A 57,371-nucleotide genomic window follows, 5' to 3' on the forward strand; every position below is an offset into this window, starting at 1 on the left:
CGTTCGCGACAGGGTCGTTTTAGAAGAGTTTGCTGGAGTGGCTTACGGACTGCCTGAGCGTGAATACGCGAAACTCTTCGGCGCTATCCGTCAAGTCTCGTAAGCTTAGCCGCTCATTAGAACTCGACTTGTTAATTTATTATGGCGCGCAGACTTTCGTCGACGTTGACCGGCACGGCGTGGTTGGGATCAACGGCGCGCGTGTCGGATCCCACAGTTGCAGGCATGCTGCGGCGATAAGCGACCGGTGGTCTCCCATCGAAATTGTAATCATATCGGGACAATGCCGTCTCGACGACAGCTCGGTTCTGGCACGGACCGTGCTCATCAAAAGTGTAGTATTGCATCTGTCATAAAATTTCTCTTATATAAGCACCGGCATAAAGGGGAAGGTTATGCGCGCATTCCTAGAAGCAACGTTTGGTCCAGTGGAATTGTCCGTCATCGACGAGGCATTCAAGGAATGGGTGGACGCCCACAAAGTTACCAAGGATAGCGCAGAGGCAGAATTGGCCGCTGCAATTATTATCAATCTGTATCGCGAGGGCCATAACACTAAGCAGGCACTTGATAATGCGATTGCAAAACACCGCGGTCTCTCAGATCTTGGCGACTTTAAAGCAAGCGATTGAGCAGCCCTAGATCCGCTACTATTCTGGTTTCGTCTGGTAAGCGATCTCAGCGCTTGAACGTCTTGAACCGCACCGGGTCTGCCGGAGGCCGTTTCGTTTAAGTTATGCGGCCATGGCTGGTTCGTCCAGCATGGCGTAATACCGGTCCTCGGCTTCGGCTGGCGGTATATTCCCGATAGGCTCCAGAAGCCGTCGATGATTGAACCAATCGACCCATTCCAAGGTGGCGAATTCCACCGCCTCGAAGCTGCGCCATGGTCCACGTCGATGAATGACTTCGGCCTTGTAGAGTCCGTTGATCGTCTCAGCGAGGGCGTTGTCGTAACTGTCGCCGACGCTTCCGACAGACGGCTCGATGCCAGCTTCTGCCAATCGCTCGGAATACCGAATGGACACGTATTGAACGCCGCGATCCGAGTGATGCACGAGGCCGTTGCCATGAGCGGGACGCCGATCATGAAGTGCCTGCTCCAGCGCATCGAGGACGAAGCTCGCATGTGCTGTCCGGCTTGCCCGCCAGCCGACGATGCGACGAGCGAAGACGTCGATGACAAAGGCCACGTTGTTGATTTCCACTGAGAGCTGACCCGGCGCAGCCTTATAGGGGGTGCGGATAAAAAGTTGGACTGCTTTATAAGTTCAGGCCGAGGCTCTGACGATACTCGACCCGGCTGAGCGATCCCAACGATATCTTGATACGTTTCTCATTGTACCAGCGAATATAAGCATCTACCTCGGCGACGAACTGTTCGATTGTGATGGCCTTCCAATCGCGTGGATAGAAGAGTTCCGTTTTAAGATTGACCTGAGACCCAACTCCCCTCCAGTTTTCGAGAGAGTCTTGGGTTTTCAATCTGGCCTCATGCGGCCTGTTTTTCCATAGCCATTTTCATTGCGAACTCTCTGGGTGTGATGTTGCCCAGCGACGAGTGGGGTCTGTTCCTGTTGTAATCCTCCTTCCATGCGGTGATGGCGGCGCGGGCCTGGGTGAGTGACGAGAACAGGGTCTCGTTGAGGCACTCGTCACGGAAGCTGCCGTTGAAGCTTTCGACGAAGCCGTTTTGCATCGGCTTGCCGGGGGCGATGTAGTGCCATTCGACCTTTGTCTCCTGGCACCATTTGAGGATGGCCATGCTGGTCATCTCCGTGCCGTTGTCCGAGACAATCGTCTTCGGCTTCCCCCGTCTGACGATAAGGGTGTCCAACTCGCGGGCAAGCCGAGCGCCCGGCAGAGATGTGTCGGCGACCAGGCACAGGCATTCGCGGGTGAAGTCGTCGACAACCGCCAGCACCCGGAAGCGGCGACCGTCGGTGAAGGCATCGCTGATGAAGTCCAAACTCCAGCGCTCGTTGGGGCGTGACGGCAGAGCCAGGGGGCGTCTTGTCCCCAAGGCCCGCTTTCGGCCGCCGCGCTTGCGCACCGTCAGCTTCTCCTCCCGATAGAGACGTCGAAGCTTCTTCAGGTTCATGACGATCCCCTGACGGTCGAGCATCACGTGGATGCGGCGATAACCGAAGCGTCGGCGCTCCGACGCCACTTTCTTCATTGCCTCCCGAATAGTCGCATCGTCAGGCCGCACGCTGCGGTATCGCATGCTCGACCGATCTAACGACAGAACCTCGCACGCCCGACGCTGGCTCACCCCATGCTGCGCACAGACATGAGCCACCACATCCCGCTTCACATCGGGCGTCACCATTTTTTTGACGCGACATCCTTCAGGATCGCATTGTCCAGCATGGCCTCGGCCAAGAGCTTCTTCAGCTTGGCGTTCTCGTCCTCGAGCGCCTTCAGCTTGCGGGCATCGGACACGTCCATGCCGCCATACTTCGCCTTGTATTTGTAGAAGGTTGCGTCCGAGATGCCGTGCTTGCGGCAGACGTCAACTGTCTTCGCACCCGCCTCCTGCTCCTTCAATATCCCGATGATCTGTTCTTCCGTGAACCGTGAACGCTTCATTCGTCCGTCTCCTTGATGTGACGGACTCTACCAAAATCTGGCGGAAGTTTAGGGTCTCAGGTCAATGTCTGTCAGCCATTTCACAATCGGCGCTTCTGCATGGAAGTCCCGATTGATCAGGTTTTCGGGTGCCGGACTGATTTCTCCCAAATATGATCCAAAACGCCGTCGACGCGGTCTGGCGACGACCAACTGCTCCTGCTTCATCAACCGCTGCACAACCTTTTCCGAGATTGTTACGCTCTGCCTGGCCAGCGACGCCTGTAGTCTGCGATAGCCATAGCAACGACGGTTCTCTTCAAAGATTTCCGCAAGGCTGTGCCGGACGGCCTCATACTTGTCTGCCAGACAAATACGCGTGCGATGGTAAAAATAGGAGCTTCGGGCAATTCGCAGCTGGGCGAGTAGTTCTGGCAAGCGATAATCTTCCTTAAGGGCGTCAATCAGCTGTGTCTTCTCCCGATTACTCAGGATCTGCAGATCGACGCCCAGGTCTTTTTTAATGAGTTCGTTGGCCTTCTTCAGGAGATCATGCTCGAGTTGCAACTGGCGAACATCACGCTGGAGAGCTTCAAGCTGTCGTTCGAGCTCCTCACGTTCAGGCACCTTGGAATTTGCTTTGCGGCGTTTCATGATGATGGGGCCTTATGACCGAGAAGCTGGTCCTTCCAGCTGTACAATGTAGGCCGCGAGACGCCCAGCCGGTCAGCGACCTGTTGAGCGCTTTCCTCTCCACTGCATAGTCCGATGACCCCCGCTTGCCGGACCTCGTCGGAATAGCCAGGGTGCCACGATCGCCCGACCAACGATGTTCGCGTCTCGGGAAATGCCTCCCGGACCCATGCGGTCAGTGTCCCTCGTCCGGGATAGCCAAGTGCCCTCATCGTCGCAGAGATGCAACGATCATGGGTGCGAAAGTGCTCAAGAGCCGCCTTCTTCTGGGCCTCGGAATATTTTGGCGCTCGCGCTACCGGCTGAGTACGCAGGTCGAGATGCTGTAGGTACTCACGGTACCAGCCCCTCAGCGCATTTTTGGTGGGATATCCCAGCTGGCGAATGGTCGCGTTAAGCCGCTTGCCAAGCCGGATATAGAGTTCAACTGCTCGAAGTCTGTCTGCGTAGGAATACATGAACTACCTCCTGGTGGTCCAAGTTTTCGTCCGCACCCCCGTTCTGGCTCTGGTATGTCACGAGCTCCGCTACTCAGTTCCAGTCGCCAGGCATGGACATCAACAACCTGATGCCGAAGACGTTGAACGACTGGGGGTGCGCCCAGCTGAAGAAGCGCTTCGGAGAGGATCGTGCGCCATTCGGCTGCGTCGCTGAAGACTACACGAGCTGGAAGTAATGTGCATAGGTCGGCTTTGTCCAAGAGATTGATCATTCTGGGTAAGAGTATACACGACATCCCGTCCTTCTGCGACGAGATCAACCGGGTGTTCATGAAGAACGAAACATGGTCACTTCGACACAGCCTCGATGCGTTCAACGACATGCTTTACGGACAGTATGGCAACACCTCCGTTGGTGGAACGGTCGAGATCGTGTGGCGGAACATTGAGATGAGCCGGGATACCCTCGGTTTCGATGCGACGCATGAAATGCTCAGCGAGAAGCAACGACAGCCAAAGACATTTGATGCCGACTTGAGCGGCCGGCAGCTGGTTGATCTAGAACGCGGCAGCGGGAAGACCTATTTCGATAGTGTCCTGGACATCATTGCCGATCATCCCAACATTGATCTCGATAGCGGATAGGTCCGTGCCCATCCGCCCTTTATTCCCCGGAAAGGATCCTTCGCCTTGCGCTTTGCCATTATCATATTAGCTTCGCTGATCCATTTGACGGCGCCTGTCTTGGCGGAGGATGAGGAGGGCCCGGCTCTTCTTCGCCAAGCCTTGGAAGGCGCATTGCGCGGTTGTGAGGCCTGGGTTCTGGAGCCTGCAAGCTGGAGCGACGGTGTCGAACCATTCCTTGCCGTGATCGGACTTACCGGACACGTGCGCGAGACCTTCAGTCTACCGGACGCTTTGTTGCCGCCGCCCTCGCTGCGCCGCGCGAACCGCTACTGGCGCATCGATGCAGGTCAGGAGAACGGCTACGCACTTGTGGTCTCTGAAGGTATTCCCATGTGCCATATCAGTGGTGGAGGCGGCGGAGACCTTCAGCCAGTAGCCGAGATTGTCATCACCTCTGCAAACTTTCGCTCCCGGTGGGACAAGGTTAGCGATGAGCGAACGAACGACATGGTCTCAACACTTTTTCGGTCGCGTGACGACAAGGCTTTTACGCTTCTGTATAGCCGCGCTGCGACACCAGATGCACGGCGCGATCGACCACAAGTCGTGGTGACAGGCTTCTACAGTCTTACGCCTTGAAGGGATCCTAACCTGCGGCCTGCCAATCAGACATCGTAGCTAACTTGCTTATTGACTGATTTAACGTATGTGGATTGGTGGTGCAGCGTAATCGCCAGTCATGAAAGTACTCAATGCGCGGCGTCGATGGGTCCATGAACAGCGCGGAACTGGAAGAGCGACCAGATCAACAGGTAGGAGGGATTAGCCCCACCAGCGTGCCCGCGACGTAAGCCGCGAGGGCCGCCGGCCTCAAGCGGTTGCCACTAGTTTCGCGAGCGATCCCGGTAATAGCGGGCAAAACGAGATCAATCCCGACGATGCCTAAGACAATCGCTCTCAGGGCTAGAGTTGCTTCTCTCTGACCGTCGCAAGCGTTGCGGCCTCATCTTTAAGTGCGAGGCAAGCTCTCGGCCAAGCGCCTTTGTCCGCGCCGAGCGCGGTCTGAAGCCAGGCGAGCGTAAGCCGTCGTGTCGCTTCCAGCACGTCTGGTGCTTCAGTCTCTGTTTCCTTTGCGTCGAGAGCTGCAATCCCGCCAAGACCATGCCCGACCCCGTGCATCATCAGCATTGCTCTAGCGCCCGGTGCATCGTGGAATGCATCTGCATGCCACTCAGGACCGCGGGTGGTAAAATGCGGATTGTCCATATCACCGCAAACGACGAGGCCGAGCGTCGAGAGCGTCGAGAAGTCGACATCGAAGAACGGAAACCGGGCAGCACTCTCAGGTGTCATGTCCTTGCCACCGCGTCCCGGTGTTGTCAGGAGAACGCCCGCCGAGATGCGCGGATCGGAAAAATCCTCACCATTTAACTGTGCGCCGAGCAGGAGCCCGACGGTGTGTCCGCCAAAGGAATGGCCCACCGCGCCGATGCGCGCATGATCCATCCGCCCAGCGACGGCCGGTGCCTGTCTCTCGATCTCCGGCAGTTGGTCCAGGATCGCCTTCATCTCCTCGACACGCTCACGCCAGAAGAACGGCGCGCCGGGTGCATCTGACGGCAGCCCGCCGACCCGCGAACTCGCATGCGTCGGCTGGATGACGACGAACCCTCTTTCCGCCCAGAACTGGACTAGGGGAGCGTAGCCGTCCTTAGACGGAATATAGTTGGATGGACCGTAGCCATGCGACAGTAACACGATCGGAAGCTTGTCGCCGTGTCCGGGTGCGGTCAGACGCAATTCCAGCGGCTGACGGCCGGGCGTCAAAAGACGGATCGGCGTGTAGGCCACGGTGAGAGCGGCTTCAGGCGTCGGAATATGCTCTGCGAGATTGATCAGATTGTTCATGGGTCTGAACCTTCAAAGGTGGATTTCGGATAGTGATGTTCAGGCGAGCAAATGACCCGCTTCGCGGAACGAGGTTTCCGCATCAGTGCCGGCTGGGATCTTCATCGGCGCGTCGATCTCTGTCACAGACCGCCAGACGGCCTCTGCAACCGCATCCGCTGTCGTGACCTCTGTGCCCGAACGCAGCTTCGTCATGTAGTCGTCGACGAAGGCGGTATATGGCTCGGGGATTTCCATGCCCATGCGCGAGACGGCATTCTTGCCGAAGCCGGTCGTTGGCGCCGAACCAGGCAAAACAAGTTTGGCACGGATGCCGAACAGAGCCGCCTCGAGCGCGAGGCTTTCCGTAAACGCGTTGAGGGCCGCCTTGCTGGCGCTGTAGACCGAAAGTGCTGGCAACGGCCTTATCGTGACGGCGGAGCTGACATTGACGATGACGCCTGAGCGACGGACCCGCATCTGCGGGAGGACAGCTTTTGTCATCGCCATCGCACCGAAAACATTCGTTTCGAACAGTTCGCGCACCTTCGACATCTCCGAGCCTTCGAGCACATTGAGCATGCCGACGCCGGCATTGTTGACCAGAGCATCGATCGTGCCGGCGGCTTCGACCGCCTCAGCAATGCTGTCAGCGTTGGTGATATCCAGCGGCAGGATTTCGAGTCTGCCGTCTGAAGGACGAAGGTTGTTTCGCGGTGTGCGCATGGTCGCGACGACGTCCCATCCAGCGTTCAAGAATTTCTGTGCGATGGCGAGGCCGAAACCGGACGAGCAACCCGTGATGAGGATCTTTGGCATGTTCTGTCTCCTGGCGTTTGACTAGCCTGAAGATGGACCTGATCATCCGGACATGCTATATGCGTTTGTCCAGTAGGGTTTAGCGAAAGTCCGGATTGATGACTGATCCTGTCGCCGAAGTCGTTTCTTTGTTGAAGCCGAGTCCGTCGATCTCAAAGCTCGTGACGGGCGGCGGTCGGTGGCTGGTTGAGCGCACGGAGCTCGGAAGCCCCTTCTATTGCGCCGTGGCCGAAGGCCGTTGCCTGATGACGATTGCTGGTCGTGAGCCCATGGTGCTCACTGAGGGTGACTTCGTCCTGGTTCCGAAGATCTTTTCCTTCACGATGAGCAGCATGGAGCCGCCACCACGCGGCGCACTTGGCCAACGTCTGGAAACCAGCCCCGGTGTCTTTCGCCTTGGCGACCCGGAAGCACTGGCGGAGGTCAAGGCACTGGTCGGGCATTGTGCTTTCGGCTCGGATGACAAAGCTCTCCTCGTATCGCTGCTGCCGGAGGTCATCCATGTTCATGGTGAAGAGCGACTGATGGCTCTCGTCCGCATGATCAACGAGGAGACGAGGGCCGACCGTGCCGCGCGCGAAATGGTGCTTCACCGGTTGCTCGAAGTGTTGTTCATCGATGCAATACGATCGGCCGCAACTGCCAAGGCGCCGCCGGGCCTGTTGCGTGGCATGGCCGATGGGCTGCTTGCGCCGACCTTGCGCCGGATCCACAAAGATCCGGGGCGAAGCATGACGGTGGAAACGCTTGCCCAGGAGGCTGCCATGTCTCGTTCGACCTTCTTCGATCGCTTCCGCAAGGAGGTAGGGGTCGCGCCAATGGAATACGCGACCGGATGGCGCATGGCACTGGCAAAAGAGTTCCTTCGCGAAGATATGCCCATGGCCGACATCGCCCAGCGCGTCGGCTATGGATCGACAAGCGCATTCAGCGTTGCCTTCAATCGGCATGTGGGAATGCCGCCTGGGGCGTATTCTCGCGCAGTTGCTGCTGCGGCGGCTTAACGCGTCCGACCCTCACCCGCCGATATAGGCGGCCAGCTCTTCAGGTGTTCCCTTGGGAAAAGCCTGCTTCAGGAAATCGAGAAAGGCAGAGACCCGCGCGCTCAGGAGACGCCGCGACGGGTAGAGCGCCCAGAGCGCGATCTCGGATCTTTCGATGTCGCCCAAGTGCTGCAATGTCCCATCAGCGATATCGTGGCTCACCAGCGAGATCGGCAGGCGTGCGGCCCCGACGCCTGCCCTTACCGCGTCGCGAACCATGATGAGGGACGACAGGACGAGGACGGGATCGACCCTGATCTTAGCAGGCCCTTTGGGGTTCATGACAGTCCAGGTCTCCTGGCTTCCCCCACCCCGGACGACACACGGGACTAACTGACCGTCCTGGGGTCGGGCGAGATCGGGACCTGCGACGACAACTAGGCGATCATGCAGAAAAGCTCGACCGACAAGGCTTTCGTCAGGCGCCGGGTTGACGCGGATGACAAGGTCATACCCTTCCTCGATCATGTCGACGGCGCGATCTTCCGTGGTGATCTCAAGTCTGACATCCGGGTATTTCAGCGCGAAGCCTGCCGCGATCTTGCCCATGGCGGTCTGCGACAAGAGGAGCGGCGCACTGATCCGCAATCGGCCACGGGGCTTTTCCGCACCGGAAGCGATCATCGCCGCAGTCTCGTCCAGCTCCGTCAGCAGGATGGCGGTTCGCTCGTACAGCGCCCGCCCTTCTTCCGTGAGCATGAGTGTGCGTGCGCCGCGTTCGAACAGCCGAAGCTGGAGTGCGCCTTCCAATTCCGTGACGCGTCGCGACAGTGTTGCCTTCGGCCGTCCGGTGGCACGGGCCGCTTTGCCAAAGCCGCCATGGCGGGCGACAAGGTTGAAATCGGCAAGAGCAAGCAAGTCCATGACTGTTCCACCTATGAGACGGCGTGTCCAAACTAGTCATCTATCGGATCATCAGTGAACCATCCATATTCGGGGTGTCAAGCAAACAAATCCGGAGACACTCCCATGACCATTCTCGTTACCGGCGCCACAGGCAATATCGGCGCGCAAGTCATCCAGCACCTTGTCAACAAAGGCGCCGACGTTCGTGCGCTCGTTCGCGATCCGTCCAAGGCGAACTTCCCGACCGGCGTTGCCGTTGTGAAGGGCGACTTCCTAGATGTAGACTCACTGCGCAGCGCATTCGAAGGCGTCACTACGCTCTTTTTGCTCAACGCTGTCGTACCGGACGAATTCACCCAGGCTCTGATCGCCCTCAACCTGGCACGCTCGGCTGGCATCGAACGGATCGTCTACCAGTCGGTGATCCACGCCGATGTCTACGTCAACGTTCCGCATTTCGCCGGCAAGTTCGCTGTGGAACGGATGATCGAACAGTTGGGCATGTCCGCTACGATCCTACGCCCGGCCTACTTCATCCAGAACGACGTAACGATCAAGGACGTCATCACAGGCTACGGCGTCTACCCGATGCCGGTCGGCGACAACGGCCTTGCCATGATCGATGTGCGTGACATCGCGGAGATCGCCGCCCTCGAACTGCTGCGTCGTGAACAGGCGCCTCAAGCGCTTCCTACCAATCGCATCAACCTCGTCGGTCCTGATACACTCACCGGCACGGACATCGCTGCTATCTGGTCGGACGTTCTTGGCCGACAGATCAACTACGGCGGCGGCGATACGGCGGCCTTCGAGCAGAACCTCAGGCAATTCATGCCTGCCTGGATGGCCTACGATATGCGCATGATGGGCGAGCGGCTCCTGACCGACGGCATGCTGCCCGAAGACGGTGACGTCGAGCATCTGACGACACTCCTCGGACGTCCACTCCACTCCTATCGCGAATTTGCCAAGGCAACCGCAGCGGCTGCTTGATGCAAGCCGCCCCACCATTTTGAAACAAGGACACCCGTCATGATCTATTCAACCGCCACTGTTCCCGTAAATCCTGAAGGCGAAACCACGCTCACCCGAGAGCAAGTCTGGAAAGGCCTTGAACTAAAAGCGCGCGACGCGCGGCTGTTTCTTCCGCCCGGCCTCTGCACCCGCTGCGACGTCGTCGAGCAAAGTGCGACGCATTTCGTTCGCGAAGCTACGATCGCGGGCTCTGACATCAGGGAAATCATCACTTTGGAGCCGCAGAGCAAGGTGACGTTCTTCCAGGCAACCGGCCCTCGCGAGGGCGCCATCATCAACGAACTGTTCGAGGATGAAGCCGGCGCGCTGCAGATGAAATTCTACTGCTACCTCGGGCTGCGCGGCAAAGAACCTGGCGGACCTGAAGAGCAGGCCGAACAGGAGCAGTTCGATAGCTACAAGGGATACAGATCGGCCCTGCTGTCTACGCTCAAACAGACCCGCGAGCTCTTGGCAGAGGGCAAGCTCTGATTTCTGCCATCATCAAAACCAATCGGGCGGCCTCGTGAGAGGCGCCCCAGCCTTTTACAGGGCCAGTCCCATGCTCACCTCAGGGCGAGTCTAACCCGCCTTGATGCGATATCAACCCACAACTCAGCGGCTTTGGGGTATAGACGGCTAAGACTAAGGATCCGCTTTGCTATTTTTAGATTCGGCCGTCCGCTCAGTGTAAGAGATCGTTGTGCTCGCGAAAATTAAGTCGCTGGTGAAGCGAGCTTTTTCTGAGGAAATTGTCGACCGACTCGAGCAGCTTGAGCTGGTAGAGGAGAGGTTCGAGCGAGGCAATCCGATCCTGCAATTGACGATCGTTGGACAGGCAATCACGGCTGGCCTGCTCCATTAGCGCTCCATGACCGCTATCGCCGTCGAAGACCCCACTCCTTCTCGAATTCTGTCTCGAAAGTTGAAGTTGCATTATCCGGTTCAGGTTCCCGTCGAGGTGCCTTTGGCTTGGAAATGACTGAGAGGCCTTCTGCAAAGACTTTCCCGTTCCGCGAGCCAATGGAATACCGAAGAGCAATGCCGTTCTCCAAGGTCGGAAGACTGGCCTCCTCAACCTTTGAGACATGCAAGAATACGTCCGCAGTGCCATCGTCAGGGGTGATGAACCCGAACCCCTTGGCCGCGCTGAACCACTTAACCGTTCCTGTTGGCATACATTGTTTTCCTATCTCAGCAGAGTTACGGCGTTTTTGCAGCTGCCTTCTATGAATGCGGCGCGATCGGCGCACCGGGAGGTCTGAGCTACGGCGCCACGTCGATCGTGAGTATCGCATTCCACATCATAAGCGGGTCAACCATTTCTAATTGCCCCAATCATGCGCTGACCTATGCCGATTTGACGTTCAACGCGGAGCGAAAGACCAGGCTGTAGAGTATTATCACGGAAAAACAGAACTCAACAAAGCCTCCGTAATCTTTTCTTATAAGAACTCTCTTACCTTCCCGCCAGGACACCGAGATCGATCAGATCCTTTTACGCGCATGATGCGCGCCGTCTACGACGGCTCCTGTCTCCTTTCTCCCCGCTGCGCTCATTCCTTTCCCTGCGAAGGTCCTCCATGCTTAAAAATCTGAAGATCAAGACCAAGTTCCTGATGGCAATTGCCATCCTCGGCGTCATTTCCCTCGCTGGCCTGTTGTTTGTCACGCAGCGGTTCAGCGCGGCCAACCAGTCCTATTCCAGCTTCCTTCATAAGGAGAGCACCGCTGCGGCGTTTGTCCCTCGCGGCGCAGCAGCCACTTGGACAGCCACAACCTGGCTCAGTCGCGCGCTGGCTCAGGCCCCGCAGTCGGCGGCTTTTGCAAATCTTTCTGAGCGTTTCGGCAAGGAGCTTGCAGGAGCTCGCAGTCGTCTGGAGCAGGTCCCAGGGCTCGTTCCTAGCCGTCATGCTGCGGTGCAAGAACTTCTCCTCGATATCGACAAGCTGGCAGCCATCGGCGACCTTCTGTTGAAGGCTCATGCCGCCGGCGACACTGCTAAGGTTACTGCGCTTGCAGGCGATCTCGACAAAATCGTCATCGAATTGTCTCCCAAGTTTGGTGCAAACAACGGAGCAATGACGGATATGATCAAGAACGGCGGTGACCAACTGTCGGCGGAAGTTTCCTCAACGATCCAGCTAGCGTTTATCGGAATGCTTATTGGTATCGTGGTCGCTGTTGGGATTGCCATGGCGATCGCCCACACAGGCGTCACCGCTCCGATGGCGCGCCTTCGTGAACGCATGTCTTTGCTTGCTGCCGGCAATACAGACGCAGAGATCGATGGCCTGGGCCGCAAAGACGAGACTGGTATGATGGCCGAGGCTGTCGCCATTTTCCGCGACAACGCTCTGGAGCGTCTTCGCCTTGAGCAGGAGGCAATCGACAATCTCAGTCTTTCTGAACGTGAACGCGTCGAGCGCGAAGCATTGAGAAGCCAAGAAGCTGCCGACGTGAAGTTCGCCGTAGAGAACCTTGCCAGAGCGCTCAGCCAGCTTTCCGAAGGCAACGTGTCATACCGCGTTGATACGCCGTTTACGCCAGCGCTCGACGGCGTCCGTAACGACTTCAACGCATCTGCGTCAAAGCTGCAGTCGGCACTTGAATATGTTGCCGAGAATGCGCGCAGCATCGAGGCTGGTTCCGCTGAAATCAAGTCGTCCGCCGATGATCTCGCCAAACGGACAGAACAGCAGGCCGCATCGGTGGAAGAGACCGCAGCAGCGCTCGAAGAAATCACCACTACCGTCAAGGACGCCGCCAAGCGCGCTCAGGAAGCCGGCTCTCTCGTTGCCCGCACCCGCCAGGGCGCCGAGAAGTCCGGTGAAGTCGTCCAGAACGCTGTCAGGGCTATGCAGCAGATCGAGAAGTCTTCGGGCGAAATCGGCAACATCATCGGGGTGATTGATGAGATTGCCTTCCAGACCAACCTTCTCGCTCTGAACGCCGGTGTCGAAGCCGCCCGCGCAGGGGAGGCCGGCAAGGGTTTTGCGGTCGTCGCACAGGAAGTGCGTGAACTTGCTCAGCGTTCTGCCAATGCTGCGAAAGAGATCAAGACATTGATCAATGCGTCCAACCAACAGGTCCAGAACGGCGTACTTCTGGTTGGCGATACCGGCCGCGCACTGGAAACGATCGTTGCGGAAGTCCAGGAGATCAACCGCAATGTCAGCGCAATCGTCGAGAGCGCGCAGGAACAATCGTCCGGCCTTCAGCAAATAAACACCGCCGTCAACGCGATGGACCAGGACACTCAAAAGAACGCCGCAATGGTCGAGGAACAGACTGCCGCAAGCCATGGAATGGCGCGCGACGCAGCTTCGCTGAACGAACTCCTGTCGCAGTTCAAGCTGTCGGGTGGAGGCGGCCGACGTGGATATACGCCGCCCCAGGCAGTGCTCTCTTCGGAGCACCACGAAAAGCGCGTTGCTTCGCCGGCCCGTGCCCTGAGCCGTAAGGTAGCAACTGCCTTCTCCGGCAATGCCGCTGTAGCCGCCAACGAGTGGGAGGAATTCTGAGACGCATCTTCCAGCGATCAGCAAAGCAAAGCCGCGGATATCAATCGATACCGCGGCTCTTGCCGGGCTGGTGACGCAACATGCGTGGATCAAGCGCCCCTTACCGTTTCTGACAACGGGAGGTCGAGCCATTTTGGCTTCGGGGTCGCGTTTAAAAGCAAGCGTGTGTAGTCGTGCTTCGGTGAAGAGAACAGTGAAACGGCATCATTCTCTTCCACCACTTTTCCACGCTGCATCACAAGAATCCGGTCTGCAATTGCTCGAACGATCGGCAGATCATGCGTGATGAAGATGTATGAGAGCCCGAGTGTGCGCTGCAGATCGGCCAGAAGTTCTATGACTTGCATCTGTATAGACACATCGAGAGCTGAAACGGCCTCGTCGCAGACGATGAGTTCGGGCTCGCTCGCGAGAGCTCTCGCTATTGCGATACGTTGACGCTGACCACCGGAAAACTGGTGCGGATATCGATCAACGTGCTCGGCCTTTAAACCAACAAGTTCCAGAAGTTCCACCACGCGTTCGCTCCACCGGGCACGTGGGAGGATATCTTTGTGGATAGCCCATGGCTCCGAGATGATCTGTCGCACATTCATGCGGGGATTCATCGAGCCAAACGGGTCCTGAAACACCATCTGTACACGACGTCGAAAGCTGTTTAGCGCCTTGCCCTCAAGTTCGAATATGTCCTCTCCTGCAAAGAGTGCACGACCGGAGGTCGGTGTATTCAGCCGCAGGAGCATGCGCGCTATGCTCGATTTTCCGGACCCGGACTCCCCGACAATACCTACCGTTTCTCCACGGTGGAGCACGAAAGATACCTCGTCAACTGCCCGAAACTCCTGCTTGGACGCGAGCGCGCCTGAACCCAGGAGGTAATGCTTGCTGAGGTTCTCGACTTTCAGCAAAACTTCCTTGCCTACAGCCTCACGCTGGGGGCGATTTGTGTCCTCCAGATGCGGCACGGCTGCCATTAGCCGCCTCGTATAAGCGTGCGCGGGATTGGTGAATACCTCCCTCGCCTCTCCGCTTTCCACGACCTTCCCGCCATTCATGACGATGATCCGATCGGCCATCGCGGCCGCCACCTCGAGATCATGCGTGATCATTATCAGCGCCATTCCCGTTTCCTGCTGCAGATCACGCAACAGTTCAAGGATCTGCGCTTGCACGCTGACATCGAGGGCAGTCGTCGGTTCGTCAGCGATCAGTATGTCCGGTTTTAGCGCGATCGCCATCGCGATCATAACTCTCTGGCGCTGACCGCCGGAAAACTGGTGCGGATAGTAGTCTATACGGTCTTTCGCGTCTGGTATGCCGACGCGTTCGAGCAACCGGATAACCTCATCGCGGACTGTGGCCGTCTGGGCCTCCCCATGGGCCTCGAACACTTCAGCAATCTGTCGTCCAACGGTGAACACGGGATTGAGGTATGCTAAGGGGTCCTGAAAGATCATCGCAATGCGCTGGCCGTTAAGCTTACGCCTATGCTCGTTGCTAAGACGCGAGATGTCGTTGCCGTCGAACACCAGCGATCCGGCGACGATATCGCCCGGCGGGCAGTCGATCAGCCCCATCACCGTACCGGTGCTGACGCTCTTGCCAGAGCCGCTTTCGCCAAGGATCACGAGTGTCTCGCCAGGACATACGTTGAACGACACGTTGTCCACGGCTCTCACGGGATCGCCTTCGGACAAGAAATCGACGGTAAGATTGTTGATCGTGAGAATAGGTTTCGAATGGGTCATCGAGGCGCCTTTCGCAGCGACTGCAGGCGCCAGCGTTGGGAGGGATCGGCAACGGTACGAGCCCAGCTCGCCAGTATATTCAAGGACAAGGTAGTGAGGAGAATTGCAAGGCCCGGCCAAAAGGCGATCCACCACGCGGTCGAGAGGTAACCGCGGCCATTCGCAACCATCGCTCCCCAAGTGAAGTTCGGCGGCTGGATGCCGAGACCGAGAAAGCTCAACGAAGATTCTGCCAGGATGACGGTGGCGAAATCTATCGCAGCGATTGTCACCAGCGTCGGCAGCACCAGCGGCGCAATGTGCCGGAACAGGATGCGACGGCTGCTTGCACCCATCGAAAGTGCGGCACTGACAAACATACGCTCGCGCAGTTCCAGCACTTCAGCGCGTGCCGTTCGGATGAAGACCGGCATGCGAGTGATGGCAAGGACGATCACCAAATTCGTCATGCTGGGACCAAGCGTATAAAGCACGATCAAGGCCAGCAGCAGCGAGGGAAAACTCATGATGACATCGGCAAGACGCAAGATGACGTGGCTGTACCAACGTTCCGAATAACCTGCGATCAATCCAAGAGCGCCACCCACAAACATAGAGCAGCACACAGCGGCCGCCGCTATGGCGAGCGTCGTCTGGGCACCAACAATGAGCCTCGCAAGTATCGGCCGGCCGAGGGTATCCGCGCCTAGAATGTAGATGAATCCCTGATCCAGAGAAAAGGGCGCGAGGTTGCGTTGTCTGAGGCCAAGCTTGCCGGCCATATCACCGACCAGCAGCGGGCCGAACAGCACGCATACGATAAGAATGAACAGGAAGATCGCGGCACAAAGTGCCAGCTTGTCGCGCGTTAGATAGATCGCGAGCTGGTGCAGGTTCCCGGGCGACTTTGTAGAAACGACTGTCGTATCGGTCATGGTCGTCCTCCCTCAGTAGCGGATGCGTGGATCGAGTGCGACATAAAGAAGGTCGATCGCGATGTTGACGACGAAGATGGCGATCGCCGTTACCAGGATCGTCGACTGAACTACCGCAAAATCGCGCTGGATAATCGAATCGATCATGAGCTTGCCGATGCCAGGCCATCCGAAGATCGTTTCAACCACGACTGCACCGTTTACCAGACCTGTCATAAGGTCACCGGCGACGGTGATGACCGGCAGGAGCGAATTGCGAAGTGCATGACCGAAGATGATCTTACGCCGCTTCATGCCTTTGGCATGAGCAGTCTTGATGTAAGGTGAGGCAAGTGCCGAAATCATTGTGCCGCGTACGACCTGTACGAGAAGGCCGAATGGACGCAGCATCAGCACTGCAATCGGCATGATCCAGTGAAGGGCCGTTCCAGTTCCTGACGTTGGGAAGAGACCAAGTCCAACAGAGAAAACAAGGATGCCGACGATTGCGATCCAGAAATCAGGTGTGCTGGCACCCGCCAGCGACACGACTCCGGCGACACGGTCGAAAAGGCTTCCCGGACGCGCGGCCGCCATCGCTCCGATAAAAATCGCCAGGCCTGTCGAAAGCGTCATTGCGATGAGGGCGAGTTGCAGCGTTGCCGGAAAGGCCTCAAGCGCCACTTCAAGCGCGGAGCGGTTCTGGCGCAGAGATTGACCGAAATCCAGTGACAAGAGGTTGCTTAGGTACTGAAGGAACTGCAAATAGATAGGCTGGTCGAGGCCATTCAACTTTGCGAACGCCTGGCGGGCTTCGAGGCTGGAGTCGAGAGGCAGGTAGAGGGCTGAAGGATCGCCCGTAAGCCGCGTGAGGAAAAAGACGAGCGTCAGCAGACCGATCACCGAGATGACACTGTGATAAGCTCGCCGCCCTATATAAGCGAACATCGCGCATACCCTTGATTTTACTGGATGGAGTGCGAGCGCCAGACACCATGGTCAGGCGCTCGATTTACTGGCGTGACCCGTCAGTTTTTCAGGCCGATATTGGCAAGGGGGATCTCGCTGTTGGTCGAGATATCCGGCTTCCAGTCGAGACGCTTACCGACGCGGGTGTAACCGATCATGTGGAACATCGGGATATCCAGCACGAGTTCGTCATGCGCTTTGTTAAAGATTGCCTTGAACTTCGTCGTACGGTCGTCGCCAGTTGCCGCGAGTGCGTCGGCGACTTGGGCGTCGAGCGCGGCATCCTTGACTGTCGAGTAGCTGCCTGCCGAGGTGTAGAAGATCGGGATCGTGAAGGCAGCATCGCCCTTGTTGTTGTCGTGCATCATCTGCAAAAGGTTTGGTCCGCGTCCTTCCGGGAACGGCTTTTGCAGATAGCGCAGCCAGTCGTTCACATCGAGCATGGTAAGCTTGACGTTGAGGCCGGCTTCTTGCCACATCGCCGCCATGGCTTCCATAGCTTCCGAGCCGTTCGGATAAATGCCATTGCGGCCGATGAGCTCTATTTCGGTCTCGACCGGCACGCCTGCTGCCTTCGCCTCTGCCACCAGTGCGGACGCCTGCGCCGCGTCGTAAGTCCAGGAAGCAAGCTTGTCGTCATGACCGTTAATGCCGGTCACCGCCATCTGAGAGGCGCGCTTGATGTCGTCTCCGAAGAGCTGCGCAAGTCCATCCCAGTCGATGGCAAGGTTCAACGCTTTGCGGACACGAACGTCATCGAGTGGCGCAAAGCCGGTGTCGATGCGCAAGGCAGTGGTTTCCGAGTTCAAATAGGCAAAATCAGTCTCCGGCGTGGTCGCATCCTGAATGGCGATCGAAGGCGTCAGATCCGCTTCTCCAGTCTCTACCATCGCAGCTCGGATCGATGATTCCTGACGCCACACGTAGCTTGCCTTGGTAAACGCGGGCTTCTTGCCCCAATAGCCGTCGAACGCGTCAAGAACCACAGTTTGGGGTGAGAAACTCGTCAGCTTGAATGGCCCCGTACCGACAGGATCATTGACCGCCTTGTCAGCCGGTGTTTTCGGCGAGACAACCATGACGACACTGAGCAGTGTCGGTAGGATCGGCTGCGGCTTGTCTGACTTGACCTCTATCGTCAGTTCGTCGGTTGCCGTGACGGTAAGCTTGGAATCGCCGAATTTTGCAATGTTGCTGCAAGTCACCTTGCCGCCGGTCATGCGTTCGATAGAGTATTTTACCGCGGCTGCATTGAACGCTTCACCGTCCTGAAACTTGACGCCTTCACGCAGCTTGAAACGCCAGGTGTTTGGATCGATCTGGCTCCACTCGGTCGCGAGTGCAGGAGTGGCTTGGCCGGTTGCCGCGTCGATCACAGTAAGCGGCTCTACAACGTTACGGCTTAGAATTTGGCCGACATTGGTGATGATCGTGCCACAAGGCTCAAGATTAGCAGGCTGCTCAGGCAGCACGATCTTGATCTCGTTCGTGTTCTGAGCACCGGCTTGGCCGGCCAGAACGGCGACGGCTACGGCGCTTGCCAGCATCAAATTGTATCTCATTGTCATTGCACTCCTCCCAAGTGAATAGTGACCATTCGATATGAATGCCCTTTAGGCATGTCGAACCATCATCGTTCTCAGGCCGACACGGCCTCGATAAGTCCTCTGAGAATTTCCTTTTCATCTCCGGTGAGATCGACCAATGGCGGCCGGACCGGACCCGGCGTGTATCCAACCAGATCCACGCCCGCCTTTATGATGGAAACCGGATATCCCGCTTTCCGATCTCGCAACTCCGCGAATGGAAAAAAGAATGTGTGAAGTATGCTCTCCATCGTCGCGCTGTCGTTGCTGCGCATCGCATTGTAGAAACGAATAGCAAGTTGCGGGACGAAATTGAAAACTGCCGACGAGTACGTCGTCACACCGACGCCGTTGAAGCCCTCGGCGAAGAGTTCATGTGTCGGCATTCCGCCGATATAGCAAAGTCGATCGCCGAGCTTTGCTGTGACATGGCGAACCAAGTCGACCCTACCTGTTCCGTCCTTAAAGCCGATGAGGTTCGGGCAAGCGTCCGCAAGCCTGGCAACCGTATCGGCGTTCGCCACGGAGTTTGCACGATTGTAAAGGATGACGCCGAGGTCCGTAGAGTCGCAGACGGCTTTCACATGGGCGAAGATGCCGTCCTGTGGAGCTTCGGTCAGATAATGGGGCAGCAGCAAAAGGCCGTCTGCGCCAACCTTTTCCACGATGCGCGCCGTCTCTATTGAGAGAGCAGTACCATAGCCGCAACCCGCGATAATTGGCACATCTCCTGAGACATCCTTGGCGGCTTCCGTAACGAGACCGACTTCTTGCGGAGTAAGAGAGAAGAATTCTCCTGTACCGCCAGCAGAGAAGAGAGCGGCCGCGCCAAAGCCAGACAACCATTCAACGTGACGCCGGTAGCTATTGAGGTTGAGCTTGTAGTCCGGATCGAAATGCGTAACGGGGAACGACAAAAGGCCAGAACCCACGCGGGCTTTCAGTTCATTAGGCGACAACAGACTTCCTCCTAGTAATGTACCGAGAGAAAGTCATATGACAACTAAAAATACAAGTCAACGCGTGTTGTCATATGTCCTAAGGGCGGCGAGCAGCTAATGCTCGATAGCGCTTTATGCCGGTCACGAGATGCTTCCGCATTGCGTCGCGTGCGAGCTCAGGATCGCGTGCTGCAATTGCATCGGCAATGCTCCTGTGCTCTTCCCAAATAGACTCGTCACGGCTGGGCAGAGGATCCAGCCCACCCATCACCTTCCGAAACTTTACGCGTGGGATCATTCGACGCCCGACATGCTCCAAAAACGTGCGAAAGCGCGCGTTGTTCGTGGCGCTGGCAACCGCGACATGGAATGCGAAGTCAGCCTCGTCCGTCGGCATGGAACTCGCCACAAGCGCGCCAAATCGCTCGACCTGGCTATGTATTTCTGCCTCCTGGGCAGGCGAACTGCGCGATGCAGCAAGGCCTGCGGCCTCTACTTCAATTCCGATACGTAATTCGAGTTCCTCGATTATGTCGGAAATCCTGTCGGTTTCTTCGGTAAAGAGACCCGCGATCGTGTCCACCTGTGAAAGGCCAGTGACGAAAACTCCCGACCCTTGTCGCGACTCGACAAGCCCGTCTGCCCGCAGTTCGGCGAGCGCCTCTCGTATAACCGTTCGGCTATGTCCGAACCTGGCGATCAGCGCCGCCTCCGTAGGCAGTTTGTCGCCGATTGCAAAGTATCCGTCGTCTATCTGAACTCTGATTGCATCGACGACGCCCGATGCAAGAGATCGGCGTATTCCGTGTTTTTGGACCCAGCCCATATCGATCCTTCGCATTACACCAGCGGCTAAACAAATAGCACAGGTCCAGCGCGAGCACGACTTGTTCTTATTTGTCATATCAGCTGAAGCGGACCTGACGATAACTGGACTATCACAACATCTCGGCCAAGATGTCATGCCCCGGGACCAACAAGCTCGACCTAGAATGCTGTGAAGCGTTCCCCATCTGCAAAATCTAGCAGGCCGTCGTCGAGAAGATGGCAAGGGCCGAAAGCGGTGCTTCCGCATCGCACCCGATATTGCATTCGCGCCTTCCTAATGGATCTTCCATATGTCGCAAAAGAGCCGGTGCTAGTGACGAGCTCCTGTTCTGCCTGACGCGGAGTTCGAAACAGATGACGACGCAAGTATCTTATGAGTGGTCTACGACAAGCAGCGACTGGATATCAGTGTTTGTGACCTTAAGGATAGGCCGTCGAGCCATCCGGTTTTTGTGTGATCTTGCGCTGCCAGTGGACGTAGTCGTCGGTTAGCAGAGCCTTTTCGTCGATCTCAATCCCCCATCCCGGCCGGTCGGGGCGAAGCTCCATATGGCCATCGACTGGCATGTATGGATCAAGCGCCCACGGCGCGTGGACATGTGGCTTGAACTCAAGAATCTGAAAATTCGGCTGGGCGGCGCAAAAATGGATATTAACTGCTGTCGCCAGCGGACCCATCGGGTTGTGGGGGGCGACCGTCACATAATGCGCTTCCGCAAGCGTCGCGATGCGGCGCATTTCCGAGACGCCGCCGACAACGCAGATGTCCGGCTGAATGATATCGGCCCCCTGAGCCGACAGAAGCGAGAGGAATTCGAAGCGGTTGTAGAGCGACTCGCCGGTGGCGAGCGGAACGTTGACCTTCGATTTCAATTCCCGCCATGCCGGGATGTGCTCGGGACGAATAGGCTCCTCGTAGAAGAGCGGGTCGTTCGGAGCAATCGCGGCCGCCAGTTGAACCGCCTTGTAGGGCTCAAAAATCTTGGCATGCGCGTCGAAGGCAAATTCGAAATGTGAAGGGGTAATTTCGCGGATTCGCCCGAACCAGTCGCCGGTTTCCTTGACCAGCTCCCCCCAGCGCCCGGCATGCAGATCGCGCCGGTACGGGCTCAGCTTGAACGCCGTGTAACCGTATTCCTCGTTGAGCTTGAGCGTCTGGTCAAGCGCATGCTCGGCATCCGGCGCCGTGTAGACGCCGCAGTAAACGCGCACCCGGTCACGGACGCTGCCGCCCAGCAGCATGTAGACAGGCAGGCCCGCAGCCTTGCCGGCGATATCCCACAATGCGTGATCAATTGCGGAAATCGCGGCAAGGCCCAAGGCTCCGGGAGGAAATCGGCATTGCTGGTTGAGTTTGAGGATGAGATATTCGACCCGGCGCGGATCCTCGCCTTCGATCTGGTGAAACAGGTAGTCGAGAAGCGGCGGCAGTGACCAGTCCGGGCCGTGATTGTAGCATTCGCCCCAGCCGCTGATGCCTTCGCTGGTCTCGATCTTGAGCAGCAGGCGGGGACGCTCGTCCACGCGCTGCATGTATGTCTTGATGCCGGTGATATGCACTGCTGATCCTCCCTTAGGCAGCTTTTGCGGAGCGAATGCTGTCCACAACCTCACCAAGGATTTTGCGCTCGGACGCGTTTAACTCGACCACACCAGGTATCCGCACGGGCCCGACATCCGTTCCAAGCATGCCTAGCGCTTCCTTGACGACGGTGACGTTGGCGCCGTTGTTGTATTTTGTTCGAAGCGACTCGAACGGGGCAATTCCATCGATCAGGCTGCGCGCCGTAGCATAATCGCCGGACTCGAGCGCCTTGTGGATGGCGTGCGAGCGCTCGGGAAAGACGTTGACGAGGCCCGAGGTGAAGCCGCGTGCGCCCATGGCGTAAAATGCCGGCGCCCAGCCTTCCGCCAGTCCGCAGACCCAAATTGCCGGGGCATCATAGGTGGCGCGGATAACCTCGGCCAACAGCATCAGATTGGGGGAGGCGAACTTGATGCCAGCAATGTTGGGGTGCAGCGCCAGTCGGCGGAAATCGTCCACAGAGAAACCGTCGCTGCGCACGTAGGCGATAACCGGGACCGTGCAGAAATCTGCCAGATCGAGAAAATAGGCTGCCTGGAAGGCCGGTCCTGCGAAAGGGTCCATGGGATGATGCCCCATGATCGCATCGGCGCCCTCGGCGATAGCGTCGCGCGCCAGCGCCTTCGCATCGGTTAGCGACCGGCCAACGGCCGCACTGACGAGTGCCATGCCGTCTGCAGCCTTGATCGTCGTACCGTGCACGAGACGGATCTCATCCATCGTCAGCGTGAAAAACTCGCCGGTATTGCCGGCCGCCATGAGATTGTGGACCTTTGCCGCGGCAAGTCCCTTAATCAGCCGATCGAGCTTCTCAACATCAATCGATCCGTCGCTTCCGTATGGCGTCACTGGAACGCCTGAGATCCCGGAAAGGGCACGTCTTACGGCCTGTAGTTTGTCAGTCACGCTCACTATCCTTCTGATTTCCGAATACGATCGACAGGTAGGTTTCGCCCGAACGTACGACGTGGTCGCGCATAGAGCGCTCCGCCATGTCCGCATCTCCGGCAACGATCGCGTCGGCGATGGCCACATGCTCCTCAAGCGCTTTCTGGCGCTCCGCCGGATCGAGGTGAATAACGCGACGGATGCTGGCGTCGTAAAATTGCTGACGTTCGATCAACTTAGCCAGATAGCTGCACCGCGAGCTTCTATGGATGAGATCGTGGAAGGCTTCATTGAGCGCAATCAGACTATCGGCGTCACCCGAAGTGGTTGCCTCGCGCATCAGGTTGGCGGTTGCCACCAGTTCCGAACCATCCTTCCTGTCGATCCGCTTCGCAGCCAGACGGGCGATCATCGATTCCAGCGCAGCGCGCGCAAGGATCATCTCCTCCGCCCAGCTGCTCGCAAACCGGATGATCACACCGCGCCGCGGCAGGGCCTCGACCAGCCCTTCCGTTTCCAGCTGACGAAGGGCTTCCTTGATCGGCGTCGTGCTTACGCCGAACTGCTCGGCGAGGCTGCGCTCGTTAACTTTTTCGCCGGTAGCGAAACGCCCTGACAGGATGGCTGCACGCATCGTCCGATGAACATGATCCCGCACGGTCACATTAAAGCTTGCGTCAATTTTCTCAAATCCAGCTCCACTCGCTGGCGTGCCCAAGCTGCTGATCATTTTCCAAATTCCGTTGACGCGCTGTCGTTAATATGAGATCTGGTATATCAGATTTGTTATTCCTGTCGATAGCAAATTTTGGACAACCAGGTTGAGGAGCCTTGGGAGAAGAACATGCCGAAGCTAAATTTCGTTGCCATCGCGAGTGCTGCGGTCCTCGCATACAGCTCCGCCCCCGTATTCGCAAAAACACCGCCGGATCAATTGGTCATCGCCATCATGATGACGACGATGCGCGGCCTCGATCCTCACGAGATCAACCAGCTCGAAGCAGCCGAGGTCGTCGCTAATCTTTACGATCGGCTTATCGAGCTGCCTGCCGATAATGTCACAGTGCCAAAACCCTCACTTGCCGAGAGCTGGACGGTGTCTGAGGATGGGAGGACATTCACTTTCAAAATCCGTCAAGGCGTGAGGTTTCATTCTGGCAATCCCCTCACTGCAAAGGACGTGGAGTGGTCTCTGCACCGGCTTGTAAATCTCGGGCTCGCACCTTCTACCGACCTTCGCCAATGGGGGTTCTCGGCCAAAAATGTCGATACTCTGATCCGAGCGACGGATGATCATACACTTGTACTGCAGACACCCGAAGTCTGGAACCCGAACCTCATTCTCTACTCCCTGGCCAGCTTCTCGACGTCGATCGTTGACAGCGCCTTTCTGGCGAGCCGGGAGAAAAACGGCGACTGGGCGCGCAATTATCTTCAGACCAGAGACGCGGGATCCGGGCCGTATTCCCTGACGACCTGGCGCTCCAATCAGCTTCTGATCGCCGATGCAGTCCCGGAATACTGGAAGGGCGTGCCCGCGATGCGGCGCGTGTTCATGAGCCATATTCCGGAATCGTCGGCCCAGCGGCTGCAGATCGATGCCGGCGACGTTGACGTCGCGACGCGGTTGTCTTCAACGGACCTTTTAGGGCTCGAGGCCGATGGCAAGGTCTCCGTCCAGAAGGTACCCGGTTTCGGCTTCTACTATCTAGCACTGAACCAAAAAGATGAAATCCTCTCAAAGCCCAACGTTCGCGAGGCTTTCCGCTATCTTATCGACTACGACGGGCTCAGCAGCACCGTGATGAAATATTACGGCACCAAACAGCAGTCGATCATTCCGGCTGGCCTCCCGGGCGCACGGAGCGACAACCCGTACAAGTTAGACATCGACAAAGCGAAACAGCTAATTGCTGAAGCGGGTTATCCTGATGGATTTTCGAAAGTCTATTTCGCACAACCCGGCACCCCGGAATCAGAAGTCGGCATCTCGTTGCAAAACAATGCCGCCAAGGCCGGCATTAAACTCGATTTGCAGATCGGCGACCAGATCGGCAAGTTCCGCTCCCGTCAGTTCGAGCTGTTCTCTTCACGTACTGGTGATCGCCTTCCAGATCCGCATGCAGTTCTTCAGTCATATGCCACGAACGCCGACAATTCCGATGCAGCTAAGCTTGCCGGGCTGGTTGCCTGGCGCACGGCCTGGGATGTCCCCAAGGATATACAGGATTTGGTGATGGCGGCCGCTCACGAGATCGATCCGGAGAAACGCGAGGAACTGTATGGACGGATCAACGAAGCCTATATGCGCGCCTCGCCCGCTCTGGTCACGTCGTTCCAGCGTACCGATCCCAAAGCCGTCCGCACGGAAGTGAAAGGCTATGTTGGGCATCCGACTTGGCTGACACGCTGGGACACCGTTTCAAAAAGCGAATGACGTGCGAACCAAGGATAGTGCCATGAGTATTTCCCAAACCGCAGCCCCTCCCGTTCCAAGCCATTCGTTTCTCAAGGCAGCACGGAAAGTCGCCGCCTCGGCGGTCGTGATCATGACGACAATGCTCGGTCTGCTGGTCATCACATTCGTCGTCGGACGCATGGTCCCTGCCGATCCTGTTATCGCCGCGATCGGCGATCAGGCGGACCAAGCGACATATGACCGCGTCTACAAGGAGATGGGCCTAGACCGGTCAATCTACGTGCAGTTCGCAAATTACCTCGGCAATGCCGTGCAGCTTGATTTCGGTCAGTCGAATATCACTAAGCAGCCCGTGGTCAACGATCTTGCGCGGGTGTTTCCCGCCACGCTGGAACTTGCGACCCTTGCGACACTGATCGGCGCCGGTCTCGGCGTCCCCCTCGGCGTGATCGCCGCGGTCCGCAAGGGTACGTGGGTGGACCATATCGCCCGTGTCGTCGGCCTGCTCGGATACTCGACGCCGATCTTCTGGCTCGGCACGATTGTCATCCTGCTGTTTTACGCGCACCTCGGCGTGATCCCGCCCGGCGGCCGGATCTATGTCTACAACGAGGGGATCGTCGAAGCGCGGACAAATTCCGTGCTCGTCGACAGCCTGCTGGGCGGACACTGGGATGTCTTCTGGAGTGCGTTGCACCACCTTATCGCGCCGGCTCTGATCCTCGGGTATGCGGCAATGGCCTATCTCAGCCGCATGACACGCAGCTTCATGCTGGAACAGCTTCACCAGGAATACATCCTCACCGCCCGCGCCAAAGGCCTTGGCAAACGACCGATCATCTGGCGGCACGCGTTCCGCAACATCCGGGTACAGCTCCTTACCGTCGTTGCCCTCGCCTATTGCGGCCTGCTCGACGGCACCGTGCTGATTGAGACAGTGTTCGCATGGCCAGGGCTTGGACAATACCTCACCTCCGCCCTGTTCTTCGCTGACATGAATGCGGTGCTCGGAAGTGTTTTCCTGATCGGTTTGATCTCGATTGCCATCAACTTCCTGTCCGACATCGCCTATCGCTTTATTGATCCGAGGACCCGGTGATCCCATGACAAAATCAGGCACGTTCTCAGACATTCACACCTGGCTGATCAGTGAGGAATTCACTTCCACGCGCCAGGCACGCTTGCACAGCATCTATATCGCTTGGCTCAGCCTGGTCGCCAATCCGCTTGCTCTGGCAGGTTTCGTTGTCATAGTCTTCCTGGTCGTCATGGCGTCCCTGGCGCCTGTCATCCCGCTTCAGGATCCCATCGCCCAGGACTTCATGAAGGCACTGCAGTCTCCGTCTGCCGCGCACTGGTTTGGCACCGACGAATTCGGGCGCGATGTTTTCGCGCGGCTGGTTTATGGCGGTCGTACGACGCTTTACATCGCCATTCTCGTCACCATCATTGTCGGCCCGATCGGCTTCGTGATCGGTGCGACTGCTGGTTATCTCGGCGGTTGGGTCGATGTCGTTTTGATGCGCATCACCGACATCTTCCTGTCGTTCCCAAGTCTTGTCCTCGCGTTGGCATTCTCCGCAGCACTGGGACCTGGTATTGAGAATGCAGTGATCGCCATTGCATTGACGGTGTGGCCGCCGATTGCCCGTCTTACCCGCGCCGAAACACTGACATTTCGCCAAGCGGACTTCGTCGTTGCGGCAGAACTGCAGGGCGCTGGTATGGGTCGCATCCTGCTGCGTCATATCGTGCCGCTCTGCGCACCGTCGGTGATCGTACGCCTGACGCTCAACATGTCGAGCATCATCCTCACCGCCGCCGGCCTCGGCTTTCTCGGGCTCGGCGCGCAGCCACCGCTGCCAGAATGGGGCTCGATGGCTGCATCCGGCCGGCAGTACCTGCTGGATGCCTGGTGGCTAACGACTGTTCCGGGGATCGCCATCCTCGTCGTCAGCCTTGCCTTCAACCTGCTCGGTGACGGGCTGCGTGACATCATGGATCCCCGCAATGCATGAATCGAAAGACACCATCCTGACGGTCGACAACATGTCGGTCGAATTTCCATCGCTGTCAGGTGCAGTCCGAGCTGTACAGCATGTCTCTTTCACCGTTGGTCGCGAGAAGATCGGCATCATCGGAGAATCCGGATCAGGCAAGAGCACGACCGGGCGCGCCATCATGCGACTGCAGCCACCGAATGCCGCGGTCAAGGCGGATCGGATGCGATTTGAAGACATCGATCTGCTCAGCGCCACGGAAGAGGAGATGCAGTCGATCCGCGGTCGACGCATCGCCATGATCCTTCAGGATCCTAAATATTCACTCAATCCGGTCATGAGCATCGGCGAGCAGATATCCGAAACGGTGATCCTGCATGAGCGAGCCTCTAAGAAGGAAGCCCGCGACCGCACTCTCACCATGCTGGAAAGAGTGCAGATACGCGATCCGCAGCGTGTGTTCGATCTCTACCCGCACGAAGTCTCTGGCGGCATGGGACAGCGCATTATGATCTCCATGATGCTGATCGCCTCCCCCTCGCTGATCATCGCGGATGAGCCGACTTCGGCGCTGGACGTCACTGTCCGCCAGCAGGTGCTTTCGATCCTTGATGAACTCGTGACGGAGAGAAACATAGGTCTGATTTTCATTTCGCATGACCTCAATCTCGTTCGCAGTTTCTGCGACAGGGTCATCATCATGTATGCGGGTCGCGTTGTGGAAACGATCGCCGCCGCGGACCTTCATCAGGCCACGCACCCTTATACGCGCGGTCTTCTCAACGCCCTGCCGAGTCTTGACCATCCCCGCGACAGGCTGGAAGTGCTTCGTCGCGACCCCGCCTGGCTGGAGAACTGATATGCTCATGATCAAGATCGATCACCTCGCCGTTTCCTATGGCAGCGGTGAAACCTTCGTACAGGTCGTCCAGGACGTTTCCTTCGAGGTCGCGAAAGGCGAGGCTTTTGGACTGGTCGGCGAGAGCGGCTGCGGGAAATCCACGGTGCTTGGTGCGCTCGCCGGGCGCAACAAGCAATGGACGGGGACCCTTCAAATCGATGGCGAAACGATCACACAGAAGCGTAGCCGTGGGCAGCTTGCCAAACAACAACTGGTTTTCCAGGATCCATTCGGTTCGATCCACCCACGACACACGATCGGTCGCACCTTGCTCGAGCCGCTGGAAATCCATGGCAAGGACCAGCGCCACGAACGCATCGAGAAAGTCCTGACTGATGTCGGCCTGCCGCTTAACTTCCGCTATCGTTATCCGCACCAGCTATCAGGAGGGCAACGTCAGCGCGTCGCGATTGCCCGCGCCTTGATCCTCGAGCCTCGGATCCTGCTTCTCGACGAGCCGACCTCCGCGCTCGACGTCTCGATCCAGGCGGAAATCCTCAACTTGCTCAAGGATCTGAGGGAGCGTGAAAACCTCACCTATATCCTGGTCAGCCACGACCTCGCAGTCGTCGCACATCTGTGCGACCGGGTTGCGGTGATGCAAAGCGGCGGTTTTGTCGAGATCGCTACAAGGCAGCAGTTGCTGGAAAACAAGGTGCAGCACGTTTACACCCGTACGCTTATGGATGGCAGCCGTGGCTATGTCGCCGAACCCAGAAAGCGAGACCTCGCTACTGGTTCCTACGCTGGCCCCGTTGGCGTACCCGGCGTCACCGCCTGATTGTCAAAGCCCCGAATACAGCATAACCTAGTGGAGGTGAGACCGAGAGCATAAACCGTCGATAATTTCAAAATTACTAAGCAAGAAGCTGATCCGCTAACAGCTACCGTGACATGATTAACCACATAGTTATCCTAATGAGATGACTATAAGAATAAGTGGCGCTGTGGCCATCAACAGAGCGACCAGGCAAGCGATAGCCATCTTCGCTCGGTAGGCTTTGCGAACCTTCGCACCGTCCCATTCATATGACATTGATGAGTCCCTCGAATCGTTGCCATGTTTGAACAGCTAAGGCCAGGCAAGTCGAGAGGTAGGGGACCGATAGCTTGAGGCTGACGCTAATGAGTACGGTCCCGGACCATTGCCGGTAGGTGCTTCATTGATGCGAAGAGATGCGCAATGAATGCTGTAGGAGAGCCGATGTTGCGGCGGCGCGACCGGCTCTCCGGAACTACCCCCGTCCCTCGGAAGGCAGTTGATGCTTACTAAGCATTCGGTTGCAACGTGAGCAACTGTCGATAATTGATGACGAAAAGTGAGGCCCGGAGCCTGTGGAAGGGACTACCGACGCCGAGCCTCTACCGTGGATGCATTGAGGGGAACGCCACGGTGAGAGAACCGTACCGGGCGCGGGCTTACTATGCCATAGGCTAGATTTAGCTCCGGCACAGGGTCTAGCGCGCACCCGAGAGTGCAGTCCGCTACGCTAGACCTCCGGCCGCCAGCCCAGATGAAATCCGATGGCGAGCGTAGGATAGCCGAAGCGCCGGCAAAGCCAATCGGCTTTTTCCTCACCAGTGACTCATGAAGACCGCAGCGACATAAAGCACTGCAGCGACGGCTGCGGCGATCGCGAAAAGCGGAGACAGGTTCCGCATCTGATTCTCCTGTCCATGGATCAAAGCTCTGAACGGAGCCCCGTTCCGAGAACGACCCTCCACAATAAAGTACGCACCTTGAATCGCCGAGAGCAAAACGGAGTAGTGATCCCATATGTCATCGAACCGGCACGAGTAGGTCGGTTTCTGATCGTTTGACGTTTAATATTGGGTTCGTCGCAAAGGGGCGACGCTCTGGTTTCATGAGCTGGTAGCTACCGCCCTATAATATAAACCGCTTGGAGTTGGCCAAAAAAACCGGACAGAAGGCTCACTCGCTGTCGCGGAAGACAGGCTTAAGTAGACGTCGTTCTACCTCTGTCGCCGAAACCTGATTCTAACCTGAGCACTGGTTTGCCGCATTGGCAGGAAAGCCCTTATATCGAGCTGATCGACTCTGGGATTGACCCGTCGGCTTGCTTCAAGTTGCCTTCGAACCGGGTCATTGAGCCTGAAGAGCAGGTTGCGATCTGCTAATTAAGTCGCAGTTACGCGCACAACTGTCGAAGGACGAGACAGCCACGTACGAAGGGACGCCCGCAGGCGGAACTTTGGCATGCCTGCGGACGTCAAAGAGCGGGCATACGGGAAACGGAAGTTTAATCGATGAGCCTTAAGTCTGATGCAAACGGAGATTTTTCAATAATGACGACGAGTTGCCAAGGCTGCCGCGACGGCGCAGCGTTCGAACTACCGTTCTCGATGGCATTCCAGCCGATCGTCGACATCGCAACAGGCACGATTTTCGCCCACGAAGCGCTTGTTCGCGGTCTAAACGGAGAAGGTGCCGGGTCAGTTCTATCGCAGGTGCAGGCCGACAACCGCTATGCGTTCGATCAGCAGTGCCGGGTCAAGGCGATCGAACTTGCCGCGCAGCTCTACGACCCCGCTGACGACGTGAAGCTGTCGATCAACTTCATGCCGAACGCCGTCTACGAACCGCGGGCGTGTATCCGCCTGACGCTTGCCACGGCCATGAAGACGGGTTTTCCGCTTGATCGCATCATCTTCGAGTTCACTGAGAACGAGGAGTTGGATACCAAGCACGTCCTTCACATCCTGCGGACATACCGGGATATGGGCTTTAAAACTGCGATCGACGACTTCGGTTCAGGCCACTCCGGTCTTGGCCTCCTCAGTCATTTCCAGCCCGATATCGTCAAGCTGGATATGGACATGATCAGAGGGATCGACACCGATCCGGTCCGGCGCACCATCGTCAAGCACACGTTGCGGATGCTCGAAGAACTTAACATCGTGCCGCTCTGCGAAGGCGTCGAAACCGTCGGCGAAATGTCGGCCCTGCGGGATTTGGGCGTGTCCCTCATCCAGGGCTACCTGCTCGCCAAGCCAAGCTTCGAACACCTCGCCATCCCGGCTTCCGCGAAGGCGATGCTTTCTGCTGCGGCCTAACGGTCGGGCGACAACGAAAAGCGCACTGGTTTCCGGGTGCATTAATGCCTCGACGGTCACGGCCTTGATGTCATGACCATCACGCAGCAGCGTCTGGTGGTTTTCGAGATTACGCAAGGTGCCGCGCGATTTCAACGAAGATGCTCGAGACGTGCATGCGTACAATCACGCCATCGCCTAAACACAGAAAGAAAGTGGAGCTGCTGTGTGCACACCTCATGCGCATCCTACGGATGGCCCTTTTGAGACTTCGACGACCGCTCGCTTCCCGAGACGAGTTCCTCCTTGCAGCAACCGCCCCAAACTTCAGGTGGCTGGTCAAACGCAAGCCACGCCACGGCGTCGTTGCCACTTGAGAGCGGCAAAAATCGATATCTCTTGCATTGCCGCGTGGCGGACCTGCAAACCCGCTCTCCCAAAAGCAGAAAGGGAGGATAAGTAGACCTTCCAGCGAGTTTTTCACGAAATTGGCGCCAAGCTGCCGAAGCGATCTGCGTCTTACGCCTCGAGCGGATACGAACCTACGGCCCGCCCTACCAAAACTCCCGCCACGGGAGTTTATTGCCAGTCTTCTGCAGTGCATATTCGTCTATCGGAGCGGCTCGTCGCCTTTGCCATTGCTGGGCTTTAAGGATTGAGCAGCTACAGTGAGCCTTCAGCCTCTTGAACTCGTCGCACCAACGCTTTATCTAGCGCACTAGATTACTAGGTCGGATACTATGTCGAAGTCTCATAGCGTTGGTATGCAGCTTTCATTTGCGCTCTACGGAGCTGCGAACCGCATGGCGCGAATGCACAAGCCGTTCCTAGAACCGCTCGGCCTGACATTCCCGCAGTATCTAGTGATGCTTGAATTGCTGAATGGGTCACCTTTATCCGTAGGAACGCTTGGTACACGTCTCGACATGGACACAGGTACCATTACACCACTTATCAAACGGCTCGAAGCTGGTGGGTTCGTGACCCGGACTCGTGACCCGGAAGATGAACGACGCGTGCTCGTTGGACTGACAGCGCGTGCTGAGAGCATCCGGGATGAAATCTGGGGCATCGGCCAGAAAATCAAAAGTGCCTGCAAGCTTGATGAGCAGGGATTGATCGACCTTCGCGACACACTGACTGATCTCAGTCGACCGCGGCGGGAGTAGAGCAATGACAAAACAGAAAATTACGATCGATTCTCTAGTGCGCTATATTATAGCTGGCTAGTAAAATCAGTTCCATCTGTGAACTACCAACCAATTATCGAAGCCGCCGCATAATGAAGGAAGGATCCATGACTACGAACCCCGCACGATCCCAGCCAGAACATACAGTCGACGAGACGCTTTCGTTCAGGGAAACGACCCGCATGAGGCGCTCGATCCGCGGCTTTCTCGACAAGCCCGTTCCGGAGAGCGTCATTCGCGAAGTGCTACAGGACGGGCAATACGCGCCCTCTAACTGCAACACACAGCCCTGGAATACGCACGTGGTTCTGGGTGACAAACTCAAGCAGCTTTCAACGCTCCTGCATGCCAAGAACGATGCAGGCAAGTTCACTCCGGACTTCACATTCGACCAGAACGACTTCTATGGCGAATATCGCAAGCGTAACGACGCGCTCGGCAAAGCCTATTACGAAGCGATGAGTATCATGCGAGAGGACAAGGAGGGCCGGCGGCGCGTGGGTGGGATGAACTATTCGTTCTTCAATGCTCCGCAGGCCGCGTTCCTGTTCATGCCCTCGTTCGGTGACAATGTCCGGGTCGCAGGAGACATGGGCATGTATGGGCAAACCCTCCTTCTGTCGCTTGCGGCGCGGGGTCTCGGTGGAATTCCACAGACCGCGCTCGGGTTCTTCGCCGGAACGATCCGCGAGTTCCTCGGCATCCCCGAAGAGCTGAAGATGCTGTTCGGGATCTCGTTCGGTTACGTGGATGAGGCAGCGCCTGGCAACCGCATCTACATGGACCGGGTTCCGGTGGACACGAGCGTGACCTTCCACGCCTGAACCGCACAAGGCGTGGCGGCCCGCTTTCCAACTCCCTCACCACCTCAGGCACGTCGGCCATATGGCCCGGTCATACGGTCTTTCGCGTCTCCGGCGGCGACCGTTCATCGAAAGGAATCATTCATGAGAATCGGCATTCTAGGCACAGGCCATATCGGCAAGACATTGGTCCGGAAACTCAGTGCTGCTGGTCACGAGGTCAAGGTCGCCAATTCGCGCGGCCCCCACACGATTGATGAAGGCATTCTCGTCAACGGCGTCCGCGCGGTGACGTCCGCCGAAGCGGTGGTCGGTGTCGACGTCGTTATCCTGTCGACCCCGCTGGGGGCAATTCCACAGATCTCGCCCTTGCTGGCCGACGTGCCAGCAGACACGGTCGTGATCGACACGTCCAACTACTACCCCGGACGCGACGGCATAATCGCGGCGATCGAAGCCGGGCAGACCGAGAGCGAATGGGTCGCAGCACAGCTTGGCCGTCCCATCGCCAAGGCCTGGAACGCCATCACCTCCGCGTCCTTTGCGGAGAAAGGCACACCTGCCGGAACAACTGGACGGATAGCCATTCCCGTTGCCGCCGACGGTGACCGCGAACGCGAGGTCGCAATGACTCTCGTCGACGCCACAGGCCTCGACGCGGTTCATTCAGGACCGCTCAGTGAATCATGGCGGCAGCAACCCGGCGCGCCAAGCTATTGCACGGACCTGACCCGCGAGGAATTGCCCGCGGCATTGGCGGCCACGGATCGCTTCCGTTTGCCGAAGCGCCGTGAGCTTGCGATCGCAGCGATAATGGAACGCGTCGGCGACAGCACCACCAATCCCGACTCGGACTACGCGGTGCGCCTGACCCGCGTCCTGTTCATGTGAGGTCATCATCCGCCCGCCCGACACCGTGGCTTCACGGCCAATCAGCACCTCAATGACTGGAGAGCATCAGTGACCACCGATACCACTACCCCGCTAGTCTTCCTCATGGGCACGACGGGCCAGACGGGGCGACTTATCCTGGAAGATTTCGACAAGAAGCCTGAAGGCGTGCGCATTCGTATTGGCGTGCGCAAAGAGGCTGACCTTCAACGACTGCATGCCGAAGGTCGCGATGCCGTTCTTTTCGATCTCGACGACCCGCGAACCTTCGGCCCAGCGCTGTGCGGCGTAGACCGCATGAACATTCTCACAGGCTACACCATCGCCATGACCCGTCAGACCAAGACCGTGGTCGACGCGGCGAAGAAGGCGGGCGTAAAGCACATCGTCAATCAAGGGGTCTTTGCGGCGGACGACGCGACAGACTCAAAGTTCTGTTGGTTCGCGCTTGTCGAAGCCTACATTGAGGCCAGTGGTATTGCATGGACGCACCTGCATCCTAACGTATTTCTTGAAAGCTTTCTTAGTGTGTCCCGACCCATCGGCGGCACTTTTTCCACCTTCTGGGGCGAGAACCGCGTCGGTTACGTCGCGCTTCATGATCTCGCCGCTGTAACCGCGAAGGTCCTTCGCGACGGTCCTGAACGTCACGGCTCAAAGGACTACTATCTCAGCACTGAAACCATGACGAGCCCGGAACTGGCCGCGGCGCTCAGTGAGGTGCTCGAGCGTGAGATCCGGTACAATTCGTTGGATGCGTCGGACATGGAAGCCCATTTCAAGAAAGGCACGATTGAGGTCGAAGACTGGTACGCCCGCAGCTCGCTCGATCTCCTGACGCAGTTCGCCGACGGAAGGATGGGCTACATGGGAACTGTCAAGGACGACGTCCCATACCTGCTGGGACGACCCGCGATCAGCGTCCGCAAGTGGGCTGAGATGCACAAAACCCAATTGCTGTCATTTGTGGATCAGCCGCAGGCGTGACGCATCCCCGAACGTATGTTTCCTCGCTACTCGTGATCCATTGAAAGTACCGACAATGAAAACACTTCTCGAAAAATACGATCTGAGTGGTCGTGAACTTCGCAATCATTTCGTCATGGCACCGATGACCCGTGCCCGTCGCCCGGACAACATCCCGGATGACGAGACCGCTGTCTACTACCGCCAGCGGGCAAGTGCTGGCCTAATTGTCAGCGAAGGGCTGCCCGTATCACCGGAAGCCCGGGGATATATCGCTGTTCCCGGTATCTGGACCGACGAGCATGTTGCGGGATGGACGATCGTGACGGATGCCGTGCACGAGGCGGGCGGGACGATGTTCGCTCAGTTGTGGCATGTCGGTCGCATCTCCCACACCTCACTTCAGCCGAACGGGCAGTCACCTGTGAGTTCGTCCGCCAAACCGATTGTAAATCCTAAGTTCCAGGCCTTCATCTACAAGGAGGATGGCTCCGAAGGCCGCGTGGAGCCATCCGCGCCGCGCGCGCTGGAGACCAACGAGGTCGCACGAGTGACGTCCGACTTCAGGCACGCAGCCCGCAACGCTTCGTCCGCCGGCTTCGACGGGGTCGAGCTCCATGCGGCCAACAACTACCTTTTTGAACAGTTTCTCAACCCAGCCATGAACGATCGTACCGACCGATATGGCGGCTCCGTCGAAAACCGAGCCCGCTTCGCTCTGGAGACTATTGACGCAGTCGTCGAAGAACTCGGAGCAGATCGGGTTGGCATCCGCCTGTCGCCGCACAATCAGGACGGTACCGCGCAGGATGGCTGGGTCGAGGAAACCTACAATTACCTCGCCGACGAAATGGCAAAGCGCCGGATCGCCTACATCCACCTCAACAATAGTAGGATCGGCGGCAAGCCATCCCTCGACGATGCGTTCCTGAAATCCTTCGGGGCACACTTCCCCGGAACCATCATCCTGGCAGGTGCGATGACTTTCGAACGAGGCGAGCAACTCGTGGAATCCGGGCTCATCGACCTGCCTGCGTTCGGGCAGCCGTTCATCGCAAACCCGGACCTTGTGGAGCGCTATCGTGACGACGTCGTCGTTGCGAAGCCTGACCGCGACACGTTCTATGGCGGTGGCAGCAAGGGCTACACGGATTATCCTCGTGCCGTGCATGAAGACGTCTAATTTCGGATAAGTCAGACTACCCTCCATCCCGTATCTTTCGCACAAGAAACAGAAAGCCTGGCTTATGTCGGCCGTTGCCACACCTCTCGATGTTAACTCACAAAGCCCGACGGCCAGTGATAAGCTGACCCCAGAATCCAGGATCGCGATCAGCGTACTGTTTGCCTCAACCTTCACGGTCATCCTCAACGAGATGCTGATGGGTGTGGCTCTGCCGACCGTGATGGCGGACCTTGGGATCACCGCTTCGACCGGGCAGTGGCTCACGACCGCCTATATGCTGACGATGGCCGTGGTCATCCCAGCGACGGGGTTTCTCACCGAACGGTTCCGCATGCGAACGGTCTACACGCTCGCGATGTCCTTGTTCACGTTAGGCACGATGGTCGCAATCGCCGCACCTGGATTCGAAGTCCTGCTGATCGGCCGTATCATTTAGGCGGTCGGCACGGCGATCGCCACACCTCTGGCGTTTACCGCGGTCACCGCCTTGGTGCCTCCGTCGAGGGCCGGCCGCATGATGGCACTGCTGACGGTATCCGTATCGACTGCTCCGGCATTCGGCCCGGCAATGGCGGGGGCCATTTTGTCAGTGGCCGGGTGGCGCTGGCTATTCGTGTTCATCCTGCCAGTTGCCGTGATCGCCCTCGTTGTCGGCAACATGATGATCCGTGTGCCGAGCACGCCGCGCAAGACCGAGGTCGACGGCCTGTCAGTACTCCTCTCGGCCATCGGCTTCGCCAGCCTTGTCTACGGACTGGCCTCATTTGGCGAGGCTTCCGAAGATCATACGATCATATCGCCATGGACGGCGCTGTGTATCGGTATAGTAGTCGTTGCCGTTTTCGTCGCTCGGCAGATGTCGCTGCAGAAAACCGATCGAGCACTACTCGACATGCGTCCGTTCGCAGTGCGAAGCTTTGCTGTCCCTGCCTTGCTTGCAGTGTTCTTCATGACAGCGGCGACAGGAATGATGACGCTGATGCCAGTAATCCTCCAGGCATCCTACGGGCTCACCCCGCTCCAGACTGGCCTGTTCATGCTGCCGGGCGGATTGACTATCACCGTGATTTCCGTCGTCGTCGGACGTTACTACGACCGCCTCGGGGCGCGTCCGCTTTTGGTGGCGGGTGCCATCATCGATGGCGCTGGCCTGTGGTTCCTGTCGACGCTCGCGCCCGGCACCCCTATCTGGCTTCTGCTTGCCACCTACATGTTCATCATCGTCGGACAGGCATTCCTGTGGACCCCGACATACGCGGCCTCGCTTGGCGCGCTCGGCAAGCACCTTCTACCCCACGGTAGCGCCATCATGAACACGATCCAGCAGCTTTCCGGAGCTGCTGGTATCGCAATCGCCTTTTCGATCATGATAGCGACCACTGCGGCTCTCACGTCCACCGGGGAAGCTGTGCAGCCCGCTATGGCGCAGGGTGCGCAGCAATCGCATCTGGCGGGCTTTGCGATGGTGGCGCTGGGTCTCGTCGTTGCCTTGTTGATGCCAAAGACTAGGGCGACCAAGAGTGGACCGGTTCAGGTTCATTAGGCCCTTTCGATCCATCTGACTGATCTCATAGCCCTGGAGTAACCATGCCTCTCACCGATATCCTGTTTTAACCTTTTCGTCTGAAGTCGCTCGATCTTCCCAACCGTATCGTCATGGCCCCTATGACGCGAACGTTTGCGCCTGAAGGTATCCCCGGGGCCGCAAACGCCGCCTATTACCGCCGTCGAGCCGAAGGCGGTGTCGGCCTCATCCTGTCCGAGGGAACCGTCGTGAACCGCCCGTCATCGCGCAACGAGCCGGGAATTCCGTTTTTCCACGGGGAGCAGGCTTTGGCGGGTTGGAAGACGGTAATTGACGAGGTGCATCAGGCTGGCGGCTTCATGGGGCCGCAGCTCTGGCACACAGGATCGACTGCCGGGATTAGCGGATGGCAGCCCGAGACCTCGGTCGAAAGCCCATCTGGCCTGTTGGCACCTGACCAGCCACGTGGTGTCGAAATGTCGGACGAGGCGATCGCCGACACGATCGCGGCATTTGCCCAAGCGGCCGCAGATGCCAAGCGGCTGGGTTTCGACACAATCGAAATCCATGGAGCACACGGTTATCTCATCGACGAATTTTTCTGGAGCGGCACGAACAAGCGCGACGATCGATGGGGTGGCTCTTCGATCGGGGAGCGCTCTCGCTTTGCAGCAGAAGTCGTTCGCGCCACCCGGGCGGCGGTTGGCGTAGACTTCCCGATCATTCTTCGGGTCAGCCAGTGGAAGCAGCAGGACTATTCGGTTCGTCTGGTAGACACGCCGGACCTGATGTCCAAGTGGCTGCAGCCGCTGATCGATGCAGGCGTCGATATCCTGCATTGCTCGCAGAGGCGTTTCTGGGAACCCGAGTTCCCGGAACTCGACGGTGAAAACGGTCTCAACTTCGCGGGCTGGGCAAAGAAGCTGACAGGCGCCGCCACTATCAGCGTGGGCTCGGTTGGTCTATCTGGTGAATTCCTCAAAGCCTTTGCAGGCGAGAGCTCGACCAGCGTTGGGATCGATACGCTCTTGGCGCGCATGGAGCGAAAAGAGTTTGACCTCATCGCGGTCGGGCGTGCTCTGATCAGCAATCCGGATTGGGCCAACAAGGTGCGCGAAGGCGACACCGGCAGCCTCAAGGGATTTAGCGCAGGCGAACTCGGTGAACTGGTCTGAGACCATGAGGCGGGTGATACGAGCGGCAGGCCCAAGTCCGGCCGCGTCAGCGCGTTAGCGGAGGCTCAAAGTTGCGGACCCAATGAAGGTCCGTCCCAAGAGTACGATCAGATACCTGAGCCGGAAAGCATCGCGCTTTGTTTACCCGGCCCAAACAGACGATAGCATTGGAGACCTGGTATCGCTCGCCACATGGTCGTTGGAATGCATCTGGGCAAGCTGCTGCTGATGGCTTCCGGTTGGCTCCGATGTCTACAAGGAAAGGCTGGACGCCTTCGTGACCGACTTCGTTCCGGTCTTTCAAACGCGTGTGCTCTTCTATTACGATTGCGCCGGAATTGCACTGCGCGATTATCGTTGCGCCTGCCCAGTACAAGCCTGATCCCCTCATCCCACTGTAACGGAAGAACGCCGGCAGAGGCGGTAAGCCGTCCTATGCAACGAATATAGGCTCCTCCAGACGGAATATGCCTTTCAGGACGTTTTGCTACGAGTATATCGCGCTCTTGATAGGAATCGATTCTAAAACCTGTTGGTCACATACCATAGGCCCATGGAATAGACCTATCTCATAGGCTAACGCCTATTTCTCGAACGCTTTTTAAGAGCCAGATCTGAGTGCCAATGGCACTGAGTTCCAAACAATCGTTCAGGAGGCTCGACGGCTCTGCCCATGGTGTCAACAGTAAAACAACCTCACGTCGACTTGAGGTCAGCCACCTTGCGGCGCCCGCGTACCAGCAAGCCAACAAGCAGAAGTACGGCCACCAGGACAACGGCTCCGGCGGCAATGCCGATGCGGGCGAGCGTCACGATGTTAGAACGCGGTCCGCCGTCGCGGACCACTTGAACATCTTCCGGGTTCACGGTCAGCTTGATGTTGCCGTAATCCCTGAGGATGTAGTTCGCGAGCGAGGCCACTTGAACGTTGTCAAGCGACACCACGGCATTGGCCTGGTCGCCAAAAGGCGGCATGAACACATGGCCGTCCTGCGTGTGACGATCGACGCCATTAAGGATCGCGGAAATCAGGTTAACGCTGTTGTCGCCCGCGGTCGCCGCATTGTGGAATAGGCTCGGATAATAACCGTCAGTCGTGCCCTGGGCATTGAACCCGTGGCAGGATGCGCAATTGGCGGTAAAGATCTGCGCGCCGGAATGGTCGCCCTTTATGCCGGCCGCGAAACCCTTCCCACGGAAGCCCGAAAGGTTGTTGTCTGCCTCACCCCGGTCGAAGCGCGTCATGCTCGACACCGCGGTCGGGTCGGAGGAAGGCACGCTGCGCACATAGGTAGCGATAGCGTTGAGATCGGCTTCGGTCAGGTGCTGGAATGAATAGCTGATCGCCTCCGCCATGCTGCCAGCCGCTTGCGCCCGGTGATCCAGCCGGCCAGTCTTGAGGTAGGTGACGAGATCCTCCTGGCTCCAGCTGCCGATACCATGCACCTTATCATTGGTGATGTCGGGCGCGTACCACGCTCCGACTTGGCCACCGGACAGGTGACGGCTTTTCTGTTCCTGCATCAACGCGCCGCGCGGCGTGTGACAGGTACTGCAATGGGCGGCCCCCTCGGCCAGATACCGACCGCGGTTCCATTCCGCCGACTGCTTGGGATCGTCGGCCAGCGGTCCACTCGGACGGAACAGCATGTTCCAGCCCATCATCGACGCGCGGATGTTCATTGGGAAAGGTAGGCTGGTGTCAGGGGCCTTTTCATCGACCGGCTCAACGCCTTGCATGAAATAGGCGTAAAGCGCATGGATGTCGTCGTCGCTCATCACCGCATAAGAGACATAAGGCATGGCCGGGTAGAGGTTGGCGCCGTCGGCGCGGACGCCCTTTCGCACCGCATCCGCAAACTCAGGCTCGCTGTAGTTGCCAATGCCGAACGCTTTCGACGGGGTGATATTGGTCGACACGATGGTGCCGACCGGCGATGCCATGGCGAGCCCGCCGGCCATTGGCTTGCCGCCGGCATGGTTGGTGTGACAGGCAACGCAGTCGGAGGCGGTTGCAAGGTAACGGCCCTTGTCGATCAGCCCCTTGGAATATTCCTGTGCCGACACCACGGCAGGCATAAGGGTTGGCGCGAGCGCCAGCGGCGCGATTACGGCGAGCGACTGGATGAATTTCATGATCATGCGCCTCGCATCTGGCTGACGATGGCATCGCCGGCCTTGATGGCGAGTGCTACCATGGTGATGGTGCTGTTGCCGCAGGCGGTGGAGGCCATGGCGCCGCCGCCCGGGATAAACAGGTTTTCGTGGTCATGGGCGCGGCAGTCGGCATCGACCACCGAGGTTGCGGCATCGTTGCCCATGATCGTGCCGCCCATGATGTGCTTGCTCTGGTTGAATTTGGGGCTGATCTTCACGTCGATGGCGCCCATGGCCTCGGCAATGCGCTTGGCGATCGGCAACGAATAGACTTCGGCGGAGCGGCGGGTGTAGTCGCCGACATCGTAGTAAATCGACGGTTTCGGCAGGCCCAGCCAGTCGGTCTTCTCGGACAGCGTCAGGCGATTGTTGGCGTCGGGCAACACTTCGTGCGCCGCGACGATATCAGCGGTGCAGGCGGTCATGCGGCGGATTTCCGCGTCTAGTGCCTTTCCGACCAAGCCCTTCTTCAACGCCGCGAAGGTAACAAAGCGGTTGCGGGCGAAGTTGTTGTATCGGAAATAGGCGCCGGCATGCTGTGATCGGAAATCGCCCTGCGAGGTTTCCATGATGCCCGAATTGACGACCGGGCCGACGCCGGACCAGAACGGTTCCTTGGTGGTTACCGTCAGCGTCAGCTGCGGGTGGTCCATCATGTTGCGGCCAACCTGGTCGGAAGAGTTGGCAACGCCGTTCGGGTTGCGGTCGTTCTTCGACATCAACAGCAGTTTAGGATTTTCCAGCCCGTTGCAGGCAAGCACAAACAGCTTGCCGCTGATCCGGTGGCTCTGTTTGTGTTGGTCAAAATAACTGACAGCCTCGATCTTGTTCTGGGCGTTGGTCTCGACCTGGTAGACGACAGAATCGACCAGAATCGTCGCACCCTTCTTTTCGAGGCGGTTCAGGGCCGTCTCGGCGTCGTATTTCGCGGCAACCGGACAGACCGGGACACAGTTATTGTTGGCACAACAGGCGGGACGGCCGTCGTAAGGCATGCCGCTGTTGCGCGTCTGGGCCACCGGTATGTTGTTGTATCCCAGTGTCTTGGCGATTTCAGTGAAGCGGACTTCGCCAGGCGAAAACGGTAACTCGGGCATCGGATATGGAGCAGAGCGCCGCGCCGGCCATTGCTGAGCCGGATCGGCCGGACCACAGATGCCGAGCTTGTTCTCGGTGCGCACGTAATACGGCTCGAGTGTGTCGTAGTCGAAGGCCCAGTCGCGGCCGACGCCGTAAAGCGAGTTCAGCCGCATGTCTTCGGGCGTCATGCGCCAAGAGGTGCCGGCCCAGTGCCACGTCGAGCCGCCGGCATAGCGGATGAAGGTCTGTCCGTAGCTGTCTGGACCCCTGAGCTGCAGATAGGCGTCTTCCGGCTTCTCGGCGCCAGTCGGATGCGGTGCCCAGGGGCGAGGCGGATAGGCGACCGAGGTGTCGCCCTTTACTGACAGTGGCGCATTGCGCCAGTTCTCTACGACTTCCGCCCGCGTCACACGGGGCCCGGCCTCGATCATCAGAACGGAATGGCCTGCATCGAGCAGCTGTTCGGCGATCACGACGCCGACGACGCCCGTTCCGACAATCACGACATCGGCACTTGTCTTGGCAACCATGTAAATGACTTTCTATTGCGGGTTCTTCAGAAGCGCGGCATCGGTGCTGATAAGGGGACCGTCGGGCGCGTCCACAGGTTGGGGCCGGAAATGCCGTAGGACGGGATGGTGATGACGTCGCTGGTGGTCTTGAAGGTCAGCGCTTCCTCGTAGGTGAAGACGATGGCGTCGCGCTTGTCCGACGAGCAACCGCTATACCAAGAGGCGATCACCCAATGGGCGAAGTCCTTGAGCTCGCCATCCGGGATGTCGGCGAAGAAATCTTCGACGACGATAGCATTCCTGCTTTGAGCAACCTTGATAATCGCGTCCAGCATGTCCGGGAGGTTCTTGTACTGTCGCTCCGCCGTCTCGACGATGCGTCCGCCGACCGCCGGGCTTAGTTCGTGATTGATCAGAAGGTTCGACAACTGCATGAACTTTGTCCGTATGTCGCCGTCGATTGCGGCAAGCGACAGCGTGGGGCAAAGCGCGGCGACTATACCGGCTGCCAGGATGCTCGCGCTGCCGCGCAGCAGGCTACGTCTAGAAAGCGTAAATCTGTGCGTCGGGTCTTGTGGTTGACTGTTCATTGTTTCCCGACCTTAAAGGAGAGATGAGACATGGATATCGGCGCCGCAGAGGAAGAAGCGGTGACGAAGGCATAGACGGAGGTTTTTTTGGACGTGACATCAGGGATTGCCTCGTACTTGCGGACTTTCCGCCGCAAGTGTCGCCTGAGCCAGCATTCGACGCGAAGATTTCGGGAAACGCTTGTTTTCAATCATAGAAAGTCACACAGAAGGCGCGAGCGGATACACTGCGGCTGTCTTGCGACAGCACAGTCCTCCCCACCGCGCCGAAATAGTTGGATAGCTGATGATCAGCTACGCCACTAATATCGGATTGTCAATTAGGCTTAGGAGCCCACGCCACGTGATCGTAACGTCCGACGAAATGCTCAGGACCCATGGCATTCTTCTTCGTCGCTGCCAGCAGGTGGCCCTTGCCATTTTCACTCAGGAAGCGGCCGAATACGAGTTCTCTCCAACACAATATAGCGCCCTGGCATTTATCCATATCGAGCCAGGCATTCATCAAAACACCCTTGGCGAACGGATCGCTCTAGATCGTTCTTCCGTTACAAAATGTGTCGAGGGAATAGAGAACCGCGGTCTCATACGTCGTGAGGTCGATAGGAGAGATAAGCGTGCGCGGCTTTTGTATATCACGCCCTTGGGTGAAGAAATGCTGGAGAACGTGACCGCCGCATCGGCGCGGGCGCGCGGCCGTATCAAGGACGTTATCGGCGAAGACGGTTATATCAAATTTATCGGGGCACTACAGGCCTTTAGCTCACTCCTTGATGAAGAAGCAACGCCGTAAAAGGCATGCGCGACACCGTCGAGGTCAGACGAAGTGGTAACGTCGTTGTCTACTGGTACGGCCGCTCCCAAAGTCAACCTCGGGCGCATTCATGACCCTTGTCGGATCGCGTCGACTGCGCCCCTCAGGCGCGGCAGGGCGTCGGAGCATCGCCCGTCAAAAGCAAGCAGCGACCATCCCCGGCTCACCGCGTCCGGGTTATAGATGTGCACGAGCTTCTTCGTTGAGGTGCCGTCTGCCGCGACGCAGTTGGCATTCAAGCACGCTTGACGGGATAGGGACCGCGGCCTTGCAAAATGTCGAGTACGCCGTCGAGATGATCTTCGTTCAGCCGGCTCGTACGCTCCGGGCAGTTGCTTTAGGTCGTCAGGGCCTCGAATTAATGAACCGATGTTTCGGAGAAAGGACGCGGCGATCCCCATCGCGGTGTACTCGATCAGGCCACGATAGACGCTGTCGTGGAAACTCTTCGCCTGCTGCTCGTCGAGGCGGCAGTGCTCACCGCCCCTACGTATCGTAAGGATGAGTAAGATCGGCTGACCTCGGCCGCCCGAGCGGATTCCGTCGCCATACCAAACCGACCGCGTTATGCAAGCCCGCGTTCATTCCCTGCCCCATTTAGCAATGCAAAATGAGGGTTCGCGGTCATTGAAGGTGAGGTTGGCCAGGCCATGCGCCGCACTTCCGCTGTGAATTGTGCCGGGAGACTATCTAGACGGTAACTAGTAAGGGCTCGATCTCTCGACGACCGCGGCGGAGGCCTTGCGCAGTGGGCTACACTTACAGTGGGCAGTAGGATTTGATCTCGATGCGCTCTGGCGCGTCAGCTCGTCACTGAGTGCTATCGTATGTACAAGGCCCTCGATCGCTCCAGATGCTTGGTGACCGCCGCGTCTGCGCCGTCTGGATCATTCGCTACCAGACGATCCAAAATCTCCTCATGCTCGGCGAGCGTGAACTTTTCCTTGCCGGTCCAGATCAGCATGTCCGTGTGATAGGTCTTCAGCCACGCTAGCATGGCTTCGCTGACAGCAATGAAGATCGGATTGCCGGTGATCTGGGCAATCCGCGTATGGAACTGCATATCTGCGGCAATGAACTCTTCGGCCTTTCCCAAGGAATTGCGCTGGCGATCTATGATCGCCTGCAGGTCGGCCACATCTTCAGGACAGATACGTGACGCCGCCTCGCGTGCCATACCCTTTTCGAAGAAAATCCGGGTGCTTTTCAGATGTTCGAGGCTGTCGGATGACTGCGAAAGCATGATCTTTGCGGTCAGGTCGACCTGGCGAAAAATCGACTTGGCCGTCAGTTGCAGAACCTTGGCGCGCTCGCCGTGCGAGATGCTGACCAGGCCCATGTTCGAGAGCGATTGCATCGCTTCGCGGATGGCCGGCCGGCCGACGCCGAACCTCTCCATCAGGACACGCTCCGAAGGCATCTCGTCACCCGGCTTCAATTCACCGAGCGTGATCATCCGTTCCAGTCTGTCGAAAACCTCGTCGGAAAGTTTTCGACGGACAATTTGCTCTTCTGGCTGATTCATTACGTCCCGCTGGCTCAAGATTCTCCTCCTCAATGAGTCTTACACGACATCACGATTGGCGGGCGACCGAAATGGCAATGCCTTCCGGATTTCTTCTTCCCCAAAGTTGGAATACTCATTATACCAGATGATGAGTTGGCGCCACGATTAAGTCTTGGCGGGAGGAGTAACTGATTTTCCATGACGATCACACTGACCTATCGCATTGAAACGCCGGGCAGCATCGAGGCCATGGCGGACAAGATTGCCAGCGATCAATCCACCGGAACCTTCGTACCTGTCCCCGGCGAAACGGATGAACTGAAAGCGCGAGTTGCGGCTCGAGTCGTATCGGTCCGGCCGCTTGGGGATGCCGATAGCCCGACATGGCCCGAGGTCGGCAAGGGACATGCACCGCTTTCGCGTGCCGATGTCGATATCGCATTCCCGCTCGATGCTGTCGGCACCGACCTTTCAGCACTGATGACGATCGCGATCGGCGGTGTCTATTCGATCAAGGGGATGACCGGTATCCGCGTCGTCGACATGAAATTGCCGGCAGCCTTTGCACAGGCCCATCCCGGTCCGCAGTTCGGCATCGCCGGCAGTCGCATGCTGACCGGCGTTTACGACCGTCCGATCATCGGTACCATCGTCAAGCCGGCGCTCGGGCTTCGGCCTGCAGAAACGGCCGAACTCGTCGGAGAGCTCGTCCAGTCCGGCGTCGATTTCATCAAGGACGACGAGAAACTGATGAGCCCGGCCTATTCGCCTCTGAAGGAACGCGTTGCCGCCATAATGCCGTTGATACTCGATCACGAACAGAAGACCGGCAAGAAGGTGATGTATGCCTTCGGCATTTCGCACGCCGATCCCGACCAGCTCATGCGCAACCACGACCTGGTGCTAGAGGCCGGAGGCAATTGTGCAGTCGTCAACATAAATTCCATCGGCCTCGGTGGAATGACCTTTCTGCGTAAGCGCTCCGAGCTCGTCCTGCATGCGCATCGCAACGGTTGGGATATTCTGACGCGTGACCCGGGTGCCGGCATGGATTTCAAGGTCTGGCAGCAATTCTGGCGACTGATCGGGGTGGACCAGTTTCAGATCAACGGCATTCGAATCAAATACTGGGAGCCCGACGAAAGCTTCGTCGCCTCTTTCAAGGCCTTGAGTACGCCGCTGTTCGATGCAGCAGACTGCCCTCTGCCGGTTGCCGGATCCGGACAATGGGGGGGCCAGGCGGCCGATACATACAATCGAACCGGGCGCACCACCGATCTCCTCTATCTTTGCGGCGGCGGCATCGTCAGCCATCCCGATGGCCCCGCGGCCGGGGTTCGGGCTGTACAGCAGGCATGGCAGGCGGCGGTGGCGGACATGCCCATTGACGTCTATGCCCAGGATCATCCGGAACTGGCGGCCTCGATCGCTAAATTTTCCAACGGCAAGGGGGCATGACGGGCATGTCCAAGCTTCTTCTCAGTTTCTACGGCGACGATTTTACAGGCTCGACCGACGTAATGGAGGCGCTTGCCTCCAACGGCGTGCCAACGGTGCTGTTTCTCGGGGTGCCGGACGCAAAAATGCTGGAGCAGTTCAGCCACTGCAGGGCGCTCGGCATTGCCGGCACAAGCCGCAGCGAAACGCCCGGGTGGATGGACCAGCATTTGACGCCGGTCCTGTCCTGGCTACACGCGCGGAAAGCCGCCATCTGCCATTACAAGGTGTGCTCGACCTTCGATTCCAGCCCCGCAATCGGAAGTATCGGCAGGGCAATCGAGATCGGAATTAGGCTGTTCGAGCAGACCGTCGTCCCTGTAGTGGTCGGCGCACCGCAGCTTAGACGTTATACCGCCTTCGGCCATCTTTTTGCCGCGTATCAGGGCAAGGTCTACCGCATAGACCGCCATCCGGTGATGCGCCGGCATCCGGTTACCCCCATGGATGAAGCGGATCTGGTTCTGCATCTTGGCAAGCAGACCAGCCTGCCTATCGGCCTCGTGGACAGTGCGGTTCTGTCCGGTCCTGACGCGGACAGGCTTGTGGATAGGAAACTTGAGGAGGCGACGGGAAGCGTCCTTTTTGACGTCGACGACGATGCGACCCAGACCGCCGCCGGTCGGCACCTATGGCGGCTCAAACCGCCGACCGACGGGCTTTTTGTCGCCGGCTCTTCAGGCGTCGAATACGCGCTGATCACAGCATGGAGAAAAGAAGGGCTGATCGGTGAGCAAATCGATTTTCCCCTGCCAGGCCCCGTCGACAGGCTGGTTGTCGTGTCCGGCAGCGTTTCGCCGACGACGGAACGCCAGATCCGCACCGCGATCGACGATGGCTTCCATGCCGTCGATCTCGATCCTCTGGCACTGATTGGCGAAAGCGGCGACCAAGCAATCGACGCTGCTGTCGCGGAAGGTCTCGATGGCCTGCAGACAGGTAGAAGCGTCGTGCTGCATACGGCACTTGGTCCATCCGCCGATCGCGGCAGGGAGATCGACCGTCTGCCCGGTGCGCGTCATCGGCTCGGAAAAACTCTCGGCATCATCCTGCGCCATCTGGTCGAAGAGCAAGGCCTCAAACGCGCCGTGATCGCTGGCGGCGATACCTCCAGCCACGCGCTGAAAGAACTGCGCGTCGAAGCGTTGACGACGCTGCTGCCGCTGCCGCAGACGCCTGGTTCACCGCTTTGCACCGCACATGGACAATATAGAGCGACCAACGGTCTGCAAATTGCATTGAAGGGCGGCCAGGTCGGAGCCGACGGCTATTTTACGCAGATCCGGGACGGAAGAAGGGTCTAGATGACACTTTCCCGACACCACATTTGAGATCGACACGCTTCCAGCGATGCAATCCTTTGCGCTGAAACGTCTAGGCGAAGACGATGTCGTGCGGGATTCAAGGCATCTGGGCAGCGATGACCGACCCTCTTTTGTGGATATCGACGGGATCAATGTTTCGATTCAGCAAAAGGGAATGCCATGCACTTGGCATACTCATTGACTCATCATACCAGTAGCGATATACAACCACAAAACGACAAGGTGGGAAACATGACAACGATTGCTCTGTTCGGCGCGGGCGGAAAAATGGGATACCGGCTGGCCAAGAATCTTCAGGGTTCGCATTACGACGTGCGACACGTCGAGGTGAGCGATGCCGGCAAGGCCAGGCTTCAGGCCGATCTCGGATTATCCTGCGTGCCCGTCGACGAGGCTCTTGAAGGAGCCGACGTTGTAATTCTGGCGGTGCCGGATACCGCTATCGGCAAGGTTGCCGTCGGCATCATCGACAAACTGAAGCCGGGCACCATGGTCGTCGCTCTGGATGCCGCGGCGCCGTTTGCAGGCCACCTGCCTAAGCGTGAAGACCTCACCTATTTCGTCACACATCCGTGCCATCCGCCGATCTTCAACGACGAGACGGATATCCAGGCCAAAAAAGACCATTTCGGTGGCTTGTTTGCCAAGCAGCACATCGTCTCGGCACTGATGCAGGGGCCGGAAAGCGCCTATGCCACTGGCGAGGACATTGCTAAAATCATCTGGGCGCCGGTCATGCGTTCGCACCGCGTGACGGTGGAGCAGATGGCCATGCTCGAACCTGGACTGTCGGAAACGGTCTGCGCCTCGCTTCTGGTCGTCATGCGCCAGGCGATGGACGAGTGCGTGTCGCGGGGTGTTCCCGAAGAAGCTGCTCGCGACTTCCTGCTCGGCCACATGAACGTCCTGGGCGCCGTGATCTTCAAGGAGGTCGACGGCGTGTTCTCCGACGCCTGCAACAAGGCGATCGAGTTCGGCATCCCGGCGCTGATGCGCGACGACTGGAAAAGGGTGTTCGAGCCAAAGGAAATCGCCGACAGCATTCAGCGTATTACTTGATCCGCCTAGGGCTTTGCCCATCACATAGCAGCCCCGAGGGAGACGGGGCTTTTCAACCGGGAGGAAACCATGAAATTGACACGTAGACTGACTGCGACCGTTTTTGCAGGCTTGCTGACCATGGGCGCGGCGATGCCCGCCTTTTCAGCGGATCTGATCGCCATCATCACACCGGCCCATGACAATCCGTTCTTCAAGGCCGAGGCCGTCGGTGCCGAAGCCAAGGCGAAGGAGCTCGGATACGAAGCTCTGGTCATGACCCACGACGACGATGCCAACAAGCAGTCGCAGATGATCGACACGGCGATCGGCCGCGGCGCCAAGGCCATCATTCTCGACAATGCCGGCGCCGATGCTACTGTGGCTGCTCTCAAGAAAGCCAAGGACGCGGGCATTCCGTCGTTCCTGATCGACCGCGAGATCAATGTCACCGGCGTCGCCGTGGCGCAGATCGTCTCCAACAACTACCAGGGCGCCCAGCTCGGTGCCCAGGAATTCGTCAAGCTGATGGGCGAAAAGGGCAATTACGTCGAACTCGTCGGCAAGGAATCCGACACCAATGCCGGCATCCGCTCGCAGGGCTATAACGACGTCATCGGCGACTATCCGGACCTGAAGAACGTCGCCAAGCAGTCCGCCAACTGGAGCCAGACGGAAGCCTATGCCAAGATGGAGACCATCCTGCAGGCCAACCCTGATATCAAGGGCGTGATCTCCGGCAACGACACTATGGCGATGGGCGCCATCGCCGCGCTGCAGGCCGCCGGCCGCAAGGACGTGATCGTCGTCGGCTTTGACGGTTCGAACGATGTGCGCGACTCGATCAAGGCGGGCGGGATCAAGGCCACCGTTCTGCAGCCAGCCTATGCTCAGGCCCAGATGGCTGTCGAGCAGGCCGATGCCTACATCAAGAACAAGACTGCGCCGAAGGAAGAAAAGCAGCTGATGGACTGCGTGCTCATCAATGCCGACAACGCCTCCAAGCTCGAGACCTTTGCACTGAGCAAATAACCCGGGTTCCAGAACCGGAGAGCGCGCGCACCGCGTGCTTTCCGAATTCTTCCAGCGAAGTGGAGTGCATTCGATGCTGAGGATGAGAGGCGTTGTGATCGTCGCCGTGCTCGCGGCAACGCTGCCTGCGTGCAAGATTATAAAAACGCCGACCGCCGAGGAAAAGGCCGCAGAGGCGGCGAAAACCGCATTCGATCCGGCAGCCAAGGTGGACGCAGTCTGGCAATCGCAGGCAGTTCCGTTTCTGCAGGGCCGTGCAGCTGATATCCGTGAGGTCGTCGACCTTGCAGCATCAAGACCAGACGAAGCCGGCCAGAAGTACGGCAACCCGCGCAAGCAGGCGAGCGCCCCCTGGACCTATGCCGTCAAGTTTACTGGCAAGGTGGTTGCCGCCGACACGCAGTCACGCGCCGCTACTCTCGACGTGGATACCGATGGCGATGGCAAGGCGAACGCCAAGGTTCAGATCGGTCCTGCCATCCGGGGAACGGCGCTGCGCGACGCCTTGGAGTTCGTCAATTTCAATGAATTCAAGAACCAGATCGAATGGGCGCAATTCGGCAAGGCGTTCAACGAGAAGATCGCCGCCGATTTCCTCGCAAAAGTTCCGCGCGACGGTCTGACGGGCCGGACCATCTCCGTCGTGGGCGCTTTTGCCTTGCCCGCATCAGGACAGTTGCCGCTGATTACACCGTCCGCGCTGAACCTGGGGCAGCCCGAATGACGGCGACCGGCATCGAACAACACCCGGAGGTGATCCTTCGCCTCGACGATGCATCAAAGGTCTATTCCGGCATCGTCGCCGTCAAGCGCGCCAATCTCGAACTACGGCGCGGCGCGGTCAATGTTCTGGTCGGCGAGAACGGAGCCGGCAAATCGACGCTGATGAAGATCATCGCCGGCGTCGAGCGCCCGACGCTGGGCCGTATCATTCTTGACGGCGAGCCGGTGTTTTTCAGCAGTCCTGCCGAAGCCCAGGCACACGGCATCGGCATGATATTCCAAGAACTCAATCTGTTTTCCAATATGAGCGTTGCCGAGAACATCTTTGCGACGCGCGAAATCACCCGTGGTCTGCGTGGTATCGACCACGCGGAGCAAGTCGCGAAAGCCGACGGCTTTCTCAAGCGGCTCGATGCCGGCATCAGTGCAGAGACCATGGTCGAGGATCTGCCGATCGGTCAGCAGCAACTGGTCGAGATCGCCAAGGCGATGTCCCTCAACGCCCGCATCCTGATCATGGACGAACCTACGTCGGCGCTCTCGGCCGCCGAAGTCGAGATCCTTTTCAAGGTCATCAACGAACTGAAGGCACAAGGCGTCGCTATCGTCTACATCTCGCACCGGCTGGAAGAACTGATGCGGATCGGCGATTACATCACCGTCCTGCGCGACGGCCAGATCACCGGCCAAGCGATGGTCAAGGACATCGACACGAGATGGATCGTGCGTTCTATGATTGGCTCGGACGCGAAGGATTTCGCCCGCGCGGTCGATCACAACATCGGCGAGGAGGCATTTCGGGCCGAAGGCATCAGCCTCGCGCGCCGCACCGGCGGACTTGCCGTCGATGATGTGACGCTGTCGGTCCGTGCGGGCGAGATACTTGGTATCTACGGATTGATGGGCGCCGGCCGCAGCGAATTTTTCGAATGCGTGATGGGCCGGCATCGGCACGCCACCGGCAAGATCTTTATCAACGGCCGGGAGGTCCGCGAGCGCGACACGACGCGGCGGATAAGACACGGACTTGCGCTTATCCCGGAAGACCGCCAGCGAGAGGGTCTGGTGCCGGTCTTGTCCATTGCCAGCAACCTGACGCTGGCCAGCCTTCGACGGTTCGTCCGGATATTTCACGTGGTTGAAAGCGCAGAAAAACGGGCGATCAAGGCGATCATTCAAGATCTGTCAATCAAGGCGCCAAATCCTGACTTCGAAGTCACCTCGATGTCGGGCGGCAACCAGCAGAAAGTGGTGATCGGCAAGGCACTGATGACGTATCCCAAGGTGTTGCTCATGGACGAACCGAGCCGGGGTATCGATGTCGGCGCCAAAGCCGACGTTTTTCGCACCATGCGCCGGCTGGCCGGCAGCGGCCTTGCGATCCTGTTTTCGACCTCTGATCTCGAGGAGGTCATGGCGCTTTCCGACCGGATCGCGGTGCTGAGCAACGGTAAGCTTGTTGCCGTTTTCGACCGCCATGGGGTCACGGAAGAAGCCATCGTCGCGGCTTCGGCCAAGGGGCATACACAGATAAGGGACCACGCGTCATGACTGCAGACACCTCCACCGCAATCCCCGCGACGCGATCGAATGGTTCCTGGCTTCTGACCGTGATGAAGCTGAGAACATTCATTGCGCTTTTTGCAGTGATCATCTTCTTCTCGATTTTCGCACCGAACTTCACCTCGACGGCCAACATGATCCTGATGTCGAAGCACGTCGCGCTCAACGCCTTCCTGGCGATGGGCATGACGTTCGTGATCATCACCGGCGGCATCGACCTGTCGGTCGGGTCGATCGTGGGCTTGTGCGGCATGGTCGCCGGCGCCCTGATCCTCAACGGCGTCGTCCTGCCGATCGGCTACACGATCTACTTCAACATCTACGAGATCGTCATCATCACGGTGCTGGTCGGCCTTTTCATCGGCCTGATCAACGGGTTGCTGATTACAAAGCTCAATGTCGCCCCTTTCATCGCGACCCTCGGAACACTTTACATCGCTCGCGGCATGGCGCTGCTTTCCTCCGACGGCCAGACATTTCCGAACCTCGTCGGTCGCCCTGAGTTTGCAACGACCGGTTTCGAGTTTTTGGGCGCCGGCCGAATTCTTGGCTTGCCGGTATCGATCTGGATGCTCGTCGTTCTGGCCCTGATTGCCGCATACATCGCGCGTTCGACACCGATCGGGCGGCACATCTTCGCGGTCGGCGGCAACGAGCGTGCGGCCCGCATGTCGGGCATCCGCGTCGATGTGGTCAAAATCTTCGTCTATATGTTCTCCGGCTTCTGTGCAGCAATCGTTGGTCTTGTCATCTCTTCGGAGCTGATGGCGGCACATCCGGCCACCGGCGAAAGTTTCGAGCTGAATGCGATCGCGGCTGCGGTTCTGGGCGGCACATCGATGTCCGGCGGTCGCGGCACGATCGGAGGTACCATCATCGGCGCTTTCGTCATCGGCATCCTTTCCGACGGGTTGGTGATGATGGGCGTTTCGTCGTTCTGGCAGATGGTGATCAAGGGTCTTGTGATCATCATCGCCGTCATTGTCGACCAGGCGCAGCGTCGCCTCCAGCAGCGCGTCACACTGATGCAGATGGCAAAGGCAGGTTGACCATGACGGATCAGCTACGTGGCGCGCTGATCGGCTGCGGCTTCTTCGCAGTCAACCAGATGCATGCCTGGCGGGACGTGACCGGTGCCGATATCGTGGCGATCTGCGACCGCGATCCGGCCCGGCTGGAAATCGTCGGCGACCAGTTCGGCATCGAGCACCGCTACAGCGATGCGGCCGCGCTGTTTGCTGATGGCGGCTTCGATTTCGTCGACATCGCCACAACGGTACAGAGCCACCGGCTTCTCGTCGAGATGGCCGCTGCGCACGGAATACCCGCCATCTGCCAGAAACCGTTCGCAAAAACTCTCGCCGATGCCAAGGCCATGGTCGAAATCTGCAAGCAGGCCGGTACTCCACTGATGGTGCACGAAAACTTTCGCTGGCAGACGCCGATCCAGGCTGTGCGCCGGGTACTTGATTCAGAGACGATCGGCGAGCCCTTCTGGGGCCGGTTTTCATTCCGATCAGGCTACGACGTGTTTTCCGGGCAGCCATATCTGGCTGAAGGCGAACGTTTCATCACTGAGGATCTCGGCATCCACACGCTCGACATCGCACGCTACATTCTTGGCGATGTCGGTGCCCTTTCGGCGCGCACCCGCCGCGTCAATCCGGCGATCAGGGGCGAGGATGTGGCAACGATCCTGTTGGACCACGAAAACGGCGCCACATCGATCGTCGACGTCAGTTATGCCAGCAAACTCTCGACCGAGCCTTTCCCGGAAACACTGATCGAACTCGACGGCACGAAGGGCAGCCTGCGACTGTCGCAAGGCTATCGCTTGGAGGTGAATGGCTCCGATGGCACCCAGATATTGGATGTCTCCCCGACGCTTCTCGGCTGGGCCTCGCGCCCTTGGCACAACATCCAGGAAAGCGTGTTTGCAATCCAGCAGCACTGGACGGATCGGCTCAAAGCCGGCACCGAAACGTCCACATCGGGCGCCGATAACCTGAAGACCTTTGCCCTGGTGGAGGCCGCCTATGCCAGTGCGGCGAGCGGCCAGACAGTGAACATCGAGGCGCTTCTGCGATGAGTATCGAGCCGGATTATTTCGCGCTTTACGGCACCCATGCCCGTGAGACGCCGCCGGTCCGGCTGACTGCCGGAAAGCTTTCTGCCGACTTCTCAAACGGCAATCTGCGCAGCATCACGTATGACGGCATGGAGGTGCTTCGTGCCATTTCCTACCTTGTGCGGGATCGCGACTGGGGAACGTATAGCCCGGAGCTGACGGATCTCGACATCCTGCAGCGAGATGGTTCCTTCACAGTCGCGTATTCCGCTCGCTACGCGGGTCCGGCAGGAACCGAACTGACGGTTTGTGTATCGATTTCGGGCGACGCTTCAGGCAGTTTGACATTCTCGGCCGAGGCGTTGTCATCGACCGGTTTCGAGACCAATCGCTGCGGATTTTGCATCCTGCATCCGATCGTCGGTCTGGCAGGATCGCCGGTGACCGTTGCCTATGTCGACGGCCGGTTCGAGGAGACCTGCCTGCCTGATCTGATAGAACCCTGGCAACCCTTCCAGAACATGCGGGGAATTACCCATACTGTCCTGCCCGGCGTCGTGGCCGAATGCCGGATGGATGGTGATACGTTCGAGATGGAGGATCAGCGAAACTGGTCGGATGCATCCTACAAGACCTATGTCCGCCCCCTGGCGCTGCCCTGGCCTTACACAATCGATCCATCGCAAACGGTAGCGCAGGCCGTCACGCTCACGGTGAGAGACCATCGCCCTTCTGCATCTGCGCCGATGAGAAATTTTCCGGCTGCCGTCGTCATTACCCGCGGATCGAAGACAGGCACATTTCCAAAAATTGCCCTGATCATCACTCCCGAGGAGGCAAAATCGACACTGCAGCAGGCGGACCTTTTGGCACAGGTCGGACCGCAGGAACTGCTCTTCCATTTCGATCCGCTAGCGGGACACACCGCGGACTGCTTTGTCGATTTTGCCGCGATTTCCAAGCTACATCCCGGCACGACCACCCTTGAAATCGCACTCGCATGCCATCGACCTCTCGCGGACGAAACGGTCGAGATCGCGGAACGAATGCAGTCGGCCGGTTTTCGACCTGACGCAATCGTCATCTCGCCCAACGTGGATCGGCAGTCGACGCCACCCGGCAGCACCTGGCCGGAATGCCCGCCCCTCGAAGAGGTTTATGCGGCGGCGCGCAATGCTTTCCCGGGCATCAGGCTCGGGGGCGGAATGCTGAGCTACTTTACCGAACTGAACCGCAAGCGCGTGCCGTCCGCCAATCTCGACATCATCAGCCACTGCACCAACCCCATCGTCCATGCTGCAGATGATCTGAGCGTAATGCAGACACTGGAAGCCCTGCCCTTCATCACACGATCCGTCCGCGCGATCTACGGCGATAAACCCTACCGCATCGGCCCATCGACGATACCCATGCGCCAGAACCCCTATGGTAGCCGGACGATGGACAATCCGGGCGACAGGCGCATCGCCATGGCCAATACCGATCCCCGCCAAAACGGATTTTTTGCGGCGGCCTTCGCCATGGCCTATGCGAGCCGGATCCTCGATGCCGGGCTGGAATGCTTGACCCTCTCGGCGCTGACGGGACCTTTCGGGCTGGTCGCAGGCAGGAACGAGCCGTCACCGGAAGGTGAAGCGCGTCCGCTATTGCGCATCGTACACGCGCTTGCCGGATTGGCCGGTCGAACCTGGAAGCAGTGCATCTCGTCCGACCCGACGCGCCTTTTATGCTTTGAATCGCAGGATAGCGAAACGTCGTCAATCTGGTTGATCAACATTACCGCGGAACAGGTAACCGTAGATCTGACGGAATGGGCTGGCAGCGATCACTGTCGGACAGGAGTGCTGATCCTTGCACCCTTCTCGACCGAGCAGATCGCAAGGGTTTGATTGCAGACAGAATTCAGCATCGTTTCCGTAGTTTCGCTGTCAGCGGAGCAGCGGCTAGGGAAGCATCGGAAAAGTTGGACTGAGATATAGGATAGGTGGCGCGCGCCTTGAAAGGATCTGAACGTACGACCCGCCGCCCTAAAGTCCCAAGCGACTGATATATTGATATTTTCTTCTAACGCCTGCGGCTGAAGGGTCTTGCATTGCAAACTGTCAGAAAACTGCATATATTTCTGACAGGAGAATAGCCATGCAACGACTGACAACACAGATCATGGCCTACGCAGAACAGCTGCCCGAGGGAACGGCGCTGTCCGCAAAGGCCTTCCTGCATTTGGGAAACCGCGCCGCGCTAGACCAAGCTTTGTCGCGTCTATATGAACGCGGCGAGCTTGTTCGGGCTGGTCGTGGGATCTATCTCAAGGCGATCAAGAGTCGCTTCGGAAGCCGGCCGCCGACGGTCGAGCAAGCCGTCGAAGCCGTTGCACATCAGCGTGGCGAGGTGATAGTTTCGAATGGTGCTGCGGCTGCAAACTCACTCGGGCTGTCCACTCAGGTGCCGAT

At 58.2% G+C, this 57,371-nt stretch carries 51 protein-coding genes and 5 pseudogenes (2 of these 56 only partly in view); 34 read left to right on the forward strand and 22 right to left on the reverse strand.

Translation table 11 applies throughout. The features are described from left to right. Positions 1–103 carry the 3' portion of a Crp/Fnr family transcriptional regulator gene (locus tag AC0JZ8_RS02025; protein ID WP_471891546.1) on the forward strand. It extends 620 nt beyond the left edge of the window, so 103 of the gene's 723 nt are visible here — the last part of the coding sequence; the start codon falls outside the window, past its left edge; it ends in the stop codon at positions 101–103. A gap of 292 nt (positions 104–395) precedes the next feature. Then, a complete protein-coding gene (locus tag AC0JZ8_RS02030; RefSeq protein ID WP_471891547.1) occupies positions 396–632 on the forward strand; it encodes a hypothetical protein in 237 nt (78 codons plus the stop codon). Between the two features lie 102 nt (positions 633–734). Here AC0JZ8_RS02030 and AC0JZ8_RS02035 read toward each other — a convergent pair. The 4 genes and pseudogenes from AC0JZ8_RS02035 to AC0JZ8_RS02050 all read right to left on the reverse strand — a co-directional run. After that, positions 735–1,193: pseudogene (locus AC0JZ8_RS02035) on the reverse strand (DDE-type integrase/transposase/recombinase); the annotation flags it as partial. Between the two features lie 70 nt (positions 1,194–1,263). Then, a pseudogene (locus AC0JZ8_RS02040) lies at positions 1,264–1,512 on the reverse strand (IS3 family transposase); the annotation flags it as partial. Then, positions 1,493–2,592, reverse strand: a protein-coding gene (locus AC0JZ8_RS02045; RefSeq protein WP_471891548.1) for an IS3 family transposase whose coding sequence is annotated in 2 segments (ribosomal slippage) — positions 1,493–2,340 and positions 2,340–2,592 — 1,101 coding nt in all. Because the reading frame shifts where the segments join, the coding sequence is not laid out codon by codon here. The pseudogene AC0JZ8_RS02040 and the gene AC0JZ8_RS02045, both read right to left, overlap by 20 nt. Before the next feature lie 63 nt (positions 2,593–2,655). Next, a pseudogene (locus AC0JZ8_RS02050) lies at positions 2,656–3,722 on the reverse strand (IS3 family transposase); the annotation flags it as partial. A gap of 92 nt (positions 3,723–3,814) precedes the next feature. Between AC0JZ8_RS02050 and AC0JZ8_RS02055 the strand changes: the two are divergent. The 3 genes from AC0JZ8_RS02055 to AC0JZ8_RS02065 all read left to right on the forward strand — a co-directional run bounded on the left by AC0JZ8_RS02055 (position 3,815) and on the right by AC0JZ8_RS02065 (position 4,970). Beyond that, the gene (locus AC0JZ8_RS02055; RefSeq protein WP_471891549.1) at positions 3,815–3,940 is read left to right on the forward strand and encodes a hypothetical protein; all 126 of its coding nucleotides are present in this window, start codon (positions 3,815–3,817) and stop codon (positions 3,938–3,940) included. 94 nt (positions 3,941–4,034) lie between these two features. Continuing rightward, a complete protein-coding gene (locus AC0JZ8_RS02060) occupies positions 4,035–4,349 on the forward strand; it encodes a barstar family protein (RefSeq protein WP_471891550.1) in 315 nt (104 codons plus the stop codon). A gap of 45 nt (positions 4,350–4,394) precedes the next feature. Continuing rightward, positions 4,395–4,970 (forward strand): hypothetical protein, encoded by a 576-nt coding sequence (locus AC0JZ8_RS02065; RefSeq protein WP_471891551.1) that lies wholly within the window; start codon positions 4,395–4,397, stop codon positions 4,968–4,970. 324 nt (positions 4,971–5,294) lie between these two features. On the opposite strand, the gene AC0JZ8_RS02070 is transcribed toward AC0JZ8_RS02065, so the two are convergent. Then, positions 5,295–6,239, reverse strand: coding sequence for an alpha/beta hydrolase family protein (locus AC0JZ8_RS02070; protein WP_471891552.1), 945 nt, complete (start codon positions 6,237–6,239; stop codon positions 5,295–5,297). 39 nt (positions 6,240–6,278) lie between these two features. Then, the gene (locus tag AC0JZ8_RS02075) at positions 6,279–7,037 is read right to left on the reverse strand and encodes an SDR family oxidoreductase (RefSeq protein ID WP_471891553.1); all 759 of its coding nucleotides are present in this window, start codon (positions 7,035–7,037) and stop codon (positions 6,279–6,281) included. 98 nt (positions 7,038–7,135) lie between these two features. Between AC0JZ8_RS02075 and AC0JZ8_RS02080 the strand changes: the two genes are divergently transcribed. Then, on the forward strand, positions 7,136–8,041 hold the full coding sequence (locus AC0JZ8_RS02080; RefSeq protein WP_471891554.1) for an AraC family transcriptional regulator: 906 nt from the start codon (positions 7,136–7,138) through the stop codon (positions 8,039–8,041). A 12-nt stretch (positions 8,042–8,053) separates the two neighbouring features. On the opposite strand, the gene AC0JZ8_RS02085 is transcribed toward AC0JZ8_RS02080, so the two are convergent. After that, positions 8,054–8,944, reverse strand: coding sequence for a LysR family transcriptional regulator (locus AC0JZ8_RS02085; protein WP_471891555.1), 891 nt, complete (start codon positions 8,942–8,944; stop codon positions 8,054–8,056). Between the two features lie 105 nt (positions 8,945–9,049). Here AC0JZ8_RS02085 and AC0JZ8_RS02090 point away from each other — a divergent pair, with 105 nt between their 5' ends. Together AC0JZ8_RS02090 and AC0JZ8_RS02095 are read left to right on the forward strand one after the other, a co-directional pair. After that, positions 9,050–9,919: an SDR family oxidoreductase gene (locus AC0JZ8_RS02090; RefSeq protein WP_471891556.1), complete on the forward strand. Its 870-nt coding sequence runs from the start codon at positions 9,050–9,052 to the stop codon at positions 9,917–9,919. A 39-nt stretch (positions 9,920–9,958) separates the two neighbouring features. Further along, positions 9,959–10,432: an SRPBCC family protein gene (locus tag AC0JZ8_RS02095; protein WP_471891557.1), complete on the forward strand. Its 474-nt coding sequence runs from the start codon at positions 9,959–9,961 to the stop codon at positions 10,430–10,432. Positions 10,433–10,625: 193 nt separating this feature from the next. Here the strand turns inward: AC0JZ8_RS02095 and AC0JZ8_RS02100 are convergent, their stop codons facing one another. Continuing rightward, complete coding sequence (locus AC0JZ8_RS02100) at positions 10,626–10,802, reverse strand: hypothetical protein (protein ID WP_471891558.1); 177 nt, start codon at positions 10,800–10,802, stop codon at positions 10,626–10,628. Positions 10,803–10,818: 16 nt separating this feature from the next. Then, entirely contained in the window at positions 10,819–11,238 is a 420-nt protein-coding gene (locus AC0JZ8_RS02105; protein ID WP_471891559.1) for a cold-shock protein, read from the reverse strand. Between the two features lie 285 nt (positions 11,239–11,523). Here AC0JZ8_RS02105 and AC0JZ8_RS02110 point away from each other — a divergent pair, with 285 nt between their 5' ends. Beyond that, complete coding sequence (locus tag AC0JZ8_RS02110) at positions 11,524–13,464, forward strand: methyl-accepting chemotaxis protein (protein WP_471891560.1); 1,941 nt, start codon at positions 11,524–11,526, stop codon at positions 13,462–13,464. An 89-nt stretch (positions 13,465–13,553) separates the two neighbouring features. On the opposite strand, the gene AC0JZ8_RS02115 is transcribed toward AC0JZ8_RS02110, so the two are convergent. The 9 genes from AC0JZ8_RS02115 to AC0JZ8_RS02155 form a co-directional block, all read right to left on the reverse strand. Then, positions 13,554–15,212, reverse strand: a complete 1,659-nt coding sequence (locus AC0JZ8_RS02115) for an ABC transporter ATP-binding protein (RefSeq protein ID WP_471891561.1) — start codon at positions 15,210–15,212, stop codon at positions 13,554–13,556. Next, entirely contained in the window at positions 15,209–16,126 is a 918-nt protein-coding gene (locus AC0JZ8_RS02120; RefSeq protein ID WP_471891562.1) for an ABC transporter permease, read from the reverse strand. Before AC0JZ8_RS02120 ends, AC0JZ8_RS02115 begins: the two co-directional genes overlap by 4 nt. A gap of 12 nt (positions 16,127–16,138) precedes the next feature. Continuing rightward, complete coding sequence (locus AC0JZ8_RS02125) at positions 16,139–17,053, reverse strand: ABC transporter permease (RefSeq protein ID WP_471891563.1); 915 nt, start codon at positions 17,051–17,053, stop codon at positions 16,139–16,141. Positions 17,054–17,133: 80 nt separating this feature from the next. Further along, positions 17,134–18,642 carry an ABC transporter substrate-binding protein gene (locus AC0JZ8_RS02130; RefSeq protein WP_471891564.1) on the reverse strand — a complete coding sequence of 503 codons (1,509 nt, stop codon included), beginning with the start codon at positions 18,640–18,642 and terminating at the stop codon, positions 17,134–17,136. 71 nt (positions 18,643–18,713) lie between these two features. Continuing rightward, positions 18,714–19,619, reverse strand: coding sequence for a 5-dehydro-4-deoxyglucarate dehydratase (gene kdgD / locus AC0JZ8_RS02135; RefSeq protein WP_471891565.1), 906 nt, complete (start codon positions 19,617–19,619; stop codon positions 18,714–18,716). A gap of 79 nt (positions 19,620–19,698) precedes the next feature. Next, on the reverse strand, positions 19,699–20,427 hold the full coding sequence (locus AC0JZ8_RS02140) for a FadR/GntR family transcriptional regulator (protein ID WP_471891566.1): 729 nt from the start codon (positions 20,425–20,427) through the stop codon (positions 19,699–19,701). 422 nt (positions 20,428–20,849) lie between these two features. Beyond that, positions 20,850–21,989 (reverse strand): mandelate racemase/muconate lactonizing enzyme family protein, encoded by a 1,140-nt coding sequence (locus AC0JZ8_RS02145; RefSeq protein WP_471891567.1) that lies wholly within the window; start codon positions 21,987–21,989, stop codon positions 20,850–20,852. Positions 21,990–22,002: 13 nt separating this feature from the next. Then, the gene (locus AC0JZ8_RS02150; protein WP_471891568.1) at positions 22,003–22,920 is read right to left on the reverse strand and encodes a dihydrodipicolinate synthase family protein; all 918 of its coding nucleotides are present in this window, start codon (positions 22,918–22,920) and stop codon (positions 22,003–22,005) included. After that, complete coding sequence (locus AC0JZ8_RS02155; protein WP_471891569.1) at positions 22,913–23,536, reverse strand: GntR family transcriptional regulator; 624 nt, start codon at positions 23,534–23,536, stop codon at positions 22,913–22,915. Before AC0JZ8_RS02155 ends, AC0JZ8_RS02150 begins: the two co-directional genes overlap by 8 nt. 210 nt (positions 23,537–23,746) lie before the next feature. Between AC0JZ8_RS02155 and AC0JZ8_RS02160 the strand changes: the two genes are divergently transcribed. The 14 genes and pseudogenes from AC0JZ8_RS02160 to AC0JZ8_RS02225 all read left to right on the forward strand — a co-directional run bounded on the left by AC0JZ8_RS02160 (position 23,747) and on the right by AC0JZ8_RS02225 (position 39,012). After that, entirely contained in the window at positions 23,747–25,339 is a 1,593-nt protein-coding gene (locus AC0JZ8_RS02160) for an ABC transporter substrate-binding protein (protein WP_471891570.1), read from the forward strand. Positions 25,340–25,361: 22 nt separating this feature from the next. Beyond that, positions 25,362–26,420 (forward strand): ABC transporter permease, encoded by a 1,059-nt coding sequence (locus AC0JZ8_RS02165; protein ID WP_062577322.1) that lies wholly within the window; start codon positions 25,362–25,364, stop codon positions 26,418–26,420. A 4-nt stretch (positions 26,421–26,424) separates the two neighbouring features. After that, on the forward strand, positions 26,425–27,339 hold the full coding sequence (locus tag AC0JZ8_RS02170; protein ID WP_062577320.1) for an ABC transporter permease: 915 nt from the start codon (positions 26,425–26,427) through the stop codon (positions 27,337–27,339). After that, positions 27,332–28,180, forward strand: coding sequence for an ABC transporter ATP-binding protein (locus AC0JZ8_RS02175; protein WP_062577318.1), 849 nt, complete (start codon positions 27,332–27,334; stop codon positions 28,178–28,180). The genes AC0JZ8_RS02170 and AC0JZ8_RS02175 overlap by 8 nt, the downstream gene beginning before the upstream one ends. A 1-nt stretch (position 28,181) precedes the next feature. Next, entirely contained in the window at positions 28,182–29,003 is an 822-nt protein-coding gene (locus AC0JZ8_RS02180) for an ABC transporter ATP-binding protein (RefSeq protein ID WP_471891571.1), read from the forward strand. Between the two features lie 1,526 nt (positions 29,004–30,529). Continuing rightward, positions 30,530–31,297: an EAL domain-containing protein gene (locus tag AC0JZ8_RS02185; RefSeq protein WP_471891572.1), complete on the forward strand. Its 768-nt coding sequence runs from the start codon at positions 30,530–30,532 to the stop codon at positions 31,295–31,297. Between the two features lie 112 nt (positions 31,298–31,409). Beyond that, positions 31,410–31,653, forward strand: a pseudogene (locus AC0JZ8_RS02190) (IS5/IS1182 family transposase); the annotation flags it as partial. A 363-nt stretch (positions 31,654–32,016) separates the two neighbouring features. Continuing rightward, a complete protein-coding gene (locus AC0JZ8_RS02195) occupies positions 32,017–32,445 on the forward strand; it encodes a MarR family winged helix-turn-helix transcriptional regulator (protein ID WP_471891573.1) in 429 nt (142 codons plus the stop codon). Between the two features lie 128 nt (positions 32,446–32,573). Next, positions 32,574–33,290, forward strand: coding sequence for a nitroreductase (locus tag AC0JZ8_RS02200; protein WP_471891574.1), 717 nt, complete (start codon positions 32,574–32,576; stop codon positions 33,288–33,290). 123 nt (positions 33,291–33,413) lie between these two features. After that, a complete protein-coding gene (locus AC0JZ8_RS02205) occupies positions 33,414–34,160 on the forward strand; it encodes an NADPH-dependent F420 reductase (RefSeq protein ID WP_471891575.1) in 747 nt (248 codons plus the stop codon). Positions 34,161–34,229: 69 nt separating this feature from the next. Then, positions 34,230–35,147: an NmrA family NAD(P)-binding protein gene (locus AC0JZ8_RS02210; protein WP_471891576.1), complete on the forward strand. Its 918-nt coding sequence runs from the start codon at positions 34,230–34,232 to the stop codon at positions 35,145–35,147. A gap of 55 nt (positions 35,148–35,202) precedes the next feature. Next, a complete protein-coding gene (locus AC0JZ8_RS02215) occupies positions 35,203–36,309 on the forward strand; it encodes an alkene reductase (protein ID WP_471891577.1) in 1,107 nt (368 codons plus the stop codon). Between the two features lie 64 nt (positions 36,310–36,373). Further along, positions 36,374–37,855: pseudogene (locus tag AC0JZ8_RS02220) on the forward strand (DHA2 family efflux MFS transporter permease subunit). A gap of 80 nt (positions 37,856–37,935) precedes the next feature. Then, positions 37,936–39,012 carry an NADH:flavin oxidoreductase gene (locus AC0JZ8_RS02225; protein WP_471891762.1) on the forward strand — a complete coding sequence of 359 codons (1,077 nt, stop codon included), beginning with the start codon at positions 37,936–37,938 and terminating at the stop codon, positions 39,010–39,012. 696 nt (positions 39,013–39,708) lie between these two features. Here AC0JZ8_RS02225 and AC0JZ8_RS02230 read toward each other — a convergent pair. The 3 genes from AC0JZ8_RS02230 to AC0JZ8_RS02240 are packed head-to-tail and all read right to left on the reverse strand — an operon-like array spanning position 39,709 to position 43,351. After that, on the reverse strand, positions 39,709–41,148 hold the full coding sequence (locus tag AC0JZ8_RS02230) for a c-type cytochrome (RefSeq protein ID WP_471891578.1): 1,440 nt from the start codon (positions 41,146–41,148) through the stop codon (positions 39,709–39,711). Between the two features lie 2 nt (positions 41,149–41,150). Beyond that, positions 41,151–42,779, reverse strand: a complete 1,629-nt coding sequence (locus AC0JZ8_RS02235; RefSeq protein ID WP_471891579.1) for a GMC family oxidoreductase — start codon at positions 42,777–42,779, stop codon at positions 41,151–41,153. 26 nt (positions 42,780–42,805) lie between these two features. Beyond that, positions 42,806–43,351 carry a sugar dehydrogenase complex small subunit gene (locus AC0JZ8_RS02240; protein ID WP_471891580.1) on the reverse strand — a complete coding sequence of 182 codons (546 nt, stop codon included), beginning with the start codon at positions 43,349–43,351 and terminating at the stop codon, positions 42,806–42,808. A 286-nt stretch (positions 43,352–43,637) separates the two neighbouring features. On the opposite strand from AC0JZ8_RS02240, the gene AC0JZ8_RS02245 reads away from it, so the two are divergent. Beyond that, a complete protein-coding gene (locus AC0JZ8_RS02245; protein WP_471891581.1) occupies positions 43,638–44,144 on the forward strand; it encodes a MarR family winged helix-turn-helix transcriptional regulator in 507 nt (168 codons plus the stop codon). A gap of 841 nt (positions 44,145–44,985) precedes the next feature. On the opposite strand, the gene AC0JZ8_RS02250 is transcribed toward AC0JZ8_RS02245, so the two are convergent. Further along, positions 44,986–45,690, reverse strand: a complete 705-nt coding sequence (locus AC0JZ8_RS02250) for a transcriptional regulator NanR (RefSeq protein ID WP_471891582.1) — start codon at positions 45,688–45,690, stop codon at positions 44,986–44,988. A 180-nt stretch (positions 45,691–45,870) separates the two neighbouring features. Between AC0JZ8_RS02250 and oiaX the strand changes: the two genes are divergently transcribed. The 10 genes from oiaX to AC0JZ8_RS02300 form a co-directional block, all read left to right on the forward strand. After that, positions 45,871–47,130 (forward strand): 3-oxo-isoapionate-4-phosphate decarboxylase OiaX, encoded by a 1,260-nt coding sequence (gene oiaX, locus AC0JZ8_RS02255; protein ID WP_471891583.1) that lies wholly within the window; start codon positions 45,871–45,873, stop codon positions 47,128–47,130. A gap of 5 nt (positions 47,131–47,135) precedes the next feature. Beyond that, entirely contained in the window at positions 47,136–48,473 is a 1,338-nt protein-coding gene (locus AC0JZ8_RS02260) for a four-carbon acid sugar kinase family protein (protein ID WP_471891584.1), read from the forward strand. A 180-nt stretch (positions 48,474–48,653) separates the two neighbouring features. Continuing rightward, positions 48,654–49,553 carry a phosphogluconate dehydrogenase C-terminal domain-containing protein gene (locus AC0JZ8_RS02265; protein WP_471891585.1) on the forward strand — a complete coding sequence of 300 codons (900 nt, stop codon included), beginning with the start codon at positions 48,654–48,656 and terminating at the stop codon, positions 49,551–49,553. Between the two features lie 69 nt (positions 49,554–49,622). Continuing rightward, positions 49,623–50,564, forward strand: a complete 942-nt coding sequence (locus AC0JZ8_RS02270) for a substrate-binding domain-containing protein (protein ID WP_471891586.1) — start codon at positions 49,623–49,625, stop codon at positions 50,562–50,564. 73 nt (positions 50,565–50,637) lie between these two features. After that, the gene (locus AC0JZ8_RS02275; protein ID WP_471891587.1) at positions 50,638–51,288 is read left to right on the forward strand and encodes a DUF2291 family protein; all 651 of its coding nucleotides are present in this window, start codon (positions 50,638–50,640) and stop codon (positions 51,286–51,288) included. Beyond that, complete coding sequence (locus AC0JZ8_RS02280) at positions 51,285–52,838, forward strand: sugar ABC transporter ATP-binding protein (protein WP_471891588.1); 1,554 nt, start codon at positions 51,285–51,287, stop codon at positions 52,836–52,838. The genes AC0JZ8_RS02275 and AC0JZ8_RS02280 overlap by 4 nt, the downstream gene beginning before the upstream one ends. Beyond that, complete coding sequence (locus tag AC0JZ8_RS02285; RefSeq protein WP_471891589.1) at positions 52,835–53,899, forward strand: ABC transporter permease; 1,065 nt, start codon at positions 52,835–52,837, stop codon at positions 53,897–53,899. The genes AC0JZ8_RS02280 and AC0JZ8_RS02285 overlap by 4 nt, the downstream gene beginning before the upstream one ends. A gap of 2 nt (positions 53,900–53,901) precedes the next feature. Beyond that, a complete protein-coding gene (locus AC0JZ8_RS02290; protein ID WP_471891590.1) occupies positions 53,902–54,939 on the forward strand; it encodes a Gfo/Idh/MocA family protein in 1,038 nt (345 codons plus the stop codon). Between the two features lie 2 nt (positions 54,940–54,941). After that, positions 54,942–56,807 (forward strand): D-apionate lactonase, encoded by a 1,866-nt coding sequence (gene apnL / locus AC0JZ8_RS02295; protein WP_471891763.1) that lies wholly within the window; start codon positions 54,942–54,944, stop codon positions 56,805–56,807. A gap of 250 nt (positions 56,808–57,057) precedes the next feature. After that, positions 57,058–57,371 carry the 5' portion of a DUF6088 family protein gene (locus AC0JZ8_RS02300; protein WP_471891591.1) on the forward strand. The gene runs 280 nt beyond the window's last position, so 314 of the gene's 594 nt are visible here — the first part of the coding sequence; the start codon lies at positions 57,058–57,060; the stop codon falls past the right edge of the window.

The sequence above is a fragment of the Velazquezella soli genome (genome assembly GCF_977018685.1).

Excerpts from the sequence above, each read along its gene's own strand:
- AC0JZ8_RS02115 (WP_471891561.1), bottom strand. The coding sequence starts at position 15,212 with ATGACCCATTCGAAACCTATTCTCACGATCAACAATCTTACCGTCGAT.
- AC0JZ8_RS02280 (WP_471891588.1), top strand. The coding sequence starts at position 51,285 with ATGACGGCGACCGGCATCGAACAACACCCGGAGGTGATCCTTCGCCTC.
- AC0JZ8_RS02060 (WP_471891550.1), top strand. The coding sequence starts at position 4,035 with ATGAAGAACGAAACATGGTCACTTCGACACAGCCTCGATGCGTTCAAC.
- AC0JZ8_RS02170 (WP_062577320.1), top strand. The coding sequence starts at position 26,425 with ATGACAAAATCAGGCACGTTCTCAGACATTCACACCTGGCTGATCAGT.
- AC0JZ8_RS02110 (WP_471891560.1), top strand. The coding sequence starts at position 11,524 with ATGCTTAAAAATCTGAAGATCAAGACCAAGTTCCTGATGGCAATTGCC.
- AC0JZ8_RS02265 (WP_471891585.1), top strand. The coding sequence starts at position 48,654 with ATGCACTTGGCATACTCATTGACTCATCATACCAGTAGCGATATACAA.
- AC0JZ8_RS02215 (WP_471891577.1), top strand. The coding sequence starts at position 35,203 with ATGAAAACACTTCTCGAAAAATACGATCTGAGTGGTCGTGAACTTCGC.
- AC0JZ8_RS02175 (WP_062577318.1), top strand. The coding sequence starts at position 27,332 with ATGCATGAATCGAAAGACACCATCCTGACGGTCGACAACATGTCGGTC.
- AC0JZ8_RS02195 (WP_471891573.1), top strand. The coding sequence starts at position 32,017 with ATGTCGAAGTCTCATAGCGTTGGTATGCAGCTTTCATTTGCGCTCTAC.
- AC0JZ8_RS02185 (WP_471891572.1), top strand. The coding sequence starts at position 30,530 with ATGACGACGAGTTGCCAAGGCTGCCGCGACGGCGCAGCGTTCGAACTA.
- AC0JZ8_RS02250 (WP_471891582.1), bottom strand. The coding sequence starts at position 45,690 with ATGAATCAGCCAGAAGAGCAAATTGTCCGTCGAAAACTTTCCGACGAG.
- oiaX (WP_471891583.1), top strand. The coding sequence starts at position 45,871 with ATGACGATCACACTGACCTATCGCATTGAAACGCCGGGCAGCATCGAG.
- AC0JZ8_RS02180 (WP_471891571.1), top strand. The coding sequence starts at position 28,182 with ATGCTCATGATCAAGATCGATCACCTCGCCGTTTCCTATGGCAGCGGT.
- AC0JZ8_RS02075 (WP_471891553.1), bottom strand. The coding sequence starts at position 7,037 with ATGCCAAAGATCCTCATCACGGGTTGCTCGTCCGGTTTCGGCCTCGCC.
- AC0JZ8_RS02240 (WP_471891580.1), bottom strand. The coding sequence starts at position 43,351 with ATGAACAGTCAACCACAAGACCCGACGCACAGATTTACGCTTTCTAGA.
- AC0JZ8_RS02140 (WP_471891566.1), bottom strand. The coding sequence starts at position 20,427 with ATGGGCTGGGTCCAAAAACACGGAATACGCCGATCTCTTGCATCGGGC.
- AC0JZ8_RS02260 (WP_471891584.1), top strand. The coding sequence starts at position 47,136 with ATGTCCAAGCTTCTTCTCAGTTTCTACGGCGACGATTTTACAGGCTCG.
- AC0JZ8_RS02095 (WP_471891557.1), top strand. The coding sequence starts at position 9,959 with ATGATCTATTCAACCGCCACTGTTCCCGTAAATCCTGAAGGCGAAACC.
- AC0JZ8_RS02100 (WP_471891558.1), bottom strand. The coding sequence starts at position 10,802 with ATGGAGCAGGCCAGCCGTGATTGCCTGTCCAACGATCGTCAATTGCAG.
- AC0JZ8_RS02160 (WP_471891570.1), top strand. The coding sequence starts at position 23,747 with ATGCCGAAGCTAAATTTCGTTGCCATCGCGAGTGCTGCGGTCCTCGCA.
- AC0JZ8_RS02205 (WP_471891575.1), top strand. The coding sequence starts at position 33,414 with ATGAGAATCGGCATTCTAGGCACAGGCCATATCGGCAAGACATTGGTC.
- AC0JZ8_RS02230 (WP_471891578.1), bottom strand. The coding sequence starts at position 41,148 with ATGAAATTCATCCAGTCGCTCGCCGTAATCGCGCCGCTGGCGCTCGCG.
- AC0JZ8_RS02130 (WP_471891564.1), bottom strand. The coding sequence starts at position 18,642 with ATGACAATGAGATACAATTTGATGCTGGCAAGCGCCGTAGCCGTCGCC.
- AC0JZ8_RS02275 (WP_471891587.1), top strand. The coding sequence starts at position 50,638 with ATGCTGAGGATGAGAGGCGTTGTGATCGTCGCCGTGCTCGCGGCAACG.
- AC0JZ8_RS02165 (WP_062577322.1), top strand. The coding sequence starts at position 25,362 with ATGAGTATTTCCCAAACCGCAGCCCCTCCCGTTCCAAGCCATTCGTTT.
- AC0JZ8_RS02105 (WP_471891559.1), bottom strand. The coding sequence starts at position 11,238 with ATGCGATACTCACGATCGACGTGGCGCCGTAGCTCAGACCTCCCGGTG.
- AC0JZ8_RS02090 (WP_471891556.1), top strand. The coding sequence starts at position 9,050 with ATGACCATTCTCGTTACCGGCGCCACAGGCAATATCGGCGCGCAAGTC.
- AC0JZ8_RS02125 (WP_471891563.1), bottom strand. The coding sequence starts at position 17,053 with ATGTTCGCTTATATAGGGCGGCGAGCTTATCACAGTGTCATCTCGGTG.
- AC0JZ8_RS02235 (WP_471891579.1), bottom strand. The coding sequence starts at position 42,779 with ATGGTTGCCAAGACAAGTGCCGATGTCGTGATTGTCGGAACGGGCGTC.
- AC0JZ8_RS02080 (WP_471891554.1), top strand. The coding sequence starts at position 7,136 with ATGACTGATCCTGTCGCCGAAGTCGTTTCTTTGTTGAAGCCGAGTCCG.
- AC0JZ8_RS02070 (WP_471891552.1), bottom strand. The coding sequence starts at position 6,239 with ATGAACAATCTGATCAATCTCGCAGAGCATATTCCGACGCCTGAAGCC.
- AC0JZ8_RS02085 (WP_471891555.1), bottom strand. The coding sequence starts at position 8,944 with ATGGACTTGCTTGCTCTTGCCGATTTCAACCTTGTCGCCCGCCATGGC.
- AC0JZ8_RS02030 (WP_471891547.1), top strand. The coding sequence starts at position 396 with ATGCGCGCATTCCTAGAAGCAACGTTTGGTCCAGTGGAATTGTCCGTC.
- AC0JZ8_RS02290 (WP_471891590.1), top strand. The coding sequence starts at position 53,902 with ATGACGGATCAGCTACGTGGCGCGCTGATCGGCTGCGGCTTCTTCGCA.
- AC0JZ8_RS02055 (WP_471891549.1), top strand. The coding sequence starts at position 3,815 with ATGGACATCAACAACCTGATGCCGAAGACGTTGAACGACTGGGGGTGC.
- AC0JZ8_RS02270 (WP_471891586.1), top strand. The coding sequence starts at position 49,623 with ATGAAATTGACACGTAGACTGACTGCGACCGTTTTTGCAGGCTTGCTG.
- AC0JZ8_RS02120 (WP_471891562.1), bottom strand. The coding sequence starts at position 16,126 with ATGACCGATACGACAGTCGTTTCTACAAAGTCGCCCGGGAACCTGCAC.
- AC0JZ8_RS02155 (WP_471891569.1), bottom strand. The coding sequence starts at position 23,536 with ATGCGTGCAGCCATCCTGTCAGGGCGTTTCGCTACCGGCGAAAAAGTT.
- AC0JZ8_RS02285 (WP_471891589.1), top strand. The coding sequence starts at position 52,835 with ATGACTGCAGACACCTCCACCGCAATCCCCGCGACGCGATCGAATGGT.
- AC0JZ8_RS02200 (WP_471891574.1), top strand. The coding sequence starts at position 32,574 with ATGACTACGAACCCCGCACGATCCCAGCCAGAACATACAGTCGACGAG.
- AC0JZ8_RS02245 (WP_471891581.1), top strand. The coding sequence starts at position 43,638 with ATGATCAGCTACGCCACTAATATCGGATTGTCAATTAGGCTTAGGAGC.